This is a genomic window from Gemmatimonadaceae bacterium, assembly GCA_019752115.1.
In the GTDB taxonomy this organism is placed as follows: domain Bacteria; phylum Gemmatimonadota; class Gemmatimonadetes; order Gemmatimonadales; family Gemmatimonadaceae; genus Gemmatimonas.
In genome coordinates this window covers 1-47,901 of sequence record JAIEMN010000031.1, presented here as the reverse complement: position 1 = coordinate 47,901, position 47,901 = coordinate 1, and the positions used below count along the sequence as shown (strand labels likewise).

45 protein-coding genes are annotated in these 47,901 nt (G+C 68.0%); 28 read left to right on the top strand and 17 right to left on the bottom strand.

The window, feature by feature from the left end; all coding sequences use genetic code 11:
* The 6 genes from K2R93_15520 to K2R93_15495 form a co-directional block, all read left to right on the top strand.
* A partial coding sequence (locus K2R93_15520; protein MBY0491251.1) for a hypothetical protein occupies positions 1 to 534 on the top strand: 534 nt, incomplete at its 5' end.
* An 80-nt stretch (positions 535 to 614) separates the two neighbouring features.
* Positions 615 to 929: a YbaB/EbfC family nucleoid-associated protein gene (locus K2R93_15515; protein MBY0491250.1), complete on the top strand. Its 315-nt coding sequence runs from the start codon at positions 615 to 617 to the stop codon at positions 927 to 929.
* Between the two features lie 13 nt (positions 930 to 942).
* Positions 943 to 1,533, top strand: coding sequence for a recombination mediator RecR (recR, locus tag K2R93_15510; protein ID MBY0491249.1), 591 nt, complete (start codon positions 943 to 945; stop codon positions 1,531 to 1,533).
* 460 nt (positions 1,534 to 1,993) lie between these two features.
* A complete protein-coding gene (locus tag K2R93_15505) occupies positions 1,994 to 2,482 on the top strand; it encodes a roadblock/LC7 domain-containing protein (protein MBY0491248.1) in 489 nt (162 codons plus the stop codon).
* Positions 2,483 to 2,494: 12 nt separating this feature from the next.
* Positions 2,495 to 3,172: a gliding-motility protein MglA gene (locus K2R93_15500; GenBank protein MBY0491247.1), complete on the top strand. Its 678-nt coding sequence runs from the start codon at positions 2,495 to 2,497 to the stop codon at positions 3,170 to 3,172.
* Positions 3,173 to 3,205: 33 nt separating this feature from the next.
* The gene (locus tag K2R93_15495) at positions 3,206 to 3,880 is read left to right on the top strand and encodes a CDP-alcohol phosphatidyltransferase family protein (protein ID MBY0491246.1); all 675 of its coding nucleotides are present in this window, start codon (positions 3,206 to 3,208) and stop codon (positions 3,878 to 3,880) included.
* A gap of 75 nt (positions 3,881 to 3,955) precedes the next feature.
* Here K2R93_15495 and K2R93_15490 read toward each other — a convergent pair whose 3' ends face one another.
* On the bottom strand, positions 3,956 to 4,357 hold the full coding sequence (locus K2R93_15490) for a GxxExxY protein (GenBank protein ID MBY0491245.1): 402 nt from the start codon (positions 4,355 to 4,357) through the stop codon (positions 3,956 to 3,958).
* Between the two features lie 123 nt (positions 4,358 to 4,480).
* On the opposite strand from K2R93_15490, the gene K2R93_15485 reads away from it, so the two are divergent.
* The 7 genes from K2R93_15485 to K2R93_15455 all read left to right on the top strand — a co-directional run bounded on the left by K2R93_15485 (position 4,481) and on the right by K2R93_15455 (position 10,874).
* Positions 4,481 to 5,761: a competence/damage-inducible protein A gene (locus tag K2R93_15485; GenBank protein MBY0491244.1), complete on the top strand. Its 1,281-nt coding sequence runs from the start codon at positions 4,481 to 4,483 to the stop codon at positions 5,759 to 5,761.
* 78 nt (positions 5,762 to 5,839) lie between these two features.
* On the top strand, positions 5,840 to 6,391 hold the full coding sequence (locus K2R93_15480; GenBank protein MBY0491243.1) for a nucleotide exchange factor GrpE: 552 nt from the start codon (positions 5,840 to 5,842) through the stop codon (positions 6,389 to 6,391).
* Positions 6,392 to 6,413: 22 nt separating this feature from the next.
* Positions 6,414 to 7,559, top strand: coding sequence for a J domain-containing protein (locus K2R93_15475; protein MBY0491242.1), 1,146 nt, complete (start codon positions 6,414 to 6,416; stop codon positions 7,557 to 7,559).
* On the top strand, positions 7,559 to 8,083 hold the full coding sequence (locus K2R93_15470) for a hypothetical protein (GenBank protein ID MBY0491241.1): 525 nt from the start codon (positions 7,559 to 7,561) through the stop codon (positions 8,081 to 8,083). Before K2R93_15475 ends, K2R93_15470 begins: the two co-directional genes overlap by 1 nt.
* 3 nt (positions 8,084 to 8,086) lie before the next feature.
* Positions 8,087 to 8,929 carry a helix-turn-helix domain-containing protein gene (locus K2R93_15465; protein ID MBY0491240.1) on the top strand — a complete coding sequence of 281 codons (843 nt, stop codon included), beginning with the start codon at positions 8,087 to 8,089 and terminating at the stop codon, positions 8,927 to 8,929.
* Positions 8,930 to 9,140: 211 nt separating this feature from the next.
* The gene (locus tag K2R93_15460; GenBank protein MBY0491239.1) at positions 9,141 to 9,560 is read left to right on the top strand and encodes a VOC family protein; all 420 of its coding nucleotides are present in this window, start codon (positions 9,141 to 9,143) and stop codon (positions 9,558 to 9,560) included.
* A gap of 33 nt (positions 9,561 to 9,593) precedes the next feature.
* Positions 9,594 to 10,874 carry a dicarboxylate/amino acid:cation symporter gene (locus K2R93_15455; protein MBY0491238.1) on the top strand — a complete coding sequence of 427 codons (1,281 nt, stop codon included), beginning with the start codon at positions 9,594 to 9,596 and terminating at the stop codon, positions 10,872 to 10,874.
* Here the strand turns inward: K2R93_15455 and mnmA are convergent.
* The gene (gene mnmA, locus K2R93_15450; protein ID MBY0491237.1) at positions 10,871 to 12,010 is read right to left on the bottom strand and encodes a tRNA 2-thiouridine(34) synthase MnmA; all 1,140 of its coding nucleotides are present in this window, start codon (positions 12,008 to 12,010) and stop codon (positions 10,871 to 10,873) included. The two genes, K2R93_15455 and mnmA, sit on opposite strands and share 4 nt — an antisense overlap.
* 6 nt (positions 12,011 to 12,016) lie before the next feature.
* The gene (locus K2R93_15445; protein ID MBY0491236.1) at positions 12,017 to 13,213 is read right to left on the bottom strand and encodes a cysteine desulfurase; all 1,197 of its coding nucleotides are present in this window, start codon (positions 13,211 to 13,213) and stop codon (positions 12,017 to 12,019) included.
* Positions 13,214 to 13,241: 28 nt separating this feature from the next.
* On the opposite strand from K2R93_15445, the gene K2R93_15440 reads away from it, so the two are divergent.
* Together K2R93_15440 and K2R93_15435 are read left to right on the top strand one after the other, a co-directional pair.
* The gene (locus K2R93_15440) at positions 13,242 to 14,330 is read left to right on the top strand and encodes a hypothetical protein (GenBank protein ID MBY0491235.1); all 1,089 of its coding nucleotides are present in this window, start codon (positions 13,242 to 13,244) and stop codon (positions 14,328 to 14,330) included.
* Positions 14,327 to 15,415: a hypothetical protein gene (locus K2R93_15435; GenBank protein ID MBY0491234.1), complete on the top strand. Its 1,089-nt coding sequence runs from the start codon at positions 14,327 to 14,329 to the stop codon at positions 15,413 to 15,415. The genes K2R93_15440 and K2R93_15435 overlap by 4 nt, the downstream gene beginning before the upstream one ends.
* On the opposite strand, the gene K2R93_15430 is transcribed toward K2R93_15435, so the two are convergent.
* The 12 genes from K2R93_15430 to K2R93_15375 form a co-directional block, all read right to left on the bottom strand.
* Positions 15,395 to 16,039: a cyclase family protein gene (locus tag K2R93_15430; protein ID MBY0491233.1), complete on the bottom strand. Its 645-nt coding sequence runs from the start codon at positions 16,037 to 16,039 to the stop codon at positions 15,395 to 15,397. The genes K2R93_15435 and K2R93_15430 overlap by 21 nt on opposite strands.
* Positions 16,020 to 16,763 carry a hypothetical protein gene (locus K2R93_15425; protein MBY0491232.1) on the bottom strand — a complete coding sequence of 248 codons (744 nt, stop codon included), beginning with the start codon at positions 16,761 to 16,763 and terminating at the stop codon, positions 16,020 to 16,022. The genes K2R93_15430 and K2R93_15425 overlap by 20 nt, the downstream gene beginning before the upstream one ends.
* Before the next feature lie 178 nt (positions 16,764 to 16,941).
* Positions 16,942 to 17,661 (bottom strand): bacillithiol biosynthesis deacetylase BshB1, encoded by a 720-nt coding sequence (bshB1, locus tag K2R93_15420; protein ID MBY0491231.1) that lies wholly within the window; start codon positions 17,659 to 17,661, stop codon positions 16,942 to 16,944.
* A gap of 203 nt (positions 17,662 to 17,864) precedes the next feature.
* Positions 17,865 to 19,337 (bottom strand): protoporphyrinogen oxidase, encoded by a 1,473-nt coding sequence (gene hemG, locus K2R93_15415; protein ID MBY0491230.1) that lies wholly within the window; start codon positions 19,335 to 19,337, stop codon positions 17,865 to 17,867.
* A 3-nt stretch (positions 19,338 to 19,340) separates the two neighbouring features.
* Entirely contained in the window at positions 19,341 to 20,324 is a 984-nt protein-coding gene (gene hemF / locus K2R93_15410; protein MBY0491229.1) for an oxygen-dependent coproporphyrinogen oxidase, read from the bottom strand.
* Positions 20,321 to 21,403, bottom strand: coding sequence for a uroporphyrinogen decarboxylase (gene hemE / locus K2R93_15405; protein ID MBY0491228.1), 1,083 nt, complete (start codon positions 21,401 to 21,403; stop codon positions 20,321 to 20,323). Before hemE ends, hemF begins: the two co-directional genes overlap by 4 nt.
* 63 nt (positions 21,404 to 21,466) lie before the next feature.
* Positions 21,467 to 22,909 (bottom strand): glutamyl-tRNA reductase, encoded by a 1,443-nt coding sequence (gene hemA / locus K2R93_15400; GenBank protein ID MBY0491227.1) that lies wholly within the window; start codon positions 22,907 to 22,909, stop codon positions 21,467 to 21,469.
* Between the two features lie 24 nt (positions 22,910 to 22,933).
* Entirely contained in the window at positions 22,934 to 24,145 is a 1,212-nt protein-coding gene (locus K2R93_15395; protein MBY0491226.1) for a geranylgeranyl diphosphate reductase, read from the bottom strand.
* A complete protein-coding gene (locus K2R93_15390) occupies positions 24,142 to 25,533 on the bottom strand; it encodes a BCD family MFS transporter (GenBank protein ID MBY0491225.1) in 1,392 nt (463 codons plus the stop codon). Before K2R93_15390 ends, K2R93_15395 begins: the two co-directional genes overlap by 4 nt.
* On the bottom strand, positions 25,530 to 26,462 hold the full coding sequence (chlG, locus tag K2R93_15385; GenBank protein ID MBY0491224.1) for a chlorophyll synthase ChlG: 933 nt from the start codon (positions 26,460 to 26,462) through the stop codon (positions 25,530 to 25,532). The genes K2R93_15390 and chlG overlap by 4 nt, the downstream gene beginning before the upstream one ends.
* Before the next feature lie 74 nt (positions 26,463 to 26,536).
* Entirely contained in the window at positions 26,537 to 27,967 is a 1,431-nt protein-coding gene (ppsR, locus tag K2R93_15380; GenBank protein ID MBY0491223.1) for a transcriptional regulator PpsR, read from the bottom strand.
* The gene (locus K2R93_15375; protein MBY0491222.1) at positions 27,933 to 28,688 is read right to left on the bottom strand and encodes a cobalamin B12-binding domain-containing protein; all 756 of its coding nucleotides are present in this window, start codon (positions 28,686 to 28,688) and stop codon (positions 27,933 to 27,935) included. The genes ppsR and K2R93_15375 overlap by 35 nt, the downstream gene beginning before the upstream one ends.
* Positions 28,689 to 29,125: 437 nt before the next feature.
* Here K2R93_15375 and bchF point away from each other — a divergent pair, with 437 nt between their 5' ends.
* The 13 genes from bchF to K2R93_15310 are packed head-to-tail and all read left to right on the top strand — an operon-like array spanning position 29,126 to position 43,180.
* A complete protein-coding gene (bchF, locus tag K2R93_15370; GenBank protein ID MBY0491221.1) occupies positions 29,126 to 29,695 on the top strand; it encodes a 2-vinyl bacteriochlorophyllide hydratase in 570 nt (189 codons plus the stop codon).
* Positions 29,692 to 30,945 carry a ferredoxin:protochlorophyllide reductase (ATP-dependent) subunit N gene (locus K2R93_15365; GenBank protein MBY0491220.1) on the top strand — a complete coding sequence of 418 codons (1,254 nt, stop codon included), beginning with the start codon at positions 29,692 to 29,694 and terminating at the stop codon, positions 30,943 to 30,945. Before bchF ends, K2R93_15365 begins: the two co-directional genes overlap by 4 nt.
* 5 nt (positions 30,946 to 30,950) lie before the next feature.
* Positions 30,951 to 32,714 (top strand): ferredoxin:protochlorophyllide reductase (ATP-dependent) subunit B, encoded by a 1,764-nt coding sequence (locus K2R93_15360; GenBank protein ID MBY0491219.1) that lies wholly within the window; start codon positions 30,951 to 30,953, stop codon positions 32,712 to 32,714.
* Positions 32,704 to 36,531: a magnesium chelatase subunit H gene (gene bchH, locus K2R93_15355; protein ID MBY0491218.1), complete on the top strand. Its 3,828-nt coding sequence runs from the start codon at positions 32,704 to 32,706 to the stop codon at positions 36,529 to 36,531. Before K2R93_15360 ends, bchH begins: the two co-directional genes overlap by 11 nt.
* Positions 36,528 to 37,421, top strand: coding sequence for a ferredoxin:protochlorophyllide reductase (ATP-dependent) iron-sulfur ATP-binding protein (gene bchL / locus K2R93_15350; protein ID MBY0491217.1), 894 nt, complete (start codon positions 36,528 to 36,530; stop codon positions 37,419 to 37,421). Before bchH ends, bchL begins: the two co-directional genes overlap by 4 nt.
* The gene (bchM, locus tag K2R93_15345; GenBank protein ID MBY0491216.1) at positions 37,421 to 38,221 is read left to right on the top strand and encodes a magnesium protoporphyrin IX methyltransferase; all 801 of its coding nucleotides are present in this window, start codon (positions 37,421 to 37,423) and stop codon (positions 38,219 to 38,221) included. Before bchL ends, bchM begins: the two co-directional genes overlap by 1 nt.
* A gap of 53 nt (positions 38,222 to 38,274) precedes the next feature.
* A complete protein-coding gene (locus tag K2R93_15340) occupies positions 38,275 to 38,598 on the top strand; it encodes a hypothetical protein (protein MBY0491215.1) in 324 nt (107 codons plus the stop codon).
* 24 nt (positions 38,599 to 38,622) lie between these two features.
* Positions 38,623 to 39,708: a magnesium-protoporphyrin IX monomethyl ester (oxidative) cyclase gene (acsF, locus tag K2R93_15335; protein MBY0491214.1), complete on the top strand. Its 1,086-nt coding sequence runs from the start codon at positions 38,623 to 38,625 to the stop codon at positions 39,706 to 39,708.
* Between the two features lie 34 nt (positions 39,709 to 39,742).
* Positions 39,743 to 41,191, top strand: coding sequence for a BCD family MFS transporter (locus tag K2R93_15330; GenBank protein MBY0491213.1), 1,449 nt, complete (start codon positions 39,743 to 39,745; stop codon positions 41,189 to 41,191).
* 30 nt (positions 41,192 to 41,221) lie between these two features.
* Positions 41,222 to 41,425, top strand: coding sequence for a hypothetical protein (locus K2R93_15325; GenBank protein ID MBY0491212.1), 204 nt, complete (start codon positions 41,222 to 41,224; stop codon positions 41,423 to 41,425).
* On the top strand, positions 41,425 to 41,970 hold the full coding sequence (locus K2R93_15320; protein ID MBY0491211.1) for a PRC-barrel domain-containing protein: 546 nt from the start codon (positions 41,425 to 41,427) through the stop codon (positions 41,968 to 41,970). The genes K2R93_15325 and K2R93_15320 overlap by 1 nt, the downstream gene beginning before the upstream one ends.
* Positions 41,967 to 42,638 carry a PH domain-containing protein gene (locus K2R93_15315; protein MBY0491210.1) on the top strand — a complete coding sequence of 224 codons (672 nt, stop codon included), beginning with the start codon at positions 41,967 to 41,969 and terminating at the stop codon, positions 42,636 to 42,638. Before K2R93_15320 ends, K2R93_15315 begins: the two co-directional genes overlap by 4 nt.
* A 17-nt stretch (positions 42,639 to 42,655) precedes the next feature.
* Positions 42,656 to 43,180, top strand: coding sequence for a hypothetical protein (locus K2R93_15310; GenBank protein ID MBY0491209.1), 525 nt, complete (start codon positions 42,656 to 42,658; stop codon positions 43,178 to 43,180).
* A gap of 143 nt (positions 43,181 to 43,323) precedes the next feature.
* On the opposite strand, the gene K2R93_15305 is transcribed toward K2R93_15310, so the two are convergent.
* On the bottom strand, positions 43,324 to 46,209 hold the full coding sequence (locus K2R93_15305; protein ID MBY0491208.1) for an Ig-like domain-containing protein: 2,886 nt from the start codon (positions 46,207 to 46,209) through the stop codon (positions 43,324 to 43,326).
* A gap of 363 nt (positions 46,210 to 46,572) precedes the next feature.
* On the bottom strand, positions 46,573 to 47,901 hold a 1,329-nt coding region (locus tag K2R93_15300), incomplete at its 5' end, for a hypothetical protein (GenBank protein ID MBY0491207.1).

Here is a 47,901-nt window from a genome sequence, read left to right as displayed (position 1 = left end):
CCGGTGAGCTACGCCCCCCCGCCGCCCACGCCTCGGCCGGCGACGCAGCAGGTCGCCGCGGCCGCCGCGGCGGCGCAGACCGCGCCACCGCCACGTCGGATACCCAGCACGCCAGCCGAGCCCGCGCCGGCACCCGAACTCGGGCAGGTGCAGCAGCGCTGGAGTGCCGTAGCCGATGCGCTGCGCGCCAAGGGGCGCGGCATGGTGGCCGAAGCCGTGCAGCGGCTCAAGCCCCTCGCCGTGAACGGCACCGGCGCGCTCAGCATCGGGTATGAGCTGAGCGACGACACGTGGGCCACGATGGCCGAGAACGCCCGCGCCGACGTACTCGCCGCGCTGCGGCAGGTGCTCCCCGGCCTCACCACGTTCAATCTCACGTCACACGGCGTGGCCCCCGCCGCGCCGGCCGCGCCGCGGCCCACCAAGCGCCTCACCGCGCACGACGTGCAGCAGCAACGCACGGAACAGATGGCGAGCAAGGATCCATTACTGGAAGCCGCCGTGAAGGCGCTGGAGCTGGAGTTGTTGGACTAGGGCGAGTGGAAACTCACAACCCCAAACCTCAAACTCCAAACCCCAAACTGATCAGTTCACAACGAGGGCTGGACGACACGATGGACTTATTCAAGATGATGGGCCAAGTGAAGGACATGCAGGCCCGCATGCAGTCGATGCAGGAAGAGATGGGCAACCGCACGTTCTCCGCACTTGCCGGCGGCGGCATGGTCGTCGCCGAAGTGGATGGGAAGATGCAGCTCAAGCGCATCAAGCTCGAACCGTCGGTCGTGAATGCGAACGACATCGAGATGCTCGAAGATCTGATCGTGGTCGCGGTGGCCGAAGCGCAGAAGAAGGCGGCCGAAGCGATGCAGATGGAGCTGCAGAAGGTCACCGGCGGCATCGATCTGCCGTTCAAGCTGCCGTTCTGAGTTTTCGGCGCACGTGTCGGCCATCGACGATCTCACCAGCGAGCTGGCGCGTCTCCCCGGGATCGGGCGGAAGACGGCGCTGCGGCTGACCTATCATCTCCTCCGGCAACCGGCCGGGCAGAGCCGGCGGCTGGCGGAGGCGCTGGTGCAGCTTACCGAGCGCGTGCGCCCCTGCGACCGCTGCCACAACCTCACCGAAGCCCCGCTGTGCGCGCTGTGCGCTGACCCCCGGCGTGATGCCGCCATCATCTGCGTGGTGGAGGAGGCCAGCGATATCGCCTCCATCGAGCGGGCCGGCGAATATCGCGGGCTCTACCACGTCCTTGGGGGGCGCCTGTCGCCGCTGGATGGCGTGGGGCCCGACGATCTCACCATCGGGGGGCTCCTGTCCCGGATCGGCCCCGAGGGGGTGCAGGAGGTCATCCTGGCCACCAATCCCTCGCTCGAGGGGGAGGCGACGGCGCTGTATGTACAGCGACAGCTCGTCTCGCATGGGGTACGGGTCACCCGCATCGCGCGCGGCCTGCCGGTCGGTGGGGACCTCGAGTATGCCGACGGGGTTACGATCGCCCAGGCGCTCGCCGCACGGCGGGATATGCCGTAACCGACCGGCCGGGCCGACCCACCCGGGGTCCGCCGGCCGGGCCGGCAGACCGTGAAGGGAGGGGGCAGGGCATGCGGCGCGTGATTCGGCAGTCCGGGGGGCTTTCAGACCGCAGCTGGCTGGGATTGGGGCTGCTCGTGGGGGTCGCCGCCGGCATGGTGGCGTGGAGCGCCCAGCAGCGCCGTCACCGTCGTGCCCTCTTTCATTCCGAACCCCTCCGGCGGCTGGCCGCGCTCGGTTACCTTCGGGCGCATCCAAGCGTTGATAGTGCGCGGCTCCTGCGGGACTATCTGGCCTGGGAACCTCACCCGTTGCTACGCCGGCGGGCTCGAGGGGTTCTGCGCCGGACGGAACGGTTGTTACGTTCGTAGCGTCGCCCGTTGTCCCTCCGCCATGCCGGCCGCGTGACGAGTGTCGCGTATCGCCGGCGGGGGAGCCCGAGCCCTTCGCCCATCCGTTCATGCCCATTGGCGCTGCCACCTGGTCGTTCACCGAGGATGACTTCGGGGCCATTACGATCACCCTGCAGCGGTTTCTGTACGACGCCAAGGCGCGCTGTGCGCTGCTCGTCGATCGCAGTGGGCAGCTCGTGGCCACCGTCGGCGAGCCGCCGCACTTCGATGCGACGGCGTTCGCCACGCTCACGGCGGCCGACTTCAGCGCGAATGATCAGCTCGCGCGCCTGATCGGCGAGAGCGACTTCAACGTGCTGTTTCACCAGGGTGAACGCGAATCGATGTACCTGGCCGACATCGCGCGCCGGGTCATCCTCGTGGTGCTGTTCGACAACCGCACCACGCTCGGGCTCGTGCGACTGCGCATGAAGTCCGCCGTGGACGAGCTCTCGAAGATTTTCGAGGCCGTCTTCGCGCGGGGCGAAAGCGCGTCGTCGACGCCGCCCGGATTCCTCGCCGGTGCCGAGGACGAGATCGACCGGCTCTTTCAGTAAGGACGCGCGCGCATGTCGATGATCAATTACGCGTCCCGCGAAATCAACTGCAAAATCGTGTTCTACGGCCCCGGGCTCGGCGGCAAGACCACGAACTTGGAGTACGTGTACGGCAAGGTCTCGCCGTCCACGCGCGGGAAGCTCATTTCCCTGGCCACCGAAACCGAGCGCACGCTCTTTTTCGATTTCCTCCCGGTGGACCTGGGCACGATCCGCGGCTTCCGCACGCGGTTCCACCTCTACACGGTGCCCGGTCAGGTGTACTACAACGCCAGCCGGAAGCTCATCCTGAAGGGCGTGGACGGGGTGGTGTTCGTCGCCGACTCGCAGGTCGAGCGAGCCGAGGCCAACCTCGAGTCGATGCAGAACCTGTATGACAACATGGCGGCGTACGGCTACGACCTGACGCGCATGCCCTTCGTCATCCAGTACAACAAGCGCGACCTGCCGAATTCCGCCTCGCTGGCCGAATTGCAGTCGATGCTCAATCCGGGATGGGAAGTCACCGACCCCACGCGGATGCGACCGCTGGCGGATCCCTTCCGTCCGGGTGAGTTTTTAGTGAGCCAGCTCCCCACCGGCGAGTGGGTGGAACGGGTGCCGTACTTCGAGGCGGTGGCCGTGACCGGTGATGGCGTCTTCGATACGTTGAAGGCGGTGTCCAAGCTGGTGCTCAAGACGCTCGCCTAGCCCCGGCTTCGCCGCTCGCCCCAAGGACCCTGCGTGAACCTGCCGAACGCAATCACTGTTGGCCGCATTGCCCTGACGCCGCTGATTGCGTGGCTGCCGTTCACGACCACGTGGAGCGCACGCCTCATCGCGTTCATGCTCTTCGTGATCGCCGCCGTCACCGACTACTGGGACGGCCACCTGGCGCGTGAGCGCAATCTGGTGACCGACCTCGGCCGGTTGCTCGATCCCCTCGCCGACAAGCTGCTCCTGCTGGCGACGCTGGTGCCGATGTACATCCTGCAGAAGCACTACGCGCTGCTCGTCCCGGATGGCGCGACGCCGTCGCCGTCGCCGTTCCTCTTCGCGACGCCGTTCGGCAAGGTCTCGCTCCCGCTCTGGATCGTGATCGTCGTGCTCGGCCGCGAGGCCTTCATGACGATCTTCCGTCAGGTCGCCGCCCGCCGCGGCCTCGTCATCGCCGCCATCGGCCCGGCCAAGTGGAAGACGGCCTTCCAGAGCGTCTGGCTCGGCGCAGCGTATTTCTGGTTCTTCGCGATCACCTTCGCCACCCACCGCGGCTGGCTCGACGACTCCGCCTGGCGCGCCTTCGCCCTCTTCAACGGCTTCGTCGGCGTCGCGTCGATGATCGGTGCCGTGGCGCTCACGGTGTATTCGCTGTGGCTCTACCTGCGCCGCTACGGCCGCCAGGTGGTGCGGCTGGCCTGACTGAGGTCGGCTCGCCGGTAGGTTGGGCAGTGCCTGCCCTGCGGAGGGGCGGAGCGTGAGAGCAGCGGAGGCCTTTCAACGGGGGATGAAGCGGGTAGTGGTGACCCGCGTAATCCCGTCGATCATCCTCGGCATGCCGAAGTTGACGACAAGCCCGATCGGCAGTTGCATGACTCTCAGATACGTCAGGAGCTGGCGCGCGTGCACCGGCGACGACCGGTCGGTAGCCTTGATCTCTACGACAACCACGTCGTCGACAAGTAGGTCCAGACGGAAGGCATGCGCGATCTCACGCCCTCGGTAGCGAAGCGGAACTTCGACCTGTCGGGCGACCCGGTGCCCGCGAGCAATCAGCTCGTCCGAGAGCAGCACTTCGTATACTGATTCAAAGAGCCCCGGCCCCAAGTCACGGTGAATCGCGATGCTCGCGTCCACGACGTCGCCGGTGATAGCCTCGTGAAGAGGGATAAGTGCCATCGCTGACCAATACGAGCTTTCGTCACCGAGGCGTCATCGCGCCGCAGGCCCTCCGCTGCCCCACCCCTCCGCTCCTCCGCAGGGCAGGCCCAGTGTGATGCGGCCATGCGCTAGATTCAGAGCATGAACCTCGAAATCGTCACCATCGGCGACGAGCTCCTGCTCGGCTTCACCATCGATACCAACGCCGCGCATCTCGCGCGGGAATTCGCGGCGCTTGGCGTGCGCATCGTGCGACGCACCACCTGCGGCGATGAGGCGACGTCCATTCGCGACGCGGTGCAGCAGGCACTGGAGCGGACCGGTGCCGTCATTACCACTGGCGGTCTTGGCCCCACCGCCGATGACATGACGAAGCCGGCGATCGCCAGCATCTTCGGCAAGGGCATGGTGATGGACGAGCAGATCCTCACCAATCTCCAGGAGCGCTGGCGCAAGCGCTTCAATACCGAGATCCCCGAGAGCAACAAGCAGCAGGCGATGGTCCCCGAGGGCGCGATCATTCTGCCTAATCGGCACGGCTCCGCGCCCGGCATCTATCTCGAAGATGCGCAGCAGCGGTGGGTGGCGATGCTGCCGGGGGTGCCGCGTGAAATGCGCGGGATGCTCGGTGATACGCTGATTCCGTTTCTGCGTGATCGCATGGCCACCGATGGGCCGGTCATTCGTTCGCTCACGTTGCGCACCGCGAACATCGCGGAATCCGCCGTGGCCGATCGGCTCGGCGAACTCGCGCGCGGCATCAACGGACTGTCGCTCGCGTATCTGCCGGGCAATGACGGTGTCGATCTGCGACTCACCAGTTGGAGCCTGCCCGCGCGTGAGGCCGAGAAGGCACTGCGTGACGCGGCCAATCAGCTGCGTGAGAAGGTCGGCACGTTCGTCTACGGCGAGAACGCCGACGATCTCGCGGCGCTGATGCTCCTCGAGTGTCGCGCGCGCAGCGCCACCATCGCGGTGGCCGAGAGCTGCACGGGCGGGATGCTTGGCGAGCGACTCACCGCGATCCCCGGATCGAGTGCCGTGATGCTCGGCGGGATCATCGCCTACGCCAACGAGGTCAAGACACGCGAGCTGGGGGTCCCGGCCGAGGTGATTGCTGCCGAAGGCGCGGTCAGCGAGCCCGTCGCGCGGGCCATGGCCACCGGCGTGCGCCTCCGCTTTGGCAGCACCGTGGGCATCGGCATCACCGGAATCGCCGGCCCCGACGGCGGCACCCCCGAGAAGCCCGTCGGCACCGTGTGGGTGGCCGTGGACGTGGCTGGCGAGGTCCATGCGGTACGGGCCGTGCTCCCCGGCGATCGGAACGAGATCCGCTACCGGGCGGCCCAGCTGGGGCTCGACCGCCTCCGACGCGCCTTCGAACGCGATCCCGACGCCACCGGCTGGACCTCCCGGGGCTGAGCTCCGCCCCCGCCATGCCTTGAGCCGGCCCCGGTTAGTCCCGAACTTTCCGGCTCGACCTCACGTACGCTCTGCCATATGACTGATCCCACGACCAGCGAACCGCTCGACCCGACCAGCGCGGTCGATGCCCCCGAGACCCAGGCCCAGCCGCAGGCTGACGGCGCCGCCCCCGACAGCGGGCTGGCCGCCGAGCTCGAGGCGTCCAAGGACAAGTACCTCCGCCTGGCGGCCGAATTCGAGAACTTCCGCCGCCGCGCCACCAAGGAGCGACAGGAAGCCGGCTGGCGGGCGCAGGGGGACCTCGTGCGCGGCCTCCTCGATGCGCTCGATGACATCACCCGCTTCGCCCACGTCGATCCCACCACGGTCGATGCCAAGACCGTCGTGGATGGGGTGGCGATGGTGGAGAAGAAGCTCTTCAAGTCGCTCGCGGGGCACGGCTTCGAAGTCGTCGACCCGACCGGGCATCCCTTCAATCCGAACCTGCACGAAGCGGTCACCACGGCGCCGGCGGAAAGCGCCGAACAGGATGGTGTCGTGGCCGTCTGCTTCCAGGCGGGGTATGTGATCAATGGCCACGTGCTGCGTCCTGCGCGCGTGGTCGTGAAGCAGTTCACAGGCAACTGAGCGAGCAGGGCCACCCCTCATCATGGCCAACGGCACCGATTTCTACGCGGTCCTCGGGGTCTCGTCGTCGGCGACGGCCGACGAGATCAAGAAGCAGTATCGCCGTCTGGCGAAGCAGTACCATCCCGACGCGAACCAGAACGATCCCAAGGCCGCCGAACGCTTCAAGGAGATCTCCGAGGCGTACAACGTCCTCGGCGACGCCGAGAAGCGAAAGCAGTACGACGACATGCGTCGCCTCGGCGCCTTCGGTGGCGTCGGCGGCTTTGGTGGCGCGCGCGCGTCGCGCCCCGGCGCCAGCACGCGCCCGGGACCGGGGCAGGCGGGCGCCGGCACCTTCACCGATTTCGACATCGGTGGCATCGGCGGGCTGGGCGATCTCTTCTCCTCGATGTTCGGCGGCGCGGCCGGCGGTGCCGGCGCGCGGGCGCGACAGAAGGGGCCGGAGAAGGGACAGTCGGTTGAACAGACCGTCGAAGTCCCGTTCCGCATCGCCGCGACGGGCGGCAAGGTGCCGGTCGAGATCGATGTGAACGAAGAGTGCGGGATGTGCCGGGGCACCGGCGCGGCCCCGGGCGCCCAGGTCAAGCCGTGCGGCGAGTGTGCGGGCCGCGGGGTGATCTCGTTCGGGCAGGGGAGCTTTGCCGTCAATCGCCCGTGCCCGGTGTGCATGGGGCGCGGGAGCGTCCCCTCGGAACGGTGCCCCACCTGCCGTGGGACCGGTGAGGCCCGCGCCCGCCGGACGGTCCTGATCACGGTGCCCGCCGGCGCCGAAACGGGAACCAAGGTTCGGCTGCGGGGTCAGGGAGGCAAGGGCGCTGCCGGTGGACAGCCCGGCGATCTGATCATCACCTTTGCCGTACAGCCCGACCGCTTCTACAAGCGCGACGGCCTCGATCTCATCGCCACGGTGCCGATCAACATCGCGCAGGCCACGCTGGGATCCCGCATCAGCGTGAAGACGCTCGATGGCAAGAAGGTCGCGTTGCGCATTCCGCCGGGCACGAGTGCCGGCAAGCGGTTCAAGGTCGCAGGGCAGGGCATCGAGAAAGACGGCAGCAAGGGCGATCTCCTCGTGGAGATCACCATCACCGTTCCGGAGACGCTCAGCGAAGCGCAGGAGAAGGCGATGCGGGATTTCGCGGAAGCGAGCGGGTTGAAGTACTGATGGCGCACGCGCGTACGTTCGCGGCCGCGTTCGGTATGGCCTTGAGTGTCTCGAGCCAGGCGCTCGGGGCGCAGGTCCTGCCGCGTCGGGCGGCGAGCGACAGCGCGCGCACTCCCACCGTGACGTGGGAGTTCGATCAGTGCATGGGCGGGCTCACGTATGGGGCGCCGCTCAAGTGGGCGCTCGCCTACGGCATGGGGTACGTGCGCGAGTCCGCCACGAGTGACTGGTGCATTCTGGGCGCGGCCAAGGTCGGGCTGGGCGGTGCCGGCTTCAACGTGGGCGTGGCGAATTCACTGGGCCACTTCGGCAGCGGGGCCTCGCTCACCGCGGGCGTCCTGCGCACCTTCGACGATCCGCTCAAGGCGAGCGCGAAGCGCACGTACGTGGGTGGCTCGCTCCATGTGTGGCCCATCCTTGGCCTCGGTGGGGAACTGGGGTTGTACACACGGGTCGGTGCCGATCCGGTGGGGCTCAAGAGCAGCCGCCGCATCATCACCTGGTCCACCGGCTTCGGGTTCTAGTCCGTGGCGGTCCACCGGCAGCAGTGGGATGGCGGCTGGTGGGAGGTGGAGCAGGCACTCCCCGACGCGCGTCTGCGCGAGCATGTCGTGGGCGCGTATGTCGCGTGGCGCGAGCAGAGCGTCGCCCCCACCGTGCGCCGAGAATGCGCGGCCGCGATCGTGCCGCTCATCGTGAACTTCGACGCCGCGTACACCATCGCCTCCCCCGCGCACCCGACGGCGCAGCGCGCGTCGTTCACGGCGGGCGTCTACGACACGTGGGTGGACGTCACCGGCGCCACGAGCGCCGACGCGGTCCAGGTGAATCTCACGCCGCTCGCGGCGCAACGCGTGCTGGGCATCCCGATGGCGCGGCTCGCCAACCAATCGTGCGGGATCGACGACGCGCTCGGCGCGAGCGGACGGGCGTTCACCGAGCATCTGGGCAACGCCGCCACCTTCGCCGAACGCGTGCGCCTGATCGACGCCTTTCTCCTCGCGCGTCTCGCACGCACGCCGGTCACCGCGCGCGCGGTGCAGCAGGCGTATCGCACGCTGGTCGAGACGCGTGGCCAGGTCCGTATCGAGCAGCTGCAGCACGACACCGGCTGGAGCGCCGCGCGGCTCGGGGCCGCCATGCGCGAGGCCACCGGATTCACCCCCAAGCGATTGGCGGGCATTCTGCGCTTCGAGCACGCCGTGCAATTGGCACGACGTCCGGGCGCGCCGTCGTGGAGCCACATCGCAGCGGCGTGTGGGTATGCCGATCATGCGCATCTCACCCGCGCGTTCCACCGCTATGCCGGTGAGGCGCCGTCAACGTGGGCGCGGCGGGTGTCGATCGCGTTGCCGAACGCCGAGCGATAGCGCGTGAGCGGATCAGCCGGGCCTGACCTGCGGAGGGGCGGCGAAGCGGAGGGGCGGGGACGTGGCATCGATACCTGACGCCTCCGTTGCACCGGAACTCCGTAGCTCCGCAGGGCAGGCCCATCGATGTATCCGACGAAAAAACGTTCAAGTCGGGTGACCATCTAGCGACTACCCTCCGAGGAACACCACCGTCACGAGAGGAGCCCGCATGCTGCACGCCTACAAGTGTTATCCCTGTCTGTCGTACCGCGACGCCGACGCCGCCATTGCGTTTCTCGGGCGGGCGTTCGGCTTCACCGAGCACGTGGTCTATCGGGACGAGCACGGCATCCCGCAGCATGTCGAGCTCGCGCTCGGCAGCGAGATCCTGATGCTCGGGAACAGCAAGCCCGAACTCGGCTGGGTGAGCCCGCTGGACCTGCCGGCGCGCAATGCGACGCTCTGCTACGGCGTCACTGGGGACATCGACGCCGCGTTCGAGCGGGCGGTGGCGGCCGGGGCGACGGTGGTCCGCGCGCCCTACGACACCAGCTACGGCGCCCGTGAGTGGAGTGTGCGCGATCCCGAGGGGCACGAGTGGCATTTCGGGAGCTACCGGCCGACCGTCGAGGGCGAGGCCGCCAAGTAGCGACCGGCCGTGCGGCGGCGTAGCTTCGCCGCCATGTCGCAACCCGCCCCGGGCGCCGTGCGCGCCGCCGTCAGATCCCAGGGAGTCCAGGTGTCGATGGGGCTGGTCGCCGGCCTCGCCATCGGTATGGCGCTGTCGCGCGATACCGATCCTTCGGCGGCGGTGAAGTCGGTGGTCGCCGTGCTCGACACCATCGGCACAGCGTGGATCAACGCCGTGCGGATGACGGTCATTCCACTGGTGGTGCCGCTGCTCATCGTGGGCGTCGCCGGTGGTGACGACGCGCGGACCACCGGGCGCGTCGGCGCGCGCGCCTTTGCCTGGATGCTTGGCATGTTGGTCGCGTGCGCCATCTTTTCGGCGCTCGCGGCCAAACTGTGGTGGGGCGGTTTCACCGTGGACCCGGCGGCGTCCGAGCGGCTCAGGGCGAGTGCGCACATCGATGTCCCCGCCGGCGACGCGCTCTCGGCGCGCACGTGGTTCCTGTCGCTCATTCCGCTCAATCCCGTGAAGGCCGCCGCCGACGGGACGCTGCTGCCGGTGGTGCTCTTCACGCTGCTGTATGCGTTCGCCCTGTCGCGCGTCAACGCCGAGCCCAAGAAGGCGCAGCTGGCGTTCTTTCGTGGCATGGCCGACACCATGCTCATCGTGGTGCGCTGGCTGCTCGCACTCGCCGGCATCGGCATCTTCTGCCTCGCGCTGGTGCTCGGCGAAAAGCTCGGCACCGCGGCGCTCGGCGCGATCGGCTTCTACTTCCTGACGCTGATCACGCTGCTCGTGGTACCGGTGATCGCGTGCTACGGTGTGATCGCGGTGACGCGGCGGGTGCCACTCGCACGCTTCGCTCGCGCGGCGCTGCCGGCACAAATGGTGGGGGTGGGTTCGCGCAGCTCGCTCGCCGCCCTGCCGGCCATGGTGAAGGGAGCGACTGATGTACTCAAGCTGCCCGCCACGGCCACCGGCTTTGTCCTGCCGCTGTGCGCGTCGGTGTTCAAGCTGAACAGCGGGATCTACTGGGCGGTGGGCGCGTACTTCACGTCCAAGTTGTACGGGCTGCCGCTCAGTGAAGGGCAGTTGGCCATCGTGGCGCTCGCGGGCGTGGTGCTGAGCTTCAGCACGCCCGGTATTCCGAGTGGCGGCCAGCTGTTGCAGGTGCCGGTGTACACGGCCATCGGGCTGCCGGTGGAAGCGGTCGGCATCATGATCGCACTCGATACGCTCCCCGACATGTTCAAGACACTCTTGAACGTCACGAGCGATATGGTGGTGGCGGTGATGACCTCGCCACCGGCCGAACAGCCAGGCGCCGCTTAAGCCGCCAGAATCGGCAGGCGCCGACCCGGCTTCTCGCGCATCCCGCGCTCGATCACCCCGCCGCCGAGGACCACCGGACCGTCGTAGAGCACGAGGCTCTGCCCGGGCGAGATGGCCTGGATCGGCTCCTCGAGCGCGAGCTCCACATGGGCGTCGTCGATGGCCACGATGGTGGCCGGTGACGGCTTCGCACGATTGCGCACCTGCACGCGCACGGCGTCGCCAACCTTGGGGCGCTCGTAGAGCCAGTTCAGTTCGCGCGCCTCAAGCCCACGTCCCAGCAGCGCGTCACGCGGGCCGATGACCACGGCGCGCTCCTCGGGGTGAATGGCCACGACGAACATCGGCGCAGCAAAGCCGCCGGGCAGCCCCTTCCGCTGACCGATCGTGAAGCGGGCAAAGCCCTCGTGCTCGCCGATCACGTCGCCGTTCTCGAGACGAATCGGCCCGCGCTGCAGCGCCGGCGCGTCGGCACCGAGCTGTTCGGCAATCACGCGCACATGATCGCCATCGGGCACGAAGCAGATGTCCTGGCTTTCGATCTTCTCGGCGGTCCGCAGCCCGAACCGGCGCGCGATCTCGCGCGTCTCGGCCTTGGTCTGCGTGCCGATGGGGAGCACGAGCCGGTCGAGGACGTGGCGGTCGATGCCCCAGAGGAAGTAGCTCTGGTCCTTGCTGTCATCTTCGCCGCGCAACAGGACCGCCTGACCATCCGCGCGCGCGATGCGCGCGTAGTGACCGGTGGCCATGTACGGCGCGTCGATCGCATCGGCCTTGGCGAGCAGGTCGCGAAACTTCGTGAACGTGTTGCAGCGCACGCAGGGAATGGGCGTGCGGCCGCGGGCGTACTCGTTCACGAAGTCGGCGAGCACGTCGTGGCCAAAGTGGTCCACCAGATTGGTCACGTAGTGCGGAATGCCGAGCTTCTCGCAGACGCGACGCGCGTCGCTGGTGGCATCGAGCGAGCAGCAGGGGCGGTCGGGCACCTCGGCGCCATCGCCGTGCAGCTTCATGGTGACGCCGACCACCTCGCAGCCGTGCTCCACCAGCAGGGCAGCGGCGACGGAGGAGTCCACACCGCCGCTCATGGCCACGAGCACGCGCGCCCCCTTGGGGGGCATCAGGGTCGCGGCCATGCGGTGCTAGAACTCCACCGTCTCGAAGACCGGCGCCGCCTTGGGGGCCCGCGCCTTCTCGGCGAGCATCGCGAGTGTGTCCACGATACGTGGCAGTTCGGCCTCGGTGCTGAGCGCGCCGAACGACAGGCGCAGCGCCGCATTGGCGAGTTCGTCGGAGACGCCCATGGCCGACAGCACATGCGACGCCGACACACTGCCGCTCTGACACGCCGAGCCCGCGCTGCAGGCAATGCCGCGCAGGTCGAGCGCCATGAGCATCGATTCGCTGTTGGTGCCCGGAATCGACACGTTCGACACATGCGGGGCGCGCGCGACACCGCTCGCGTGGAAGACCGCATCGGGCACCCGCGCGCGCAGCATCGCCTCGAACGAGTCGCGCAGCTGCGACAGGCGCGCGTGCTCAGCGGCGTGCTCGGCGAGCGTCAGCTCACACGCGGTGGCGAGCCCCACCGCAAACGCCACGTTCTCGGTGCCCGGGCGACGACCGCGATCCTGCGAGCCACCATGGAACATCGGCTCGAGCGGCGTGTTGCGGCGGATGTAGAGCGCGCCAATGCCCTTCGGCGCCCCGAGCTTGTGGCCGGAAATGGTCGCGAGGTCGAAGGGCACGGCGCGCGCGTCCACGTTCACCTTGCCGAACGCCTGCACCGCATCGGTGTGGAACACGGCGCCAGCGGCCTTGGCCTGCGCGGCGAGCGCGGGGACGTCCTGCACCACGCCGACTTCGTTGTTCACCCACATGATGCTGGCGATCGCCACCCGGTGGTCGAGCAGTGCGGCATAGTGCGCCGCGTCCACCAGCCCGTTGGCATCGACGCGCACGAGTCGCTCTTCGCCGCCTTCATGCGCCGCCTGATGCACCGCGGCGAGCACCGCCTTGTGCTCGATGGGCGTCGTGATGGCTGCCGTGCGGCCAGTCGCGCGCAGCGTGCGACAGACGCCAAGAACGGCAAAGTTGTCGCCCTCGGTGCCTCCCGAGGTAAAGCAGATCTCGTCGGCGTTCGCGCCCAGGCAGGCCGCCACGCGTTCGCGGGCTTCGTCGAGCGCCACCCGGGCATCCCGCCCCCAGCGGTGCACACTGCTAGGGTTGCCGAACCGGGCGCCAAAGAAGGGCGTCATGGCCGCCAGCACCTCGTCCCGGATGGGCGTGGTGGCGGCGTGATCGAGGTAGATGGGCTGGGGCGCGGCCGTGGTGGTCATCCCTTAAAATTAGCGAAGACCCCCGCTCATGTTCACCACCTGCATCCATTGCACGGCGCCCCTCGGCGCCAATGAAGCCTTCGAAACGTTCCCGGTGGGGTCCCGCCTGGCGTTTGACGGCCGCCTGGGGCGCCTGTGGGTGATTTGCCGGGCCTGTGACCGCTGGAACCTCTCCCCGCTCGACGAGCGCTGGGAGGCCATCGAAGCCATGGAACGGCGGTTCCGGGATACCCGCCTGCGGGTCAGCACCGATAACGTGGGCCTGGCGCGCCTCAAGGAGGGGGTGGACCTCATCCGGATCGGCGAGCCGCAACGCCCCGAGATGGCGGCGTGGCGGTACGGCGACCAGTTCGGGCGGCGCCGGAAACGGCAGATGCTGGTGACCGGAGCCGTGGTGGGCAGCGCCGCCGCCATTCTGGGCGGCATGGTGGCGATCGGGGTGCAGATCGGGTCGTTCGCGGGCGTGTACTCGAACGGGATGATCTGGGACTCGCTCATCAACGGGCGCCCCGGCAAGTCCATCGGGCACGTTCGGCTCCCTGACGGCAAGCTCGTCGACGTGCAGCGCCGCCACGCGCGCATGAGCACCCTGGTGCGTTCGGCGCCGGAGGGGCCGCTGCAGCTGCGCCTCGAACATGTCGATGGTTCGACGTTGGTGACCGGCGAGGAGGCGATGCGTATCGCCGCGCGCATCATGCCCACGGTGAATCGCTTTGGTGGCTCGCGCGAGAAGGTGCAGGACGCCGTGGGGCTGTTGGAGGAAGCGGGTGACCCGTATCAGGTGCTCTGGAAGGTGCAGCAGCGCCACGGCTGGGTGTCGGGCGACGAGATCTGGGGACACGGCAGCGGTTGGGGCAACAACAAGCGCTCGGTGGTGAAGAAGCTCCGCGGCTCGCTGCATACGCTCGACGTGCGCGAACGCCTCGCCATCGAGATGGCACTGCACGAAGAACAGGAGCGGCGCGCGATGGAGGGCGAGCTCGCCTCGCTCGAAGCGGCGTGGCGTGAAGCCGAGGAGATCGCCAAGATCGCCGACAACCTGTTCACGCCGGCGCAGATCGAATCACGATTGAGCGAACTGCGCATCGGTGCCGGCGATCGCGAGGCGCGCGGGTGAGCGATGTCGTCATGTATCGCTCGTGCATTCACTGCCGAGCCAAGCTCCCTGGGAACGAGGCGTTGGAAGCGCTGCCCATCGGTCGGCGCGTCGCGTTCGACGCCAAGCGCGGTCGCCTGTGGGTCGTGTGCCGGGACTGTGAGCGTTGGAATCTCACGCCGTTCGATGCCCGATGGGAGGCGATCGAACAGGCCGAGCGACTCTTTCGCGACACGCGCGTGCGGGCCAGTACAGATCAGATCGGCCTCGCGCGTTTGCGTGACGGCACTGAGTTGGTGCGCATTGGGGAACCGCTCCGTCCGGAGTTTGCCGCGTGGCGCTATGGCGATCAGTTCGGACGGCGACGCACCAAGACGATCCTGACCGGCGCTGGGATCGCGGTGGGAGCAGGGGCCGCGATCGCCGGTGGTGCCGCGCTGGGAGCGGGGGTGAGCCTGGTGATGCCGATCATCCACATGGTCAACATGATCACGATCCTGAACAATGTCGGGCGCCCGGGCCACGAGCGGCCGCTCCCCGATGGCGGGCGGTTCATTCCCTTCGGTCAGCCGCGGCTCATCGAGTCGGGGAGCGGCCGCTGGGGGATCGAGATCGGCTACGCCATGAAGCGCGCCGCGGGTGACGCGCGGGGGCCCGTGCGCTGGTCGGTCTTCGGCGAAGGGAAGAACCAGCAAGGCGTGCTGCAGCTGTACGAGCGGGACGCGCTGCCCGTGCTTCGGGAGTATCTGCCGCGCATCAACCGCGCCGGCGCCTCACCGGCGCGCGTCAGCGAAGCGGTGCAGATGCTGGAGCAGGTGCGCACGGTCGAAGACTTTCCCCGCTGGGCCACGAGCATGCGTCGCACCTGGTCCGCGCAAGCGACGTGGGGCGACATGGGCGACATCAACTTCATTCCGGCACCGGCGCGACTGGCGCTGGAAATGGCGCTGCATGAAGATGCCGAACGTCGGGCGCTTGAGGGGGAACTGGCCGAATTGGAGCGCGCGTGGGCCGAAGCCGAGGGCATCGCCGCCATCGCCGATACCCTGGCGATTCCGCCGGCGATCGACGCGAAGGTCGCCGCGCTACGCGAGCGGGCGGAGTAACGCTCGCACCGGCGCCGCGTCGGCGCCGTGCACCGCGAGCGGCGGCGCGATGAGTTCGTAGCGCCCGACCGGTACGCCGCGCAGATCGAGATTCTCGAGGACGAACGCACCGGCCCCCAGCAGCGCATGATGCACCTCGAGCGTCTTGCTGTGCCGTCGGTCTACGCTGGGCGCATCCACGCCCCACAGGCACACGCCGTGCGCCACGAGCCAACTGGCCGCGTCGGGCGTGAGACACGGCCAATCGTCGGGGAAGGCGCCGTGGGCGATGGTGTGCCCGGTGCGCAGGAGCACGCGAGGCACCGGCGTCTCACCGACGAGCGACGCGATCGTGCTCACGTCGAGATCCGCGTGGATGTTGTGCGACACCGGGACCTCAATCACGACGCACGGCCCCACAAAGGCGCGCACATCCAAGGCCTCCGACGCCCCCCAGGCGCTCTCCACGTGCAGCGGCGCATCGGCGTGCGTCCCCACGTGCAGACTGGTGGTCACGGCCGCGAGATTGACACTCTCGCCGCCCTCACGCCGCAGCGTCCACCCACACGAGAACGGCTGATCCCCCGGCCACTCCGGGGTTGCCGCGCTCAGCGGAATCGAGATGTCACGCAGAGGGCTTGCCATAGAACTTCGTGCGGACGGCCCAGAGCTCGGGGAAGAACTTCTGCGAGACCGTGCGCGACAGGTACTTCGCGCCAAGCGTGCCCCCGGTGCCCCCGGTGCCGATGCCGATGATGCGCTCGACCAGCTGCACGTGGCCAAAACGCCACCGCGCGAAGCGCTGCTCGAACTCCAGCAGCCCCTCGACCAACAGGAAGAGCGGGGTGGGGCTGGGCCCGAGATAGAGATCCTCGAGCTGCACCCCTTCGTGTGCGATGAGCGCCAGTACGAGCGACTGCAGCGTGGGGCGCGCCAATGCGGCCACGACTTCGGGCGGCGGATCGCCATGATCGCTGATCGCCTGCATGAAGTGCGGATCGCGCAGCCCCGCCGTGGCCTCGATGGCCCGGAACTGATTGCTCTGCGAGCCGCTGCTCGAGCCGAGATAGCCACGAAACTGCGCGAACCGCTGCGGTGGCAGCGTATCGAGCGACGAGAGCTGCTGCGCCACGATCTCGGTGAGCACGTTCACCCGCTGCACCGCCAGCAGCGCGCGCATGGTATCGAACCCCTCCAGCGCGGTGATGAGCGTGTCCATCTCATGGCGCAGCACCTTGAACCACAGCTCGCTCGCCTGATGCACCACGATGAACAGCAGCTCGTCCGGATGCTCCGGGCTCGACTGCGGCGTCTGCAGCGCCAGCAGTTCGTTGAGACGGAGATAGGAACCGTAGTCGATGTCGGTCATGGCGACGAAGTTACGGGTGGGGGCGCTGGATGGCTATGAACCGCGGATACTACGGAAGCCCGCACGGCGGAAGCTGGACTGCGGGAGCTGGACATCGGGTAACCGCGGTTCTCGTTGTCCAGCTTCCGCAGTCCAGCTTCCGCCGCACAGGCTTCCGCTGTATCCGCAGTCCACCTGCCTAAAACGTCGACACCCCCAACCCCGTCACCTCCTCCACCGCCATCGTTTCCTCCGTATAAAACGGCTCGCCGTACTGCACGCGGATGAGCGATCCATACCGCGCCGCCTGATGGCGGACGATGTCGTAGAGGGGTTCGCCGTTCGGGTAGACTTCGCCGGCCTGGATCGCGCCGTCGAACTGCGATCCGTAGCACTGCACCGCGGCCAGCTTCCGTTCGAACTGCGCGGTGATGTCCACCACGAAGGTGGGCTTCACGGCGTCCTCGCGGTACGTCAGCACGTGCAGCAGCTTGAACGGGCGGAAGGCGGGATGCTCCCCCGGCGCGTACTTGGCGAGCCCGGCGAGGAAGCAGGCGTCGCGCACGAGCTCGGTGGTGCGTCGATGATCGGGGTGCCGACCGTTGAGTGCTGGCGCGATCACCACGCGCGGGCGGAGCGCGCGAATGCGCTGCACGAGTCTGGCGCGCGTGTCGTCATCATTGCGAATCCCCGCGTCGGGGAGCCCGAGGTTCTCGCGCACCACGAGGCCCATCAGTCGCGAGGCATTGGCCGCCTCGGATTCGCGCAGCGCGGCCGAGCCGCGCGTGCCCATCTCGCCCTGCGTCAGATCCAGAATCCCCACCCGCTTGCCGGCGTCAACCGCCTTGATGAGCGTGCCACCGCAGGTGAGCTCGGCGTCGTCGCGGTGGGGAGCGACGGCTAGAAGATCGAGAGTCATGACGGAAGGTGGCGCGCGTATTGGGACGGCGGAAGCCTGTACGGCGGAAGCTGGACGACGGAAGCTAGACGGCGGAAGCTGAACACCGGGACGTAAACGGAAAATGGCGGCGCATAGCGCCGCCATCCGATGAGGTTTCGTAGTCCAGCTTCCGCGGTCCAGCTTCCGCCGTACAGGCTTCCGCCGTCTCCTCAACGGTCCCGTCAGCCCGCCCTCGTCAAATACGCCGCCACCCGCTCCGCCACCTGCATCCCGCTCGCCACGCAGTCGCCCACGGACACGCCGTTGCGGTAGTTCCCCGCCAGATACAACCCGGGGTTCTGCCGTTCGGTCGAATCGGCGGCGTCCTTCACGGCCTGGTAGCCGACCGTGTACTGCGGGATCGCGCGCGGCCAGTACACGTGCTTCGCAAACACCGGCTCGCCGCGCACGCCGAGCAGCTGGCGCAGGTCGAGCAGCACGCGCTCGAGCAGCAGGTCGGTGTCTTCACGCGCGCGCTCCGGCATGCGGGCCCCGCCCACGAAGCAGGTGAGGGCGACGTAGCCATCCGGCGCGCGGCTCGGGAAGAGCGACGAGTTGAAGAGCACGCCGAGAATGTTGCGGCGCTCCACGGCGGGGATGAGCACACCAAAGCCATCGAGCGGGTGTGCGACATCGGCTCGGCGGAAGCCGAGCGTCACCGTGCTCACCGGCGGGTACTCCACGCGCTCGATCGCCGCCGAGAACTTGCGCAGCGCGGCCGGCAGTTCCATCGCGGCGAGAATGTGCGCCGGCGTCGCCATGACCACCGCGTCCACGCGGCGGGTCTGCTCGGCGCCATCGGCGCCGGCATCCACCACCCACCGCGACTCTTCGCGGTGCACCAGGCTCACCGGGCAGCCCAGGCGCACCGTGCTGCCGAGCGACGCTTCCAGCGTGTCGGTGAGCGTCTGCATGCCATCGATGAACGAAATCAGGCGCGCACGCGGCGGCGGCGAGGCGCTCACCGGGCCGTCGTGGACGGCCGGCGCAACATCTTCCACCACCGGCTGCTTGCGCTGCGCCATCAGCCCCTTGGACAGCGACCCGTACTGGCGCTCGAGCTCGAGCACGCGCGGAAACGCGTGCGCCATGCTCAGCGTCTCCGGATCACCGGCAAAGATGCCGGAGATGAACGGATCGACCGTGTAGTCGAGGACTTCGTGACCCATGCGGCGGCGCACGAAGCTCGCGACCGATTCATCGCCGACATCGCGGCGCGCCTTCACCAGCGGCTCGAGCAGAATGCGCAGCTTCGCCTTGACGCTGAGCAACCGCGTGGAGAGCATCGCCGGCGGCGTCATCGGGAAGGGGAGCAGCGCGCCATCGCGCACGAGATAACGACGGTTCGCCCCCGGATTCGCTTCCACGACGTCATCCTGCAGGCGGAGCTGCTGCAGCAGCGCATCCACCGGCGCTGACGTCACGAACGAGTTCGGCCCGTGCTCGGCGAGAAAGCCATCGGCGTGCGACGTCCGGATCGAGCCACCCGAAATGGGGCTGGCTTCGTAGAGCGTGACATTCACACCACGGCGGCGCAGCTCGTAAGCCGCGACCAGCCCGGTGATGCCCGCACCCACGACGGCAACCGAGCGATGATCGCCGGCATCCGAAGGCGAAGGGGTGGCATTGCCGATCATGTCAGCGATCGCACGCATGGTTCACACTCCAGCAGCGTCCGTGGCCCACTCGCGAGGCTTGAGCATCTCGAGGAGGCGCGCCTCGAAGGAATCCGGCGAATAACGCGGGGCGTACTGCCACATCGCGAGCGGTGGAAGGCTCATCAGCACGCTTTCCACCCGGGCGTTGGTCTGGAGGCCGAAGATCGTGCCACGGTCGTGCACGAGATTGAACTCCACATAACGCCCGCGGCGCACGAGCTGGAACTCGCGCTCCGCCTCGCTGAACGGCTCATCGCGACGCCGATCGACGATGGGTTCGTACGCCTGTCGCAGCACGCGTGCCACATCCGTGACGTACGCGCCGAGGGTCTCGAAGTCGAGGCCATGCGACGCATCATCAGCGCGGAGGTGGTCAAAAAAGATCCCACCGACGCCGCGGGCTTCGTGCTCACGGTGCGTGTTGACGAAGTATTCGTCGCACCACTTTTTATGCGTGGGATAGAACGCTGGGTGATGCCGGTCCGCCATCGCCTTGAGCGCCGAGTGGAACTGTCGGGCATCCTCGGCGTGCGGGTAGAACGGCGTGAGGTCGGTGCCGCCGCCGTACCAGCTGTCCCTCAGCTCACCGTGCTCATCCGTGAGCTCGAAGTAGCGCACGTTGAGGTGCACCGTCGGCACCTTCGGGCTGCGCGGATGCACCACCAGGCTCACGCCGGTGGCGAAAAAGTGCGTGGTACCGTTAGCCGCGCCCTGGCCACCCAGGCGCTTCGCCGCCGAGGCCGGCAACTCGCCCATCACCGCCGAGCGATTGATGCCGGCCTTCTCGAACGTCACGCCATCGGTCATCACGCGCGCCACGCCACCCCCACCGCCCGGACGCTCCCACCGATCCTCGGTGAACGTGCCGCCGCGATCGAGCCGGCCGAAGAACGACGTGAGCTCATCGTGCAGCCCCGCGATCCAGCGCGTGGCTTCGGCCCGACGGCTCGTCGGCGCGGCGGTCACACTCGTGCCGCCACTCACGCCGCGCCCACCAGCGACTGCGCCGAGGCGAAGCGCGCGATGCGCTCCTCCGTCCACTGCCATTCCTTCACCGCGTCGATGAAGGCCCGCACGTGATCGGGCTTCATGTCGGGGAGAATGCCGTGGCCGAGATTGGCGACGTGGCCACGCGGCCCGAACGCTTCGATCATCGCGTGCGTGCGGGCGCGGATCTCGTCGGTCGGCGCGTAGAGCGCGCACGGATCGAGATTCCCCTGCAGCGCCACGTTGAACGGATCGAGCATGCGGCGCGCGTCCTGCGGCGCCGTGTGCCAGTCCACGCCGATCGCATCGGCGTGCGTCGCCGCGGCAATCTCGCTGAGCGCCCAGCCACCACCCGGCGCAAACACGATCACCGGCACGCCGGCCTCACGCGCCCGCTGCGCGGCCTTCGCCAGGTAGGGCAGGGCAAAGGTGCGGAACTCCTGCGGACCGAGCGCCCCGGCCCACGACTCGAACAGCTGCACCACCTGCGCACCCGCGGCGACCTGCGCCACGAGGAAGTCACCCACGGCCGTGGCGAGCTTGTCGAGCAGCGCATGCGCCAGCGCCGGCTGCTCGAAGAGCATCTTCTTGGCGACGGCGAACTGCTTCGTGCCTTTGCCCTCCACCATGTACGCGGCCAGCGTCCACGGCGCGCCAGCAAAGCCGATCAGCGGCACGCGGCCGTTGAGCTCGCGCTTGGTCATGCGCACGGCGTCGAGCATGTACTTGAGCTGGTCTTCCGGCTCCACCGGGGCCAGACGCGCCAGATCCTCAGGGCGCCGGATCGGCGACGAGAACTGCGGTCCCACGCCTTCATCGAGCGTGAGATGCATCCCCATCGCTTCGGGAATCACGAGGATGTCGCTGAAGATGATCGCGGCATCGACGCCGACGAGATCGATCGGCTGGAGGGTGACTTCCGTGGCGAGTTCCGGCGTGCGGCACATCGTGAGGAAGTCGGACTTGGCGCGCACGGCCCGGTATTCGGGCAGGTAGCGGCCGGCTTGGCGCATCATCCACACGGGCGGACGGTCCACAGCCTCGCGGCGCAGGGCGCGCAACAACAGGTCGTTCATGTCAAACGGGCGCTAACGGCGGAAGAGGATCGCCGGCGCCCGACTTGGCGCGCGGCGATGACCTCAGGAAACCTGCTCTGGCGTGAAGGCCAGGCTTCTGGAACGTACGTCCGGGACCGCGTTTCGGTCGGCCGGCTTGGGCGCCGCGGCATCGTCCGGTACGGCCGACGAACTCGTCGGCGTTGGCATCGCGCGCTCGGGCGTCGGAATGGCGCGCTCGCCGGTGGTCCGGAGCGACTTGGGCGCCGACCCCGCCGGCGGGGCGAACATCTCGAGCAGCATCATCGCCTGGGCATCGAGATCCTCGCCGCGCTGCAGCGAGCGGCGGAGGGCCGCCATCGGGCCGGCCAGGAGCTTGGCGACGATGCGGCTGGCCGCCTTCTCGGCCACGCTCTCGTCCTTCGCATGGAAGGCCACTTCGCGGCGCGCCACATCCTCGAGCGCCTCGCGCAACGGACGGATGGCATCACGCGCGGGCATCGTGGCGACCCACTCCATGAACGCCTGCGTCTCCTCGTGGCAAATCGCTTCGGCCTGCGGCACCGCCTCGCGACGCATCGTCTCGGCGTCGAGCACGGGCTGGTGCAGCGTGTCGAGGTCGACGAGCGTCACCCCGGCCTGCTCGATGACGGCCGGATCGATGTTGCGCGGCATCGAGAGGTCCATCAGCAGCAGCGCATAGCCCGACGACGCGCACGCCTCGCGCGCACGGGCCAGCGCCGGCGCCGTGATCACCGGCACTTCGCTGCCGGTCGCCACGATCACCACATCGGCCATCGCCGCTTCCACGTGCATCGTATCCCACGCGGCAGCGCGGCCGTGCACCATGCCGGCGAGCTCCTGTGCCTTCGTGGGCGTACGGTTGATGACCACGATGTCGCGCGCGCCCAGCTTGTGCAGCTGCTTCGCCGCGCGCGCGCCGGTCTTGCCGGCCCCGATCACCACGCAGCGCGCGTTCTCGAGATTTCCGAAGCGGAGCGACGCCGTGATGGCGGCTTCCGCGCCCACCGAGTTCCGGCCGGCCGTGAGCGACGTTTCCGTCTGCACACGCTTGCCGGCGCGCAGCGCGGTTTCGAACAGCCGATGGAGCACCGGACCCGCCGCGTCACCGCGCGAGGCCCGCTTGTACGCCGCCTTGAGCTGACCCAGGATCTGCCCGTCGCCGAGGACCTGCGATTCGAGCCCGGACGCGATGCGGATCACATGGCTCGCGGCCTCGTGGCCTTCGCGGCGCGTCGCGGTCTGCAGGAGCTGCTCACCGTCGGCGCGCGTGCGCATCCAGCGGCGGGCCAGCAACTGCACAGCTTGTTCGATATCGTCGCGGTTGTCGCTGTCGACCCACGCATACAGCTCCGTGCGATTGCACGTGGCGATGAGGGCCGATTCGGTGATGACGTCGGTCCGCGCCGTGCGATAGAGCTGCGTGAGCCGCTCCTCGGACAGATGGAAGCGCTCGCGCGTAGCGACGTCAGCGTGACGAAAATCGATGGCGATCGAGATCAGCATCGGGGGAGGGGATCGAAGCTCGGCTCAGGCGGTCGCGAGACCGGCAAGGTGCGCCAGGTTCTTGAAGAAAATCCGTACGTGCGCGGACGGCTTGGCCATGACCAAGCGCTTTTGCATGTACCCGTCGAAAACGAGCTGTTGAACGTCACGGTCGCGACAGATGGCCACAAAGCCCTCCCGCCGACTGTCCGTGTTATACCAGAAGCGCTGCATGATATCCAGCACCAGAAAGACCACGCCGTGGAGGCGCATGAACCGCCGACGGGCCAGCCGGAGCGCCTTGGCGTTACCGGTCAACAGCGCCCGGTCCACGGCCTCGGCGGCCAGACGGCCTCCCGTCATCGCGTAAAAGATGCCTTCTCCGGACGCGGGCGCCACTACCCCGGCCGCATCGCCGGCCAAGACGACATCGCGGCCGTTGTCCCAGCGGGGCAACGGCTTGAGGGGAATCGGGGCGCCTTCGCGGCGAATGGTTTCCAGGGCATCCATTCCCGTATCGGCGCGAAGCTTGGCCACCGCCTCCTTGAGCCCGAAGCCCCGCTGGAACGTCCCGGTCCCGATCGAGGTCGTCGGGCCATGCGGGAACACCCAGGCGTAGAAGTCGGGGGAGAGGGGGGCGGTGTAGTACACGTCCACCCGATCATGCCCGAACGTCTCGCTGTCCACAGTCGGGGATTTCACGATCTCATGGTAGGCAAAGACGTGCTTGGCCCGGTGGGCCCCCTTGATGCACTGGCGAGCCACGGGGGACAGGGCCCCGTCGGCTCCGACCACGTAGCGCGCCTTGACCGTCCGGAGCGCGCCATGCCGGCTGCGTCCTTCGGTGTAGGTCAGGGTGGCGACCCCCTCGGCGTCACGCGAAAACTGCGTGAAGGTCCCGACACGCCGCTCGGCGCCCGCCTGGGCGGCCCGCTCGCGCAGGAACTCGTCGAACACGTCGCGGTCAACCATGCCCACGTAGCCGTTCCCAACGTCCATGTCCGCCTTGGACGCCGTCGGCGAAATCACCCGCGCGGTGTTGATGTGGGCCACCAGCAGCGACTGCGGGATCTTGAAATCGCGGAGCAGCTGCGGCGGCACGGCGCCACCGCACGGCTTGGTGCGACCGGCACGATCAAGCAGCAGCACCTTGCGGCCGGCACAGGCCATCTCGTGCGCCGCCGTGGCGCCGGCGGGGCCACCTCCCACCACCACCACGTCAAAGAGTTCCGTGTCCATCTGACCGATTTCGCTCATGACTGCAGCACCGCGGGGAGCATCTCCCCTTTGCTCTGGAAGACCGAGGTCGCGTGGTCGCGCGAGGCGCTCCGCAGCGCGAGCACCGCCGACGCCGCAAACAGGACTGCCTGCACCGCGAACACCGCGAGATAGCCTCGCAGCGGGGAATCGAGCAGCGCGCGGGCCGCATCCACACCGGCAGCGCCGGAAAGCGTCCCGATCGCGTAGGCCAGCGCCTGCGCGGCGCCGAACACGCCGAGGCGCAGCCCGGCGCGTCCATCCGTCCGGTCGCCGGTGAGGGCCATCATCGACCCGATGGCACCGATGGCGAAGACACCATTCGAGAGACCGAGCAGCATCACGATCGCGCGGAAGATGCGCACATCGTTGATGGCCGGCGCGAACGCGAGCGCCACATAGGTGAGCGCCGAGGCCAGGCACCCGAGCGCGGCCCAGTGACGCAGCTGCCCGCGGCGCGTCGCGATAAGCGCCGCCACGATCATCCCCACCAGCACGCCCCCGTGATGCGCCCCCGACAGCGAGGTGCTCTCGCCCGGCGTCATCCCGAAGGCGATGCCGGCAAACGGTTCGAGAATGAGATCCTGCGCGCTGTACGCGAACATCGCCAGAAACACGAAGCCGGCGAAGAGACGCGCTGCCGGTTCGGCGAGCACGGTGCGCAGCCCCTCGCCGAAGCCGCCCGTGGTTTCGCGCGCGTCGGCAGCCGGTGTGGGCCGCGGGCCGCGTTCGACGCCCAGCGTCGCCACGAGGGAAACGACAAAGCCGACGACGCCCACGCCGCCGGCCACCGCAATCAGGCGATCGAACGAGAAGGGATCGAGCAGCTGTCCCGAAGTCACGCTGGTGATGATGATGCCAACGATCATCAGGATCCACGTGATCGCGGCCGCGCCGGCGCGCTGCGATGTGGAGGACCGTTCGCTCATGAGGGCGAGCAGCGGCGTGCCGGCCGCACTCACACCGGCGCCGAGCAGCACACTCGCCAGCGCCGCGAGGGCGATGCCGAGCGCCGGCTGTGTGCGCATCACCGGCAGCGACGCCGCCACGGCCACGCCGCCCACCGCGCACACCAGCAGCCCGCCGCGAATCCAGGCGGTGCGGGAGCCGATGCGATCACTCGCATGGCCAAGCCGCGGCCGCAGGATCAGCTGCACGCCAAAGTGCAGCGCCACCAGAAACCCCGGCACGCTCGCCGGCAACCCCAGCTCCACCACGATGACGCGATTGATCGTCGTGGTGAGGAGCACCACCACCGCGCCGATCGCCGCCTGAACCAGCCCCAGACGCGTGAGCTGCCACCAGCTGAGGGTCGCCGTCGACGCACGCGCCGCGACCTCGACCGTCGTGGACGCGCGCGCGCGCACGGGAGCCACGGCACTCGTCATCCGCGCGACGCCTCCGTCACGAGGGGCAGCACACGCACCGCGAACGCCGCGATCATCATCCCGCTCACGTAGAACGGCACGCCGAACGCGCTGAGATAGAGCGCGCGCTCGACCGGCTTCTTGAGGAACCACACCATGATGCCGCCCTGCACGCACGCCAGCACGCCAATCGCCAGCGCATGCCACGGGCGCCCCCACGACACGAGGAGGCTGATGACGACCGCCTGCGCGAGGAGCATGACGGCGGACGCGACGCGACCCGCATTGAGCGGGCCGAGGAGCACGGGCAGCGAGTTCACGCCCATGGTGCGGTCGCCCTCGATCGCCTTGAAATCGTTCAGCGTCATGATGCCGTGCGCACCAATGCTGTACAGCACCGCGAGCGTCAGGAGCGGCGCCGGCGGCACGACGTTACCAAGCATGATGCCGGCGCCGGTCACCCACGCGAGCCCTTCATAGGTGAAGCCCACGGCGGCGTTCCCGAGCCAGCCGTTGCGCTTGAAGCGGAATGGCGGTGCGCTGTAGGCCCACGAGAAGGCCAGCGCAATGGCGACGGCGCCCAGACCGAACGTGCCGAGCGGCAGCGCGGCGAGCACGCAGAGCGCGCTCCAGAAGATCGCGATGTAGAGCCCCCAGGTGCCCGGGATGCGCCCCGACGGAATCGGGCGGTTCGGCTCATTGATGGCATCGACGTGCCGGTCGAACCAGTCGTTCACCGCCTGACTCGACGCACACACCAGCGGGCCGGTGAGCCCGATCCCCAGCGCCAGCGTCCAGAGACGCTCGCTGTGCAACGGCACGCCGGCGGAAATGACGCCGCACGTGAACGCCCACATCGGGGGGAACCACGTGACCGGCTTGAGGAGGGTGAGGACCGCCCGCGGATCCGGGCGGGTGGCCGCAGTGCGTGCCTGGTAGCTGACGGTCATGACTGTCTCGTCTGGTTGACAGTACCAAGCCACAGCCACGGGGACGGGTTCCAATTCCGGAGGATCACGTCCACTTACTCCTCTTCCTCTTCCCGCTCGGTCCCGGGCGTGACCAGGCGATGCCGCCGGAGCTTCACGTAGAGGCTCTGGCGGCTCACACCCAGCACCTCGGCGGCCGACGTGCGGTTGTCATTCGTCAGTTCGAGCGCCGCTTCGATGAAGTGCCGCTCGACCAGGTCTACGGTATCGCGCACCAGATCGCGCAGCGACACCCGTCCCACCAGTCCGGTCAGCTCTTCGACGGCGCGCGTGAGGTCGCGGGCGCCTTGCGGGCCACTCGCCAGGCGGCGGCCGATGTCGCGGATGATGAAGCCGATGCACGGCTCCTCGCCTTCGGGCGACCAGACCGCCGAGACCTCCACTTCACTCTGATGCCCGTGCGTGCCGCGCGCTGCGGTGGCCATCAGGCGCACGACGCCGTTGCGCCGCAGCATGCTGGTGAACACCGGGAAGTCGGCGCCGGGGCGGCCGATGTACGTGCTCAGCGCGGTGCCGCGGATCTGTTCTTCGCTCGCCAGTTCGGTGATGTCGAGGAACGCGCGGTTCGCGGTGAGAATGAACCCATCGAGGTCGGTCAGCACGAACGCATCGGGCGAACGCTCGAGCAGGTCCACCAGACGGCTTGAGCCCGACGCGCCCGCGGGCGCCGGTGCATCGGTCGGCGAGAAGCGGACCAAGAGCAGCGTGGAGCTCTCCTGGCGGAAGCAGCTGGCCGACGCGGAGAAGTTGCGCCCGTCCTGCAGCGCCAGCGCGACGTCTCCGGCGCGACCGGCACTGCGCGCCTGCGAGATCAGATCTTCGAGCACGCGCGACGCCGCCGCATCCGTCTGGAACGGGAAGGTGCGGCCAATGAGGCGGTCGGGCGATTCGGCGAAGATCTGCCCGGCGGCGCTGTTGGCGTCGAGCACCTTGAGCGACGTGGCATCGAGCACGAGAATGCCGTCGCTCGCGAGCTGGAAGAGCAGGCGATAGCGCGTCTCGACATGGCGCAGGCGCCAGTAATCGCGCTCCATCGCCTGCTGCGCTTCCACGAGCCGCTGCTGCAGCGCGGACACGTGGCGCATGTCGCGGCCAACGGCCACGAGGCTGCCGTCGCGCCCGAGGCGAAGCGCCGTGTAGGCGACGGGCACATCGGCCGCCTCACCCAGCACGTGGTTCACCTGGCGACGCTTCGAGATCCCCTGAATGGTGGCTTCCTTCACCAGGGTCTCGATCTTCGAGCGGGAGTCGGGGGCGACCGTCTCGGTCCACGGCCGCCCGACCCAGCTCTGGGAGTTGTCGAACTGCGTCTCGCTCCCGCTCAGCGACACATGGCGGATCACGCCGGCGCCGTCCATCACCAATGCCACATCTCCCGCTACGGCAAGCAACGCCGCAGCGGCCTTGGCATCGAGTTCGCCAAAGGCGGAGTTAAGCCCTTCGCTGGGGATCACCGGACTGGCCATGCTCGCCTGCCGAATTCGGCGGCAATCCATCGGGGGCAAAGGCCCGCGCCTCGGGGAGGAGGGCGCGCGCCACATGCGGCGCTTCACGGGCGGACGCCGCAATGGCGTGGGCGCCCACCTGCTCGGCGAGCGACGGGTCTTCAGCAAAGACCGGACCGCCCACCATGATCTGCACGTTCGGGTTCCGTGACGCGCTGCGCAGGCGCCGGATGTCGCGACGGAGGGAGCTCAGGCGAGCTTCGCAGCCCACCGAGAAACCAATGACGTCGTACCACTCGGTCCCGACCATCGCCAGCAGATCGCCATCGGTCCACGGGGCGCCGACCAGCACCCGCCAGCCGTCGCGCAGCAGGAACTCGCCCACCATGATGATGCCCAGCGTGTGCTGCTCGCCCGGGACACAGGTGAGGAGGACGCTGCCCACCGGCTCCGCCTGGCCGGCGTCGGCGAGGAAGACCTGCGAGAGGTCGCGCAGTAGCCGCTGCATGCGCCCGAGCGGGACGGTGACTTCTACGAAGTCGCACTCATCCTCGTCCCACATCTCGCCCAGGCGGCGCGCCGACGGGGCCAGGAGGTCCAGATAGACCGCCTCTATAGATGCGCCCTCGGCGATGACCCGGCGCACGAACTGCACGGCGCGCTGGTCATCGGCGCTGCGCACGGCGCGGACGAACGTCTGCACGTCGTCGTCGGAGAGCGTGCGGGCCACGGCGTTGGCCATGGCAGGAGAAACGGGACCCACCCGGTGGCTGGTCAGCAGCCGGGGGACAATCTCGTTTTGGATGGTGCGCTCAAGGCGCTCCAGTCGATCGCTGGGCCGCGGGGAGGGGGCGGTATCCATGCCTACAGGGCTGTGGCCCGTGCCGGTTGATGCGAGTTCACTGGCCGTACGAGGGCCAGACGGCACAAAACCGCCGCCGAACTTCGCCGAAACAGGTACGTGACGCAAAGGCGAGGTGAACCGGTGTCCGGGTGACAGCACACACTCTACGCGTGACGGACCCGGGCAGGGCCCGCCACGGACTGGGGATTGCCGAGTATGGTACCGGCCAGTCCAGTTGTCAAGAAAAGTGTACGTCAATAATGCTTGACAACCGCTCGGTCCAATCGTAGCATCGAGCCCATCTGGGTCAGCGAACCCCCGGAAGAGACGGCTAGATGACTGTTGTACCTACCCACCCGACGCCGGCCCCTCAGGCCGACGCCACCGCACACGCGTCTGCGCCCGCCAAGCGGACCGGCCTCTACACGCCGGAAGAGCGCAAGCGTCGCGACGAAACCAAGTGGACCCTCGTTCAGGGGATCCTCGCGCCTGTCCAGTTCCTGGTCATGGCGGTTTCGGTCGTGCTCGTCCTGCGCTATCTGCGCACGGGCGAGGGGCTCATGGCGGCCAATATTTCCATCGTCGTCAAGACGGCCGTGCTCTACACGATCATGGTCACCGGCGCGATCTGGGAGAAGGTCGTCTTCGGCCAGTATCTCTTCCACGAATCGTTCTTCTGGGAAGACGTGGTGAGCTTCTTCGTGATCGGCCAGCATACGGCCTATCTGATCGGGCTCTATCTCAAGCGGGATCCGCGCTTCCTGATGTTCATGGCGCTGGTGGCCTACGCGGCCTACACCGTGAACGCCATCCAATTCATCCTGAAGCTGCGCGCCGCGCGGCTGCAGGAAGCGGCCGAGAAGGCCGCCCGGGCAGCCGCGATGCCTGAGGGGCAGGCCGCGTGAGCGCCGTCCTCGAGCTGCCGGTCATCCGCGAGCGGGGGCAGCGCGAGGTGTTCTGTGGCCTCACGGGCATCGTGTGGCTGCACCGGAAAATGCAGGACGCCTTCTTTCTCGTGGTTGGGTCGCGCACCTGTGCGCACCTCGTCCAGAGTGCGGCGGGCGTCATGATCTTCGCCGAGCCCCGCTTCGCGACCGCCATTCTGAGTGAGCGCGATCTGGCCGGCCTGGCTGACGCGAACGACGAACTCGATCGCGTCGTGACGCAGCTCCTCGACCGGCGCCCCGATATCGGGACGCTGTTTCTGGTGGGCTCGTGCCCGTCGGAAGTGATCAAGCTCGATCTCGCGCGTGCCGCCGAGCGGCTCAATCAGCGCTTCATGCCGCGCGTCCAGATCCTCAACTACTCCGGCAGCGGCATCGAAACGACGTTTACACAGGGCGAAGACGCCTGCCTGAAGTCGATGGTGCCGCACCTTCCCGCGAGCACGGCCAGCACGGCGGAGCTGCTCGTCGTGGGCACGGTGGCCGATGTCGTCGAAGACCAGTTCGCGCGCACGTTCGAAAAGCTGGGCGTGGGGCCGGTCCGCTTCTTTCCGCCGCGTCGCGCCCGAGACCTGCCGCCAATCGGCCCGAACACTCGGCTCCTGCTCGCGCAGCCCTTCCTGGGCGATACCGCACGGGCCCTGCTGGCCCGGGGCGCCACGCTGATCAACGCGCCGTTCCCCTTTGGCGTCGAAGGCACGACGGCGTGGCTCACCGCCGCCGCCGCCGCGTGGGGCGTGAGTGCGGAGCGCGTCGCCGAGATCACCGCGCCGCAGGCGCAGCGCGCGCGCGTGGCGCTGCAGCGCTATCGCCCGGCGCTCGAAAGCAAGCGCGTCTTCTTCTTCCCCGATTCGCAGCTCGAGATCCCGCTTGCGCGCTTCCTCCACGAAGAGTGCGGGATGGAGCTGGTCGAAGTCGGCACGCCCTACCTCGACCGCCTCATGGTGGAATCGGAGCTCGAACGGCTCCCCGCTACCGCGCAGGTGAGCGAAGGGCAGGATGTGGAGAAGCAGCTCGATCGGTGCCGCGCGGCGCGCCCCGATCTCACGGTCTGTGGCCTGGGGCTCGCCAATCCGCTCGAAGCCGAAGGACTGCGTACCAAATGGTCCATCGAATTGGTGTTCTCCCCCGTGCATGGCTACGAGCAGGCGGGGGACTTGGCTGAACTTTTCGCCCGCCCGCTCGATCGGGCGCAGCGGTTGGCGGTGTAACGCGCATGGAACTCACGCTCTGGACCTACGAAGGCCCGCCGCACGTCGGCGCGATGCGCATTGCCACCTCCATGAAGGGGCTGCACTACGTGCTGCACGCCCCGCAGGGCGATACCTACGCCGATCTGCTCTTCACCATGATCGAACGGCGCGACCAGCGTCCGCCGGTCACGTACACCACGTTCCAGGCGCGTGACCTGGGCGGTGACACGGCGGAACTGGTGAAGCAGTCGGTGCGCGATGCCTACGAGCGCTTCAAGCCCGACGCGATGCTCGTGGGCGAGTCCTGCACGGCCGAGCTCATTCAGGACCAGCCGGGCTCGCTGGCGCAGGGGATGAACCTGCCGGTGCCGATCGTGCCGCTCGAGCTTCCCGCCTACTCCAAGAAGGAGAACTGGGGCGCGAGCGAAACGTTCTATCACCTGGTGCGCACGCTGCTCCTGCCGATGCAGCCCGCCCCGGGCACCGCGTCGCGCGAGCCGGTGCCCGCGGTCATCGCCCGTGAAGGGCGCCGCCCGCGCGTCAACCTGCTCGGTGCCACCGCCCTGGGCTTCCGCAATCGCGATGACGTGCGCGAAGTCACGCGGCTGCTGCAGGATCTGGGCGTGGACATTCATGTCTGCGCACCGCTCAACGCGACCGTCGCCGATATCCGCCGCCTCCCGGAGGCCGACGCCAACGTCGTACTCTATCCGGAAGTGGCCGACACCGCCGCGCGCTGGCTGCAGAAGGCGTTCGGCATGCCGATCGTGAAGACGGTGCCGATCGGGGTGCTCGCGACCCGCGAGTTCATCGAAGAAATCGGGCGTGTGACCGGCGTCGATGTGACGCCGGTGTTGGAGCGCGAGCGCGCCGGCACGGCGCAGGCCGATGCCAGCCGCTCCATGCTCCCGTGGTACTCGCGGTCGGTGGACTCGACGTACCTGACCGGCAAGCGCGTCTTCGTGTTCGGCGATGCCACGCACGTGCTGGCCGCCGCGCGCATCGCGAAGGACGAGTTGGGATTCAACGTGGTGGGGATCGGTACGTACGATCGGGCCTTCGCGCGCGCGGTGCGCGAATACGCGGCGAGCATCGGGGTCGACGCGCTCATCTCCGACGATTATCTCGCGGTCGAAGCGAAAGTCTCCGAACTCGCGCCCGAACTCGTGCTCGGCACGCAGATGGAGCGTCACATCGCCAAGCGGCTCGGCGTGCCGTGCGCGGTGATCTCGGCGCCCATTCACGTGCAGGATGTGCCGGCGCGGCACTCGCCGCAGATGGGGTTCGAAGGCGCCAACGTCATTTTCGACACGTGGGTGCACCCGCTCATGATGGGGCTCGAGGAACATCTGCTGCACATGTTCCGCGACGACTTCGAATTCGGCGATGGCGCGTCGCCGTCGCATCTGCACGCCTCGGCGGCGGCGGTGGCGCCGGCGCAGGCGCAGGCGCCGAGCAGTGATCGGCTCGGAACGCTGGCCACGCCGCGGACGTTTGCGAACTCGCCCACTCCGACGCCGATCGACGCGCACGAGCCGGTGGCGCCCGAGGCCGCGAGCGCGGTTGGACTTACGGAAGAAGAAGAGGAGAGCCGCCCGGTCAGCGCGGTGCGCACTCCCGTCACTGTCGTCACCTGGCTTGGACCAGCAGAGGCCGAGTTGAAGAAGATTCCCTTCTTCGTGCGTGGCAAGGCACGCCGGAACACCGAGCGGTACGCGATGGACCACGGCATCAGCGAGATCACCGTGGACACGCTCTACGATGCGAAGGCGTACTATGGCCGCTGATCTCCGTACGGCGCCGCGCCTCAAGTTCGTGATCACCACCCTCGACGCGCATCTTGCCGATGCCTTCGAGGGCGCCAAACGCGGGCTCGCCGATCTGCCCAACGTCGATGTGCGCATGCAGATCGCGGCCGACTTCAGCGATCCAGCGGCTGCCGAACGCGCGCGGCGTGACATTGCCGATGCCAACTTCATCGTGTGCACGCAGCTCTTCCAGGAAGAGTACGCGAACGCGGTGCTGCCGGCCGTGCTGGCTCGTCGTGATGCCGCCGATGCGGTGCTCTGCGCGTTGTGCACGCCGGAACTGGTGAAATGCACGAAGCTGGGCAAGTTCGACATGTCGGGGGGCGAAAGCCGCTCGCCGTTCTCGCCGATCTCGCTGCTCAAGAAGCTCCGCGGCTCGCGCGGCGACGGGAAGAGCAGCGGTGAACGCCAGATGTCGGCGCTGCGGACGCTGCCGAACATTCTCAAGTTCATTCCGGGCACCGCGCAGGATGTGCGCGCGTACCTGCTGCTCATCCAGTACTGGCTTGCCGGTACCGATGAGAACATCGCGCAGATGATCCGCTACGCGATCGACCGCTTCGCGGCCGGTCCGCGCAGTGTGTACAAGGGGGCGCTCAAGCCCGGGCAGCCGATCACCTACCCCGAAGTCGGGGTGTGGCACCCGGCGCTCCCCGATCGCGGCATCACCGAGCGCCTCGACGAGGTCCTCAAGCGCAGCAAGGGCGACCAGGGCACGATCGGTCTCCTGGTGGGCCGCTCGTATCTCCTCGCCGGCAACACCGCGCACTATGCGGCGGTGGTGCAGGCGCTCGAAGCGCGCGGCCTGCGCGTCGTGGCCGGCTTCTCCAGTGCGCTCGACGCGCGACCGGCCATCGAGAAGTACTTCACCGACGGCAAGGGCAAGGCCACGATCGATGCCATGATCAATCTCACCGGCTTCTCGCTGGTGGGTGGTCCGGCGTACAACGATTCGGTGGCGGCGCAGAAGGTCCTCAAGGAACTCGACGTCCCGTACCTCACGCTGCAGACCCTTGAGTTCCAGACGATCGAGGAGTGGCAGCGCGACGCGCGCGGGCTCAATCCGCTCCAGGCCACCTTGCAGATCGCCATCCCTGAACTCGACGGCGCCATCGTGCCGACGGTGTTCGGCGGCAAGGGGCCGGCGGTGGAAGGCAAGCCGGCCGCCTCGGAGCCCATTCCGGAGCGCGTCGAACGCGTCGCGGAACGCGTGGCGAAGCTGGTGGCCGTGCGTCGCAAGGATCGCGCGCAGCGCAAGCTCGCCATCATTCTGTTCAACTTCCCGCCCAATGCCGGCAACACCGGCTCGGCGGCGTATCTCGCGGTATTCCCGTCGCTGCAGCGCGTGCTGGCCGAGCTCAAGGAGCAGGGCTACACGGTGGAGCTGCCCAGCAGCGTGGAGGAACTGCGCGAACGGCTCACGCAGGGCAATCGCGAGCGCTACGGTGCGCCGGCCAATGTGCACACGCGCATTCCGGTGGACGATCACGTGCGCCGCGAACGCTACCTCAAGGAAATCGAGAGCACCTGGGGGCCGGCCCCGGGCAAGCAGCTCACCGACGGCCAGACGCTCCACATCATGGGGCTCCAGCTCGGGAACGTCTTCGTGGGCGTGCAGCCCAGCTTTGGCTGGGAAGGCGACCCGATGCGGCTGCTCTTCGAAGGCGGCTTTGCGCCGACGCATGCGTTCAGCGCCTTCTACCGCTGGCTCAAGGAAGACTATGCGGCCGACGCTGTGCTGCACTTCGGCACGCACGGCGCGCTCGAGTTCATGCCCGGCAAGCAGAGTGGCCTCGACAACACCTGCTGGCCCGATCGCCTGATCGGCGATCTCCCGAACGTCTATCTCTACGCGTCGAACAACTCGTCGGAAGGCACGCTCGCCAAGCGCCGCGGCAACGCGACGCTGGTCAGCTACCTCACGCCGCCGGTGTCCAACGCGGGGCTGTATCGCGGGCTGGCCGATCTCAAGACGTCGCTCGATCGCTGGCGGCAGATGGACGGCGGCCGCGCGGCCGAAGCGGCGTCGCTGCGTGAACTGGTGCAGCAGCAGGCGGCGGCGGTGGAGCTCGCGAAGGCCGAACCGGTGTGGACGGCCGAGGAAGCCGATGCGCGGGTCGCCGAGATCCGCGAGAAACTGCTCGAGCTCGAGTACACGCTCATCCCCACCGGTCTGCATGTGGTGGGCGAAGGCATGGTCCCCGAAGCTCGCGTCGATGTCCTGATCGAGATGGCGCGCGCTGGGCGCCCGGAAGCCGACCTGCCCCCGATCGGTGAGACCGTGGTGGCAGGACATGGCGACAAGCGCACCGACGATCGGACCGGCGCCGCCGTTGAAGCCGTCGTACGCCGAGGCGTGGAAACGCTCGTGCACACGGGGGATCTGCGCGGTGCCCAGCAGGCGGCGCGCGCCGAAGCCAAGACGCACGGCATCCGCATCCATAGCGAGAAGGAGTTCGACCAGCACCTGCTGTTCCTCTCCTGCTACGACGCCTCGCTACGCGACGATCGCGAAATCGAAGGCATCCTGCGGGCGCTCGATATGCGCTACGTGGAGCCGGCGCCGGGCGGCGATCTGCTGCGCAATCCGCAGGTGCTGCCGAGCGGCCGCAATATCTACGGCTTCGACCCGTATCGCGTGCCGAGTGCGGCGGCGATGCTCGAAGGCCGCGCGCGCGCCGAACAGCTGCTGCAGAAGCACAAGGCGGAGACCGGGGAGTTCCCCGAGACGATCGCCGTCGTGCTCTGGGGCACCGACAACATGAAGAGCGAGGGCACGCCGCTGGCGCAGGTGATGGCGCTGATGGGCGTCGTCCCGCGTTTCGACAGCGTGGGGCGCCTGACCGGTGCGCGCCTGTTGCCGCTGGAACAGCTCGGCCGCCCGCGCATCGACTGCGTGATCACGCTCTCCGGCATCTTCCGGGACCTGCTGCCGCTGCAGGTCAAGCTCCTCGCCGAAGCGTCGCAGCTGTGCGCGGCGGCCGATGAGCCGGAGGCGATGAACAGCATTCGCAAGCACGCGCTCGAGACGATGCGGGAGACCGGCTGCACGCTCGAGCAGGCGGCGCTGCGCGTCTTCTCGAACGCCGATGGCGCCTACGGCTCGAACGTCAACCTGCTCATCGAAACGGGCAAGTGGCAGGACGAGAACGAGCTCGCCGATCTCTTTGTGCAGCGCAAGGGCTTTGCCTACGGCCCCGATGGCAAGCCGCAGCAGCAGGCGGCGCTCATGAAGCGGGCCCTCGGCAAGGCGACGCTCAGCTTCCAGGGGCTCGACTCGGTGGATCTCGGCGCCACCGACATCGACCAGTACGTGGAATCGCTCGGTGGCATGACGCGCGTGATCGCGCAGCAGAACGACGGCAAGGCGCCCGCGGTATACGTGGGTGACTACGGGCAGGGGCAGGGCAAGGTGCGCACGCTCAAGGAGCAGGTCGAGCTCGAGTCGCGCACCAAGATGCTCAACCCGAAGTGGTATGAAAGCCAGATCCAGTACGGCTACGAGGGCGTCCGCAACATCACGGGCCACCTCACCACCACGCTCGGCTGGTCGGCGACCGGCGGGCAGGGGACGGTGCCGCAGTGGGTCTACGCCGAAGCATCAAAGACGTTCGTGCTCGACGAGGAGATGCGCCGCCGGCTGGCGGAAGCGAATCCGGACGCGGCGCTGGGGATTGCGCAGCGCCTGCTCGAAGCGAACGATCGCGGGTACTGGCAGCCGGATGATGCAACGCTCGAGGCGTTGCGTGATGCGGCGGCTGAACTGGAGGACCGCCTGGAGGGCGTATTCGGATGACAGTGAAACTCCCCATCATGGACGCGCTCGGCGACGGTGATGGCTCGGTCCAGGTGCATCTGGATGAGAGCCAGAAGATCGATGGCGCGCTCGTGATCGCGGTGTACGGCAAGGGCGGCATCGGGAAGAGCACGACGTCGTCGAATCTGTCGGCGGCGTTCTCGAAGCTCGGCAAGCGCGTCCTGCAGATCGGCTGCGACCCGAAGCACGACAGCACCTTCACGCTCACCAAGCGCATGGTGCCCACCGTCATCGACGTGCTCGAAGGGGTGGACTTCCACGCCGAAGAGCTGCGTCCGGAAGACTTCATGTTCGAAGGCTTCAACGGGGTGCAGTGCATCGAAGCGGGCGGCCCGCCCGCCGGCACCGGGTGCGGCGGCTACGTCACCGGCCAGACCGTGAAGCTCCTCAAGGAGCATCATCTGCTCGAAGACACCGATGTGGTGATCTTCGACGTGCTGGGCGACGTGGTGTGCGGCGGCTTTGCCGCGCCGCTGCAGCATGCGCATTACTGCCTGATCGTCACGGCGAACGACTTCGATTCGATCTTCGCCATGAACCGCATCATCGCGGCCATTCAGGCCAAGTCGAAGAACTACAAGGTCCGGCTGGGCGGCGTCGTTGCCAACCGGTCGCGCGAAACGAACGAGATCGACCGCTTCAATGCGGCCGTGGGCCTCAAGACGATGGCCCACTTCCAGGATGTCGATGCGATCCGTCGCAGCCGCCTGAAGAAGTGCACCATCTTCGAGATGGAGCCGACCGAGGAAGTGGTCACGGTGCAGAACGAGTATCTGACGCTCGCCAAGCGCATGCTGGAAGATGTCCAGCCGCTGCCGGCGACGCCGCTCAAGGATCGCGAGATCTTTGACCTGCTGGGATTTGACTGATGGCCAGCACGCCTGAGCTCTCCCCGACTCCAGGTCCGTCGTTCGACGGCACGTTGCCTGGGGGTTCGCACGCCGCATCGGTGACGTATCGCGAGCGGCGGGCCTGGATCGGGGAGTACTTCGACCGCACCGCGGCCGATGCCTGGAAGGCGCTCACCTCCGATGCGCCCGTATCGCGCGTGCGCGCCTCGGTGCGGGCTGGCCGTGACCGGATGCGGTCCACGCTGATGTCGTGGCTGCCGCCGGAGCTCCATGGCAAGCGGGTGCTGGACGCCGGCTGCGGGACGGGCACGGCCTCCATCGAACTCGCGCAGCGCGGCGCCGAGGTGGTGGCCATCGACCTGTCGCCCACGCTGGTGCAGCATGCGCAGGAGCGGGCCGAGGCGCTCGGGGTCGATGACATCGATTTCCGGGCCGGCGACATGCTCGACCCTTCGCTGGGCACGTTCGATTATGTGGTCGCGATGGACTCGATCATCCACTACGAGGTCCATGACATGGTCATCGCCCTCGCGGCCCTCGCCCCCCGGGTGCGGGAGCGGATGGTGATCACCGTGGCCCCGCGCACCCCGATGCTCACGGTCATGCGGGCGGTGGGCAAGCTGTTCCCCAAGGGCGACCGGTCGCCGTCCATCGTGCCGGTTTCGGAGCGGGAGTTCCGCGACGCCTTCGTGCAGCAGCCGGCCCTGGAAAGCTGGGGCATGGTGGGCACCAGACTGGTGGAAAGCGGGTTTTATCGTTCGATGGCCATCGCGTTGCAGAACGCGAGCATGGATGGCCATGGCGCCGTGAAGCGCTGAACGGCGATGTCGCTATTTCGGGAGGACGCAGGATGGAACTGATGGAGTCCCTGATGGGATGGCCGCTGGTCGCCGGGGCGGGGCTGGTGCTGGCCGTGTGGTACGTGATGTCGCGCCGGACCGAGGTGCCGTGCACCGTGGACCTCGAGGCCACGCACGACCACTTCCACGCGCATGTGGATCTCAAAGGCGTCGAGGTGGACCCGGGCGATGAGGTGCTGGTGCGCAATGCGCCGAGCCGCATCGCGTTCGGGACGACCCAGACGTTCGAATCGAGCGCCGAGGTGAAGCGTGCGAGCTGGCTCAAGCGCCAGATCGTGAAGCTCACCGGCGGGACCGAAATCCACGAACTCTACGAAGTCGGCTTCGAAGGCTGACCGCGCACGACGAGACCACTCCCCATGTATGACACGACGACCGATGTGCCGGTGCGGGCGATGAAGCCGGTGAACGAGACGACGAAGGCGGCGCAGCAGGATGCGATCCTGAATCCGCGCTTCTACACGACCAACTTCGCCGAGATCGACGCGCTCAAGATCACGCCCGAGAACCGCCGGATGTGGGACGAGATCCTGGCCGAGTTCCGGCGCGATCCGAACAAGGATCACTTCAAGCGCAACGAAGAATTCGACGCCGACTTCTCCACGATGGACCCGGCGCTGCGCGAGCAGTTCGTCGAGTTCCTGACCAGTTCCGTGACGGCCGAATTCTCGGGGTGCATTCTGTACGCCGAGATCAAGAAGCGCATCAAGAACCCCGACGTGCGCGAACTCTTCGGCTTCATGAGCCGCGATGAAGGGCGCCACGCCGGGTTCATTAACCACACGCTGAACGATTTCAACGTGGCGGTGGACCTGAGCTTCCTCACGAAGGCCAAGAAGTACACGTACTTCCAGCCGAAGTTCATCTACTACGCGACGTATCTGTCCGAAAAGATCGGCTACGCGCGCTACGTGACGATCTACCGCAACTTCGAGAAGCAGCCGGAGAAGCGGTTCCACCCGATCTTCAAGTGGTTCGAGAACTGGTGCCTCGACGAGTTCCGTCATGGCGAAGCGTTCGCGGTGCTGATGCGCTCGAACCCGCAGTTCCTCGAGGGGACGAACAAGCTCTGGATCCGCTTCTTCCTGCTCGCGGTGTTCTGCACCATGTACGTGCGCGACCACAGCCGGAAGGCGTTCTTCGACTTCATGGGCATCGACGTCGATCAGTACGATCGCGAGGTGATCAAGCTGACGAATCTCATCAGCCGCCAGGTCTTCCCCGAGACGATCGACACCGAGAGCGCGGAGTTCTGGGGGCTCATGGACAAGATGTGGCGCAATACCGACGAGATGCGGAAGATCGAAGCCTCCGGGGGGCTGCTGGCCAAGGCCCGCGTGGCACTCCTGAAGGCCTCCAACGCGTTCATCTTCCTGCGGCTGTTCCTCCGCACCCCGCACCGGCAGCCGCTGCCGGCCGATGTGCGCATGCAGCCCGTCTGGTAAGCCTGCTAGTGACCGGTTCTTTTCGGAGTACGTGATGGCTTCCCCGTCCGATCGGCTCGTCAACTATTGGCGCAACGTCAACACCGACTGGTTGCCGTTCGCCGACGTCGCGAGTGATGATGTGCCGCTGTCGCGCCTCTTCCGCCTGACGCTGTTTCAGCTGTCGGTGGGGATGGTGCAGACGCTGTTCGTGGGCACGCTCAACCGCGTGATGATCCTGGAGCTCAAGGTGCCGGCGTCGCTGGTGGCGATCATGCTCGCCATCCCGCTGCTCGTCGCGCCGTTCCGCGCGCTCGTCGGCTTCAAGTCCGATACGCACAAGAGCATCCTGGGGTGGAAGCGTGTCCCGTATCTCTGGCTGGGCACGCAGATGCAGTTCGGCGGGCTGGCCATCATGCCCTTCGCGCTGCTGGTGCTCTCCGAGCATGGCGGGCGGGCGCCGCTCTGGGTCGCGTATGCGGGGACCGGGCTCGCGTTCCTGCTCGTGGGGGCCGGGGCGCACACCACGCAGACGGCCGGTCTGGCACTCGCCACCGACATCGTCGAGGAAGACAAGCGGCCGCGCGTCATCGCCCTGATGTATCTCATGATGCTCATGGGCACCCTGGTGAGTGCGCTCGTGCTCGAGCGGCTGCTGCAGGGCTTCACGCCCATGAAGCTCATCCAGGTGATTCAGGGGACGGCGGTGTTCACGGTGATCTGCAACGCGGTGTCGCTCTGGAAGCAGGAAGTGCGGGTCCGCGGGGTGGTGGAGTACCAGAAGGGCGAACGGCGCCCACTCTTCCGCGACGCCTGGCGCACCTTCTCCGAGGGGGGACAGGCGGTCCGTCTCCTCATGGCGGTGGGGCTGGGCTTCTTTGCGTTCAACCTCCAGGACGTGCTCCTCGAGCCGTACGGCGGGGAGATCCTGCACTTCACCGTGGCTGAGACCACGGCGCTGACCGCCATCATGGCGTTCGGGGCGGTGGTCTCGTTCATCGTGGCTGCCACGCTCCTGCGGCTCCATAACGACCCCATCCGCCTGGCCAAGCAGGGGGTGCTCTGGGGGGTGCTGGGCTTCGCCCTCGTCTCCCTCGCGAGCGTCTACTCCTCGGCCTTCTTCTTCCGGGTGGGCGTGATGCTCATCGGGTTTGGCGAGGGGCTCTTCGGGGTGGGGACGCTGTCCTATGCCATGGGCATCCGCGACGCCTCGCAGCACGGGATCGCGCTGGGCGCCTGGGGGGCCGTCTTTGCGACCGCCGAGGGGCTCTCGTTTGCCGTCAGCGGTGTGACCAAGGACTGGTTGTCGCACCTGGTGGCGCGGAATGAGCTGAGTCCCGTGTTGAACCACCCGGCGGTTCCATATACCGCCGTGTATGTCACGGAGATCGTGGTGCTGATCGCCACGCTGCTCCCGTTGTACCTCCTGAGTGCCCGTCACGCGACGGCCCAGGATGCTGTAGATTCGTCTCGTCCATTCGGGCTCGCGGATATTCCCGCCTGACCGGTCCCTTCACGCTCCGGAGCATCCTCCATGATGGAGAAAATCGATGGTGCCCAGATCGCGTTGTATGCGTTCTGGCTCTTCTTCGCCGGGTTGATCATCTACCTCCGCCGCGAGGACAAGCGCGAGGGGTATCCGCTCGAGTCGCCGCAGGGACCGCGTGAAGGCTGGCCGAAGCCGGGCGCCAAGAAGACGTACATCCACCGCAATCACGACGGCGAGGGCACGCACTGATGACCAGCGTGAAGTTCGTTCCCGCGGACAACTACAACGGCTCGCCGATCGTCCCGACCGGCAATCCGATGATCGATGGCGTCGGCCCGGCGTCGTACAACGCCGCGCGTCGTGACGAGCCCGATCTCACGTTCCATGGCGCGGCCAAGATCGTGCCGATGCGCATCGATCCCGCCTTCTCGGTCGCCAAGGGCGATCCGGATCCGCGCGGCCTCCCGGTCATCGCTGCCGACAAGCAGGTCGCCGGCACGGTGGTCGAGATCTGGGTGAACCGGTCCGAGCCGCAGGTCTCGTACTACGAAGTGCAGCTCACCGGCAGCGAGGAGCGTCGGCTTCTCCCCGTGGGCTTCGTGCAGTGGCCGAACCTCGGCCTCTGGGGCAACGACAAGCTCCTGGTGAAGAGCATCACGGCCGCGCAGTTCGCGAACGTGCCGACCACCAAGCGCGACGACCAGATCACGCTGCTCGAAGAAGACAAGATCGGGGCGTACTACGCCGGTGGGCATCTGTACGCGAAGCCCGAGCGCGCACAGCCGATCATATGAGCCACGGAGAGAGCGGCACGCCCGAGTACATTCGTGGCGTGCCGCATCCGCTGCCGATCGGCGAGCGGTTGCTGTGGGAGGGCGCGCCGCAGATGCGCCTCCTCGCGACGCACGTCTTTCACTGGCGGGTGATCGCGACGTATTTCGCCATCATGCTGGGCTGGTGGCTGGCGTCCACGCCGGAGCCCGTGGGCGGCGATGTGTGGGTGTCGAGCCTGTTCGTGCGCGTGAGCCTGTCGGCCTTCGTGCTCGGACTCGCCTTCGGCCTCGCCAAGGCGGTGGCCAGCACCACGTGGTACGCCATCACGTCGCAGCGCGTCGTGTTGCGCATCGGCATGGTGTTCTCGGTGTCGATCAACATCCCGTTCAAGCTCCTCGTGTCGGCGGGTGTCGGGCGCTTCAAGGATGGCTCGGGGCAGGTCACGCTCTCGCTGGCCAAGGGCCATCGCCTGGCGTACAGCGCGCTCTGGCCGCACTGCCGCGTGTTCCGCCTCAATCAGCCGGAGCCGGTGTTGCGCGGGTTGCCCAACGCCGAGGAAGTCGGTCGCATCCTGGCCGACGCCGTTGTGGCGTCGTCGGCGAATGATGCCGCGTCGCGCGTCGAGCGCGGCGGTGAATCGTCGCGCGTGGTCGACCGGCACGCCGTCCCGCAGCCCGCAGGCGCGTAATACCTGGAGCGTACGACATGAGTGAGATCGTCTTCGAGCAGGAACCGGGCGCCCGGGGGGATGAGCATACGCTCAAGGTCCCGCGCCCGGCGCTGTACATGGCGGGGTTCCTCGTCGCCACGACGTTCGCGCTCGCCATCTCGGCGCGCGTCTTCGGGATCGGCGCGGATCGGGAAACGCCGTCCACCGTGCTCATCGAACGCTCGCTCCGCTTCGCCGACGCCCCCGATCACGGCATTCGCGTCATCGATGCCAGCACCAACACGATCGCCGTGGACCTGCCGCCGAACAGCAACGGCTTCCTGCGCGGCGCCCTGCGCTCCCTGACCCGCACCCGCCGCGCCTATGGCGTCGGCGCGGATGCGCCGTTCCGTCTCGTGCGCTACACCGATGGCCGCCTCGTGCTGCACGACCCGAGCACGACGCAGCACATCACGATCACGAGCTTCGGGCCCACGCAGATCGAAAGCTTCGACAATCTGCTCAAGGCTCATCCGGGGCCGGGGCCGAAGAATGGGGCGCCGTTTATTCCCATTCAGTAGCGGGCGGACGGTTTTTTTACCCCTGAGAGTTCAGGGTGTAGAACGTCAGGGGGGAGAGCTCAGGACAGCAACCGCGGTCCTGAGCTCTCCCCCCTGACGTTCTGCCCCCTGAGCTCTCGGGGGGGCCTCACACCTCACCCCCACTATCGCATCGGCAACGCCATCACCTTCTCTCCAATTGCCGGTGACATCCGCCGCAGATCGAGCCCCAACGCCTTGCCCAGTCGCGTGAGACGCGCTTCGGGCGTGAGCGTGATGGCGGACGCCGGTTTGATGCTATCGGCGTAGATCGCACCACCCACCGTGTAGGACGCGCTCCCGCTGCCGGTGCAGGTGCTCTTCACCGAATCCGGCTTGCCAGCGGTGGTGAAGTACACCCAGTGCTCGACCCGATAGTTGTTGATCGTGGTCTTTCCGCTGCCGTTGCGAAGCTCGACCAGTGCCGTCTTCGCGTTCGGCAGGTTGGACATGTAGGCCGGCTTGTGGAACGTGTAGTCGAACGTCTCATCCATCGTGATCGAGATGAGGCCGATGGTGCAGCCGACCACGAGCAGGAGCGCGCCGCTGGCGAGGATGGGCAGGATGCGCCGCGGCCGCGGCCGCGTCCGTCGGAGCAGGAGAGGCGCGCCGACTGCCGCAACCGCCACGGTCCACCACGGGATCGGCAGACCGCCGCGCGAGCCCGTGTCGCGGCCAAGCGTCCCACCGGCGCCGCCCAGGCGCAGGCTCGACCCGCCGATCGTCCACTTGAGACGACCCTGCACCCGCACGGTGTCCCGGCGCAGCAACTGCATGCTGGACTCGAGCGTGAGTCCGTACGCACGCAGGGAGTCCTGCACCGCCGGGTACGCGGCCCACGTGTACGTCGCCTGCAGGACGGCCAGTCTCGCGGTGTCCTCCTGCGTCTTCGTCCATTTCCCGGCGTTGGACAGGAAGCTCCACACATCGGTGGCGTTCTCGGCCGGATCGAAGCTGATGGAGTCCCCAGGACGATCACACACGAACCGGATACCGTTGTTCAATCCACTCACCGAGGTCATGTGCAGGTCGCCCTCGGGGAGCGGCTGATCGATCAGGTACCGCAGCGTCCAGGCGAGGTTGTACGGCGCCTTGAGATCGGTGTTGGTGATCAGCACGAGCAGATCGTCGGTGCTGCGCAGCATGCTGGGGGGGAATCGCACCGTGTCGCCAGTGCCGACATACGTCCACGTCGCCGCGCCCGGCGCGTGCCGGAACGCCGTCAACGTCGCGGCCTTCGCCGAGACGGCATCGAGCGAGACTGGCAGGGTGTAGTCGGGCCCGAATCGCGCCGGGTCGTGCGTGAGCAGGACGCCCTCCGTCGCGAGTCCGAGGAGTTTCTCGGTGAGGGTGCCACGCACGCCCGCGGTGGCCGTATCGCTGTACGTGAAGCTCCTCGGCCAGAGGGCATTGAACGGCCAGTACGGCCAGATCTTGCCTTCCAGCTGCGCCTTCAGGAACTGCGGATACCACACTTCCCGCTCACCGGGAAAGGCCATCAGGAACGCCGAGATGGGGGTCACTCCATTGGCGACGTCCGCGTACATCTGGCGCACCTTGGCGTCACCGTACGTATCGGCCAGCCACTTTCCCAGCGGCGCCTTGCCATAGCCCGAGTTGGCCACCAGGTCGCGACCGATCCCGGACCAGAGCGAATCGGCCCATGACAGCGGCGTCGGATGGTTGAACGGCTTCGCCACCGACGGGTGCTTCTCGGCGATCCATGTCGAGAACACCTCGTTCAGCCACTGCGTGCGCCAGAGCGGCTCCGACCACGTCATCTGCCGCGTGAACGAGGTCTGCGTGAAGTGGAAGAGTTCGTGAATCACCGTGCCGGGGAACCAGCCCAGATCCACGCGCGCGACATTGTAGGCGACATAGCCGAGGTTCGGATCGAATGGATCCGGCGCCACGCTGTAGTACACGCCATTCCAGCTGCCGCTGGCGAGGTACGCCTGCATCGGCCAGGTCGTGCGATGCTCCCACGAATAGCCCATGCTCAGGATCTGATCACGCGCCTCGTCCATGAGCCGCGCCACCTTGGTGACCTTGGCGAGCAGCGTCGGATTGTTGCCGAAGCCCCAGACCTCGAACGCGCCCTTCGGCGACACCACCCGCGTGAGTTGCATGAGGCCGGACAGCTCCGCCGCCGCCTTGAGATCCTGAGGATTCTGGCTCTTCACATTGGCGCGCACGGCGCTGCGGAAGCCGCTCCCCGGCGGGACCGTAAGCGACGTGGTCCAGGCGCTCGGTCGGCCGCGGAGCGGGACCGTGGCCTGGATGTATCCCGCCGAATCCTGGGCGGCGACGAGCGTCGTGCCGAGCACCAGCTCATCGGTACTGTCGGAAAACGCGAGCGTGGGGCGCGTCACGGCAATCGCCAGCGTGCCGCTCAGCGTGGTCGTGGGCCGGATGCGCACGCGAACCGGGACCACGCGATCACTCGGCAGCCCCTCGAGCGTGTAGTTGGCGGTCGCCGTGCCTTCGGTGTACTCCGGGATGTGCACGGTATCCCGTACCAGCGTCAACGCGGCCGTCGTGGCCAACGCGCCCGACGGAATCGTCACCGCGATCTCGGTCGTGCCGACGGTCCCTCCTGCCGGCCCGACATCACCGCGCGCGACCACCGGACCGTCCGCACTCGCGACGACGGTGATCGCCGCCGCGCCCTGCTTGCCGTCCGTGGCAGCGGTGATGGTCGCCGCGCCGGCGCTGACGGCCGTCACAAGGCCACCCGATGAGACCGAGGCGATGCTCGGCGCGGAGGAGGTCCAGGTGAAGGTGCGCGCAAGAGTGGCCCCACTCGCGTCACGCGCGGTCGCGGTGAGCTGCACCGTGGCCGGTGCGAGCAGGGTGCTGCTCCCGGGGGTGACCTCCACTGTGGTAACCACCGGGTTCGGTGGTGGTGGCGTGATACCGCCGCCGCCGCCGCTGGTGTCGCCGCCGCCACCGGAACCACAGGCGGTCAGGCTCGGGGCCGCGAACACCGCGGCCATGCGCGTGCGGAACATAGGCCTCGTCCTCCGCGTAGCTCCGCCGCGTTGGCGGGGGAGCGCGCTCGCAGAGGCGCGAGTGGCACAGGAACGACGTCCTCCGTCGGACGCGATCGGTGCGTGAAGTGCGCCTGATAGCTACGACATCCGGCGTGACGGTGTGTCAGGCATCGGCTGCCGGCGCGTGAGGCGTCGCCTTACGCACATATAGCAGGGGGAGTGCGGTACCAGTTTGGGGCGTGGTGAGGAGCCCCTTAGGCATCAGTGGGGAGGACCAAAGGGAGTGGGCATCAGGACAGCACTCGCGGTCCTGAACTCTCCCCCCTGACGTTCTGCCCCCTGAGCTCTCGGGGGTGAGTCCCAGGTCTCACATCCCCGATCTCACTCCCGCTTCCCCTCCGCGTTCACCGTGACATTACACGTCACATCCGCTCCCGTCCGCATCCGCCGGAAGAACACGATATTCACCGCGAACTGCAGGGACCCATTCGCCAGGAAGCGACCGTTCAGTCGGGTGGTGAGCGCGGTCATCGTGCGCGCCTGATCGGGGACGATGCGGAAGGTGCTCGCGAACCATCCCTCGCCATCGATGTTGCTCGGGAAGTTGTCGCCGCCTTCGAAGGCGATGCTCAACGTGTCGGCGCCGGGGCGATGCTTCACCAGCGCGATGTCTTCGGCGTTGGGCGGGCGCGTCCACACCGAGACGCATTCGGGAGACCCCACCGCCGTCGCGGCGGCGTAGCGCACGCGATAGCGGCCCCCCACGCCCTTGTGGCGTACGCTCGCGGCTTCGGGCGTCGTGCTGGCGCCGGCCGCGCGGAAGCGCACCGGCGTGCCGAACTCGCTGATGATCTCGTCGATGTCGTCTTTGCGGATGTCGTAGCGCAGGCCGGTCTTCTGGTCGCGGAAGATCACGCTCCCCGATTGCACCACATCCACCCGCCCGCGCATGACCTGCCCGTTGCGCAGGCGCAGTTCATCGTAGGTGAGCGGTGCGCGCCCGGGCGCCGGCGTGACCACGCGGGATTCGCCCGCCGCGCGGCGCGCCGGCTGCACGAAAATCATGCGCGCCGAATCCGCCGCGGTCGGCAGCGCGGCCTTGGTAATCGCCGGGACCCCCGGCTTCTCGGTGGCCACGACCGCGACGCCGCCGGTCAGTGTGGGGCTCACCAGCTGCCCGGGCTTGAGCGGTGCCATCGCGCTGGGCGCGACGGGGACCGCAAAGCTGCCCGGCGACATCGTGCCCGCTGGCGGCGGGGCCACCACGCCGGGAACGGCCGCGGGAGCCACCGACGGATCGGCCGGGCGCGCGACCGGGGTGCGCATCGCCTGCGCCACCGGGGAGATCGGCGGGGTCGTGACGCCGCGGCTCGCCGCGAGCGCCGAATCGAGCGACGAGCGCGGCGACGGTGCGGGGCGCGCCGGTGCTTCGCCCGCGGCCACGAACGCATCAGCGCCCGGCGCGGCTTCGGCACCCACCGGGGTGGAGAAGAACGCGACGCGCCCGACCACCCCGAGCGCCATGAGCAGCAGTGTCCCGGCCATGGCCTTGGTCACCCACGCCGGCACCGGCGGCGCCATCGGGCGGCCACGCGCCCCGTAGGCCGTCGTTGGCCGTGGGGGGAGGGCGATGGTGCCCCTGGCCGCCGATCGTGGCGCAGCGCGGCCGCCAGCGGCCGCTGCGGCCGTCGTGCCGGCGGGTGTGCCGCC

Bases quoted from the DNA above. Each gene is read 5' to 3' on its own strand.
- K2R93_15500 (MBY0491247.1), top strand. From the start codon at position 2,495: ATGTCGATGATCAATTACGCGTCCCGCGAAATCAACTGCAAAATCGTG.
- K2R93_15460 (MBY0491239.1), top strand. From the start codon at position 9,141: ATGCTGCACGCCTACAAGTGTTATCCCTGTCTGTCGTACCGCGACGCC.
- K2R93_15490 (MBY0491245.1), bottom strand. From the start codon at position 4,357: ATGGCACTTATCCCTCTTCACGAGGCTATCACCGGCGACGTCGTGGAC.
- K2R93_15325 (MBY0491212.1), top strand. From the start codon at position 41,222: ATGATGGAGAAAATCGATGGTGCCCAGATCGCGTTGTATGCGTTCTGG.
- hemE (MBY0491228.1), bottom strand. From the start codon at position 21,403: ATGAACGACCTGTTGTTGCGCGCCCTGCGCCGCGAGGCTGTGGACCGT.
- K2R93_15475 (MBY0491242.1), top strand. From the start codon at position 6,414: ATGGCCAACGGCACCGATTTCTACGCGGTCCTCGGGGTCTCGTCGTCG.
- acsF (MBY0491214.1), top strand. From the start codon at position 38,623: ATGTATGACACGACGACCGATGTGCCGGTGCGGGCGATGAAGCCGGTG.
- K2R93_15485 (MBY0491244.1), top strand. From the start codon at position 4,481: ATGAACCTCGAAATCGTCACCATCGGCGACGAGCTCCTGCTCGGCTTC.
- K2R93_15305 (MBY0491208.1), bottom strand. From the start codon at position 46,209: ATGTTCCGCACGCGCATGGCCGCGGTGTTCGCGGCCCCGAGCCTGACC.
- ppsR (MBY0491223.1), bottom strand. From the start codon at position 27,967: ATGGCCAGTCCGGTGATCCCCAGCGAAGGGCTTAACTCCGCCTTTGGC.
- K2R93_15390 (MBY0491225.1), bottom strand. From the start codon at position 25,533: ATGACGAGTGCCGTGGCTCCCGTGCGCGCGCGCGCGTCCACGACGGTC.
- K2R93_15515 (MBY0491250.1), top strand. From the start codon at position 615: ATGGACTTATTCAAGATGATGGGCCAAGTGAAGGACATGCAGGCCCGC.
- hemG (MBY0491230.1), bottom strand. From the start codon at position 19,337: ATGCGTGCGATCGCTGACATGATCGGCAATGCCACCCCTTCGCCTTCG.
- K2R93_15480 (MBY0491243.1), top strand. From the start codon at position 5,840: ATGACTGATCCCACGACCAGCGAACCGCTCGACCCGACCAGCGCGGTC.
- K2R93_15505 (MBY0491248.1), top strand. From the start codon at position 1,994: ATGCCCATTGGCGCTGCCACCTGGTCGTTCACCGAGGATGACTTCGGG.
- K2R93_15455 (MBY0491238.1), top strand. From the start codon at position 9,594: ATGTCGCAACCCGCCCCGGGCGCCGTGCGCGCCGCCGTCAGATCCCAG.
- K2R93_15395 (MBY0491226.1), bottom strand. From the start codon at position 24,145: ATGAGCGAAATCGGTCAGATGGACACGGAACTCTTTGACGTGGTGGTG.
- bshB1 (MBY0491231.1), bottom strand. From the start codon at position 17,661: ATGACTCTCGATCTTCTAGCCGTCGCTCCCCACCGCGACGACGCCGAG.
- bchF (MBY0491221.1), top strand. From the start codon at position 29,126: ATGACTGTTGTACCTACCCACCCGACGCCGGCCCCTCAGGCCGACGCC.
- bchH (MBY0491218.1), top strand. From the start codon at position 32,704: ATGGCCGCTGATCTCCGTACGGCGCCGCGCCTCAAGTTCGTGATCACC.
- K2R93_15315 (MBY0491210.1), top strand. From the start codon at position 41,967: ATGAGCCACGGAGAGAGCGGCACGCCCGAGTACATTCGTGGCGTGCCG.
- K2R93_15375 (MBY0491222.1), bottom strand. From the start codon at position 28,688: ATGGCCAACGCCGTGGCCCGCACGCTCTCCGACGACGACGTGCAGACG.
- K2R93_15320 (MBY0491211.1), top strand. From the start codon at position 41,425: ATGACCAGCGTGAAGTTCGTTCCCGCGGACAACTACAACGGCTCGCCG.
- bchM (MBY0491216.1), top strand. From the start codon at position 37,421: ATGGCCAGCACGCCTGAGCTCTCCCCGACTCCAGGTCCGTCGTTCGAC.
- K2R93_15430 (MBY0491233.1), bottom strand. From the start codon at position 16,039: ATGGCAAGCCCTCTGCGTGACATCTCGATTCCGCTGAGCGCGGCAACC.
- K2R93_15470 (MBY0491241.1), top strand. From the start codon at position 7,559: ATGGCGCACGCGCGTACGTTCGCGGCCGCGTTCGGTATGGCCTTGAGT.
- K2R93_15440 (MBY0491235.1), top strand. From the start codon at position 13,242: ATGTTCACCACCTGCATCCATTGCACGGCGCCCCTCGGCGCCAATGAA.
- mnmA (MBY0491237.1), bottom strand. From the start codon at position 12,010: ATGGCCGCGACCCTGATGCCCCCCAAGGGGGCGCGCGTGCTCGTGGCC.
- K2R93_15340 (MBY0491215.1), top strand. From the start codon at position 38,275: ATGGGATGGCCGCTGGTCGCCGGGGCGGGGCTGGTGCTGGCCGTGTGG.
- bchL (MBY0491217.1), top strand. From the start codon at position 36,528: ATGACAGTGAAACTCCCCATCATGGACGCGCTCGGCGACGGTGATGGC.
- K2R93_15425 (MBY0491232.1), bottom strand. From the start codon at position 16,763: ATGACCGACATCGACTACGGTTCCTATCTCCGTCTCAACGAACTGCTG.
- K2R93_15330 (MBY0491213.1), top strand. From the start codon at position 39,743: ATGGCTTCCCCGTCCGATCGGCTCGTCAACTATTGGCGCAACGTCAAC.
- K2R93_15445 (MBY0491236.1), bottom strand. From the start codon at position 13,213: ATGACCACCACGGCCGCGCCCCAGCCCATCTACCTCGATCACGCCGCC.
- hemA (MBY0491227.1), bottom strand. From the start codon at position 22,909: ATGCTGATCTCGATCGCCATCGATTTTCGTCACGCTGACGTCGCTACG.
- K2R93_15310 (MBY0491209.1), top strand. From the start codon at position 42,656: ATGAGTGAGATCGTCTTCGAGCAGGAACCGGGCGCCCGGGGGGATGAG.
- chlG (MBY0491224.1), bottom strand. From the start codon at position 26,462: ATGACCGTCAGCTACCAGGCACGCACTGCGGCCACCCGCCCGGATCCG.
- K2R93_15360 (MBY0491219.1), top strand. From the start codon at position 30,951: ATGGAACTCACGCTCTGGACCTACGAAGGCCCGCCGCACGTCGGCGCG.